A 57,671-nucleotide genomic window follows, 5' to 3' on the forward strand; every position below is an offset into this window, starting at 1 on the left:
GACTAATGACTAATGACTAATGACTAATGACTAATGACTAATGACTAATGACTAATGACTAATGACTAATGACTAATAACCAATGACTAATAACCAATGACTAATAACCAATGACTAATGACTAATGACTAATGACTAATGACTAATGTTAACTGTTAACTGTCAACTGTCAACTGACTAATTTGTTCGATCGGCATTTCCATGATAAATTCGGCTCCGTGGCCCGGTGCAGAGACGCAACTCAGCATTCCGCCGTGCTCTTGGAGCACTTTGTAGGAAATTGACAGGCCTAAACCAGTACCTTTGTCGGCGGGTTTGGTGGTGAAAAAAGCCTCGAATAACTGCTGGCAAACTTCTTCTGGCATACCGGGGCCGTTATCAGAAATCCGAATGATAGCCTTGGAGTTTTGGTATTCTGTCCTAATTTTAATTTTGCTGCGGTTAGCTTTGGCTTCGGCAATGGATCGTCGTGCGTTGTATTCCTCGATCGCATCGATCGCATTTCCGATCAAATTCATAAACACCTGATTGATTTTACCCGAATAGCATTCAACCAAAGGCAAATTTCCATAGTCCTTAATCACCGCAATTTCGGGATAGTTGCCGTGCGCCCTCAACCGGCTTTGCAGGATTAGTAGCGTCCCTTCAATGCCTTCGTGTAGATTAACCTTGCTCATTTGAGAATCGTCTTTGCGAGAGAAATTTCTGAGTGAGCGCACAATTTCCCGAATGCGATCGGCTCCAATCTGCATCGAAGACATCGCTTTCGGCAAATCTTCTAACAGAAACTCTAGCTCGATATCCTCAATTTTATCTTGAATTGATACTGGTGGCTGCGGGCAGTATTGCTGGTACATATCGAGTAAATTCAGCAAATCTTCCGTATAGTGGCCGACGTGGACGAGATTGCCACAGACGCTGCTAACGGGATTGTTAATTTCGTGAGCAACACCGGCTACCATTTGACCGAGGGTAGACATTTTTTCAGTGTGAATTAATACTGCTTGAGTTTGTTGCAATTCGTGCAAAGTATGTTCAAGCTGAAGTTTTTGTTGGGTTAACTCTGTTTGCGATCGCAGCAAAGCTTCTTCGCTGCGTTTTTGGTCGGAAATATCAGTAATTAACCCTTCCAAAGCGATCAATTGTCCTGAGTCGGAAAACACTCCCAAACCTTGCTCCCAAACCCATTTTAATTCGCCGTTTTTAGCAGTAATTCGGTAATTTAACTGATAGGGTCGATTTTCTTTCAGGGCAACTTCCACGGCATTACAGAAGATTTCGCGATCGTCTGGGTGTGTCAATTCCGAGAGAGAAACTTGCCTGGTACCGATAAATTCTTCGGGAGAATAGCCGGATATTTGATAGCAACCTTCGCTGACAAACTCCATACTGCGATCGGCATCATTGCGAAAACGATAGGCCATCCCCGGCAAATTGCTCATCAGCGTGGATAAGGCCCGCTGGCTTTCCCGTAGGGCTTCTTCTGCGTGTTTGCGATCGGTAATATCCGTCATCACCACCAGCACACAGAGTTCCCCCTCCAAATTAATCAATTCGGCTGACACCAAACACACCACCACCGATCCCGACTTCACCCGAAATTCGCATTCCTGGTTGCGAACAACACCCTGTGCTTCTAGCAATTGCCTAAAATCAAGTCGATCTTGAGACCTTACCCAAATATTTAATCCCGGTACTGTATCGCCGGTAATTTCTTCTAAACTGTAACCAGTTATCGACAAAAAGCTATCATTAGCTTCAATAAAACGACCCTCAGCAAAAGTAGTAATAGTCATCGGATCGGGACTCGATCGAAAAGCCTTAGAAAACTTTTCCTCCGACAAACGCAACTTTTTAATAGCTGCTTCCAACTGACTTGTCCGCTCTTTAACCCGGTATTCCAACACCTCGTTAGCCTGCTTCAAAGTCTCCTGGGCCTGCACCCGATAAGTGATATCGCGCACCACAGCTTGCAGGCCCATTTTGCCGCCGATATCCATAGAAGTTAGCAGCACTTCCGCCGGAAACTGGGAACCGTCCAAACGGCGGTGCAGCCAATCAAAACGGCAATTTCCTGTTGCCATAGCCGTATTAATTCGCTCTTGAGACAGACTCGTAGAGTCTTGTCCCTCCGGTTGCAACAGCGGGCTAAATTCCGAAGGATGCTTACCGCAAAACTCCGCTTCATTGCTGCATCCAAATAACTCTAAAGTTGCCGGATTGCAATCCAAAAAACCCTGTTCATCGAGCAGCATTACCGCATCTGTAGTCGATTCGTACAGAGTGCGAAACTTTCTTTCTGATGCTTGCAAAGAAGCAATCAACTGCATTTTTTCTTCTCCAGCCCGCTTTTGCTGAGTAATGTCCTGCATTACTTGAGAAAAGCCCTGCAACTCTCCGCTTTCATTGCGCAAAGGAGTAACAATAATCTTCGCCCAAAATCGGGAGCCGTCTTGGCCCAAGCGCCACCCTTCACTTTGATATCTACCTGTTTCCCTAGCTGTGATTAATTTTTCTTGGGGTTGGCCAATTGCAATATCTTCAGGCGTATAAAAGCACTCAGATTTTTTGCCGACTATTGCGCTGGCTTCATACCCCAAAATTCTTTTGGCTCCAGAATTCCAGCTCGCTACATATCCCTTAGTATCTAACATGAATATAGCATAATCTTTAACACCTTCAATTACCATGCGCAGGCGTTCTTCACTTGAGCGCAGTCCAGCTTCTGCGTTCTTGCGCTGGGTGATATCTTCCACAAAGCCTTCATAGTAGAGCAATTTCCCCCCTGCATCGCAGACAGCCCGCGCATTTTCAGCGATCCAAATTATTGTGCCGTCTCGGCGATAAATCTGCGACTCAAAATCTGATACGATGCCTTGTGATTGCAAAGCAGAAATAAACTGATCGCGCCGATCGGGATTGACGTAAAGCTGATCGCTGATATCAGTCAGACTGCCCATCAATTCTGCGGCGGAATTATATCCGTAGATGCGAGCCAAAGCTGGGTTAGCGCTGATGTAGCGACCCTCTTGGGTTGTTTGGAAAATGCCTGATACAGCATTTTCAAACATACTGTAATATTTTGCTTCCATTTGGTGTAGTGCCTCCGCGACATTCAGGCATTCTATCGCTTTATTTTCTAATTTTTGATTTCCCACGTTTCAATACCCTGGTCTTGTGTTTGAGTTTAATATTTTTGGTCTACCACCTGTCAAATTTGAGCCGTTAATTAAGCAGAAGGATGCTGTGAATTACCGGCAAGTCACGCTTTTATCAAAAGCAGTTACTATTAATTATTTTTGCGGACAGATAATACAGCGGACTGCTAGCAGTTGTATCATCTGGGGTTTCTATTTGTAAAGTTGCCACAATAAGAGGGCAATTGTTGTATCAAAAAATTCATATTCGGTAGCTTCGGGCGGAAAATTTCTGTAGCGGTGGTGGCATTTGTGCAGAAATCTGGGTGGGGGGCGTAAAATGTCGCCAGCAACTCTGGTAAAATCCCGATCGATTCTCGGTTTGGCCACCAAGCTCGATCGGGCTAAATTCGACTAAAACTAATAAATGACTTATTCTCCCGTACTTGCACCAGATACATCCGCAGCTTCAACCCTGACAGAGGAGAATCCTCTGTGGCCAGCCCTGCTGCAACAACTATTAGACAGACAATCTCTCTCACGCCCCCAAGCCGCCGACTTAATGCAGGGATGGCTAGCAGAAGCCATACCCCCGGTGCTTTCCGGCGCGATTTTAGCAGGCCTCCAAGCCAAAGGCATCTCTGCCCAAGAATTAGCAGGAATGGCTCAGGTATTGCACTCTCAGTCGCTGACAGGTGAGTCCCAGAGCGTTTTCGATCGCCAATCTCCCATTTCCCATCTCAAATTAATTGATACTTGTGGCACCGGCGGCGATGGTGCGTCCACGTTTAACATTTCCACCGCTGTAGCTTTTGTTGCCGCGGCAGGCAAAGTTAGAGTCGGAAAACACGGAAATCGATCGGCATCCAGCAAAGTCGGTTCTGCTGACGTGCTCGAAGCACTCGGAGTCAACCTCAACGCCGATCCTGCGAAGGTAAAAGCCGCTGTAGACGAAGTAGGCATCACCTTTTTATTTGCTCCCGGTTGGCATCCCGCACTTAAGGCTGTAGCGTCGCTCCGGCGCACTTTGAAGGTACGGACTGTTTTTAACCTTTTAGGGCCGCTCGTCAATCCTCTGCGCCCTACAGGGCAGATAATCGGAGTGTTCGATCCTAGTCTGGTATCAACTATTGCCCAAGCTTTGGGCGAGTTGGGGACTGACTTGGCGATAGTCGTTCACGGCCGAGAAAAGTTGGATGAGGCGGGTTTGGGTGATGTGACTGATTTGGCGGTTTTGTCAGGCGGCGAAGTTGAACTGACTACTTTGCACCCGGAACAGGTAGGATTGACGCCAAGTGCGATCGGCTCATTGAAAGGTGGAAATGTTGAGGAAAACGCCGAGATTTTGCGGAATGTTTTGCAAGGCAAAGGTACAGCAGCACAAATGGATGTTGTAGCTTTGAATGCGTCTTTGGCTTTTCAAGTGGGAGGTGCAATTCCTATTGGTTCCCACGCGGCAGGAGTTTCTCTCGCTAAGGACATTTTATCGAGTGGCGAATCTTGGTTGAAATTGCAGCAGTTGGTTGAGTTTTTGCGGTGAGTAAAAAGGTTCGTTCATTCAGTTGACAGTTGACTGTCAACTGTCAACTGTCAACTGTCAACTGAATTGCATCCGCTGCCGAACTTCTCTTTATGATCGCGATCGAAATTCAATGACATCTTGCTTAATAGTCACATCTTTATTGCCAAAAAAGTCGTGACCCAAAAGTCCGATATCTAGGGCTGGCGAGATAGCAACAACTACATTTTTAATTGCCAGACCTCCAGCTTCAACAGAAGTCAGGCGACCGAGGGGAAAAGTAGCCTCTCCGTTAGGAGTTTTTGCTTGCACTGATCCCTGGGGAACAACGCCCAAGGCTTTAGCCATTGCTGGTGTAATTACTGTACCGCTGGCTCCAGAATCTACCATCATATCGAACTTTTGTTTGCCGTTAAACGTGACTTCTATGACTGGGATATTAGCTTCTCGGCGTTTAATTTTGACCAGAAACACTCCCGACTTGGCATCAGGCGAAGCAGCGGGAGTTAATTCTTGAGGGAGAAAACCGCAGACTGATCTGCTCAAGCTGACAGTTTGGCCGCTGGAGTTCCGCATGAAGCATCCCTCACTTTCTTGAGCTGCCGCTCGCGACGAGTTGACTGCGGTGTAAACTAAAATTGAACTGCTCAGAGAAATAACCGCGGTTAAAGCCAGTATAGGTTTCCGCAGGTTTTGAGCGTTCAGCAGAGGCTTGATTGAGTTGGAGGGTAAAGGTAAGGGAGATTTGCAGGCCATAATTTGATAAAAGGGTTTAGGTCGATCGTAACAACGACAACTGCCTTTTGGTATAGATAGTCCAGAAATCCGTCACCAGCACTTTTTACCCTCGGCTGGCACAAATCAAAATAATATCTGTATATTACCGGCTAGCATCAAATCCCAGGCAGTGGTAAGAATTAAACCAAACGACTGTAATTAAGGATGCCATGTCACTTTCAACTGCACAACCCGCTCTCCTAGTCCTGGCTGACGGTACTGCTTACCGCGGCTGGTCTTTTGGCGCTGACGCCACCGTCGTCGGCGAGGTCGTATTCAACACCGGAATGACGGGCTACCAAGAAGTTTTGACCGATCCGAGCTATTGCGGTCAAATTGTTACTTTTACTTATCCAGAATTGGGTAATACCGGGGTAAATCTTGAAGATGAAGAATCTTCGCGGCCGCAAATTCGAGGTGCGATCGCCCGTAACGTCTGTAGTCGCCCCAGTAACTGGCGCTGTTCACAATCCCTGCAAGACTACCTAAAACAGTACGACATCCCCGGCATTTACGGCATCGACACCCGCGCCCTGACGCGCAAAATTCGCACCGTGGGAGCGATTAACGGCGGCATTTCGACCGTAATTCTCGACCAGGCGGAGCTTTTGGAGCAAGTGCAAAATGCCCCCAACATGGACGGGCTGAATCTGGTGCGAGAAGTGACCACCCGCGAGGTTTACGAGTGGTCGGAAGCCACAGATGCGGTGTGGGAGTTCAGTCCGACAGTCAAGCCTGCTAACGGCGAAATGTGGACGGTGGTAGCGCTAGATTTTGGGATTAAGCGCAATATTCTGCGGCGTTTGGCCAGTTACGGCTGTCGGGTAATTGTTGTACCCGCCGACACGTCAGCCGAGGCAATTCTCAAATACAACCCGGATGGCATTTTTCTGTCCAACGGGCCTGGAGATCCTTCGGCGGTAACGGAAGGGATCGCGACTGCAAAAGCTTTGTTGAAGTCTGACAAGCCTGTGTTCGGTATCTGTATGGGACACCAGATTCTGGGCCTTTCCTTGGGTGCGGAAACTTTTAAACTGAAGTTCGGTCACCGGGGATTGAATCATCCGGCGGGTTTGACTGAGCAAATAGAAATTACTAGCCAAAATCACGGTTTTGCGATCGACCCAGATTCCCTAGTCCCGGAAGTAGAAATTACTCACCTCAATTTGAACGATCGCACCGTAGCCGGATTAAAGCACAAAACCCTGCCCATGTTCTCAGTCCAGTACCACCCGGAAGCCAGTCCCGGCCCCCACGACGCTGACTATTTGTTCGATCGATTCGTCCAGTCAATGCGAGAAAATCAGAAAGTACCAGCTTAGCCAGTGGGCAGTGGGCAGTTGGTAGTTGGTAGTTGGTAGTTGGCCCGCTTGCCGAAGTGTCGAAAATTTAGCCGTAGTTAACAGAGGATATTGGTGCAGATGGCTACCGACAACTGGCTACCGACAACTGGCTACCGACAACTGGCTACCGACAACTGACAACTGACAACTGACTGCTGACCAAAAAACAGTAGACAAAAAACCAAAAAACTCCTATAATGAAGCCTCGACTTTAAGCCATATCTAGCTAGGAGGGTGTCATTTCTGAGTCATTGACCCTGACCGTTAGCCTCAGAGGCACTCGCGAAGTCAGGAATAACTATCAGTTATTTCGCCTGACTGGCCTGCTGGACGCTTTTTCTGAGGCCACTTTTCGGAAGGTACTAAGTAAATGTATTGACGAGGGCCCAAAACACATAATTTTGGACTTGTCTAAGATAGACTTTGTGGATAGTTCCGGTTTGGGCGCACTTGTGCAACTTGTCAAGAAAGCCCAAACCTTGGAAGGGACATTGCAAATTGTCTCAAATGCCCGCGTAACTCAGACTGTTAAACTGGTTCGCTTAGAGAAATTTTTGTCTTTGCAGCCTTCGGTTGATGAGGCGGTAATCAACGTCAAGGATGCTTGAGTAGCAAAGTGGATTTAATTCGCTATCCGGTTATCAACGCTGGATAGCAAATTTTTGTTTTGCCGCTAAAAAAATAACCATTTTCCCAGAATCTGCGACAGGTTTTGCTGCGATTTCCCCCGATACTTTAAGGGATGTGGAGTGGTCGTAAAATATATGTTGTAAACACACGGAAAAATGCTATAAGAAGGTCAGCATCCAGATGAGTGTAAAAAGCGTTTTTTAGGAGTGCGAGTGTCCCGCTCGCTTGTGGATAGATCCCGCTTCGAGCTCTCACAGCGAACACTCGTGTGAAAGCTATAATTTATGAAGTGGCAGAAGACGAAATAAGTAAGTCTAGAAAAGCCAAGCTGTGCCGAAGTTTTATTTAAAAAAGTATGTTGCCGATCGCAGATGACGAACCAAAACTGAGTCTAAGTGATATCAGTTTAAATCGAGTGCATCCTGCGAGGGTTACACCAGCAGAAATAGAAAGGATTTCGCCCGCAGCCTGGGCATATTTGGGGGATGCAGTTTACGAACTCTACATTCGGAGTTCGTATTTAATGCCACCCAGAAGATTGCAAGCTTATCACGAATTGGTGGTGGGGCAAGTACGAGCCGAAACTCAAGCGCGTCACTTGCGATCGATCTCTCCTTACTTGAACAGTACAGAATTAGCAATTGTCAAGCGCGGCCGCAATGCCGTATCGGGTCGTTCTAAGCGAGCAGATCCAGATATCTACCAACAAGCCAGCAGCTTAGAAACTTTGATCGGATATTTGTACCTCACCGATCCCGAAAGATTAACCGAAGTTCTGGCGCTTTTACAACTTGAGACTGAAAGTATTTAGTAGTTAAGAGTTGGGAAAACCCACGGATTAATCAATAATTATTGCACGGTGGCTAACCTAAAACAGCAAAAAGATAGCGAAGGAAAACAGGATTTATCAGTCAATCATTAGCAAGTTTAGCACAGCAAAATCCTTGCTCCCTCAATCGAAAAGCTCAATTTTCTAAGCCCCAAGATTGCTCCCTCAACCAAGAATCAAGAATCAAGAATCGATTAGCTTTCAGCCAAAACGTTTTGACGAAAAGAAACCAATGAGAAAATTTACCAAACCCAACTCCTCGCGATCGAATTCCGACAGCAAACCATTCCGCAGCGAAGGCCGCCGTCAGGACTCAAAACCGTCCTTTCCCCGCTTTGAACGCAAGCCCCGTCCCGACACTCGCGAAGTAGACGCGCCTCAAAAGCGATCGAGCTTTTCCCCCCAATCCCGAGAAATGCCCGTGCGAGCAATTTTCAAACGGAGAGTCGATTCCGACAGCCAACCGTCCATCCGCAGAAATAACTTCAAAGACAGAGACGGAGACGGATACAGCAGCCCACAGCCAGCCCGCAACAATTTCCGAGACAGAGACAGAGACGGCAGCCCACAGCCAGCCCGCAACAATTTCCGAGACAGAGACGGCAGCCCACAGCCAGCCCGCAACAATTTCCGAGACAGAAACAGAGACAGCAGCCCGCAGGAATCCCGGGGCAATTTTTACAAAGACAGAGACAAAAACAGAGACAGTAGCCCGCCAGAATTCCGGGGCAATCATTTCCGAGACAGAGACAAAGACAGAGACACTCGCCCGGTTGACACTGCCTCAAATACCGTCGTGCAACCAGACGCAGACACAGACGACATGATTTATGGCCGCCATGCGGTGCAAGCAGCTTTAGAAAGCGACCAAGTGCTGAACCGAATTTGGGTTGTCCCCCACCTTCGCTACGATCCCCGCTTTCACAGCTTACTCACCGAAGCCAAAGCCAACGGCAGCATCATCGATGAAGTTGACGATTTGCGCCTCGACTACATCACGCGCAAGGCAAACCACCAAGGCGTAGCCGCCCAAGTATCAGCTTACGAATACCTGGATTTGAGCGAACTGATCGCACAGGCTAAGGCTGCTTGCGCAGATCCCGTAATTGTGGTAGCAGAAGGACTCAACGACCCCCACAATCTAGGGGCGATTGTTCGCACCGCAGAAGCATTGGGAGCTCAGGGCATGGTGATTCCGCAGCGGCGGGCCGTTGGGATTACCTCGGCAGTCAGAAAAGTGGCAGCCGGCGCGTTGGAAAACCTCCCAGTAGCAAGAGTTGTCAATCTTAACCGGGCACTGGAAGAATTGAAAGAGGCTGGATTCTGGATTTATGGCACTGCCGCAGGCGTAGGTGATTCAGTAGAGACAATCAACTTCTCCGGGCCCACTGTTTTAGTTGTGGGCGGTGAAGCTGACGGTTTGAGCCTTTTGATACAGCGCGGATGTGATGGATTAGTTTCAATTCCTTTAAGGGGAAAGACTCCTAGCCTGAATGTCTCGGTAGCAACGGGAATGGCTTTATACGAAATTTACCGCCAGCGCGGGCCCAAAAAGTTTCACGTCCACGGATCGTAACGGTGATTAGCCCCACATCCTAAAGCCGGGGGCTTCTGGCCCCCAAACTTGCATCTTTGGTGATTGAAAAAAAGAATGCAACACAGTATAACAAAGTGTAAATAACGAAGGCCTAGGCCTTGCCCGCAGCACTCTGGAAAAAACCGTAAAATACATTGCAAAATCACATGAAAGAACTTTTGATTAGCTTACTCAACTTTTTCGGATTGGCTTGGTGGGTTGAAGTTAAAACTTCAGCGCCGCAGTGTATTTACTATTTTGGCCCCTTCTTGACTGCTCAAGAGGCGGAAGGTGAAAAAGCAGGATATGTAGAAGACATAGAAAATGAAGGTGCAGAAGGTATTAGTGTTTCGCTTCATCGCTGCAAACCTATTAGTTTGACTGTTGCAGATGATTTGGGAAAGTTTGGTGAGGGAGGGCTTTTGCTTGTTTAGAGCGGATAGTGGATTTTAGATTTTAGATTTTAGATTTACTTGACAGATCGTAAATCTGGAGATTGAACTTGGATCTAAAATGTTTGGTTCCTCACAATGTGGCTCTCTCAATTGCTAGCGGCTTGAGGGAAATTCTCAATCCAACGATCGATATCTGCGATTACCCGATCGGGAATTTCCCAAGGAAACAAGTGGGCTGTATTTGGATAGCACTGCCATTGACTGTTTTTAAGGTGGCGGGCTGTCTCTAAACTGGATGCTGAGGTGATATGTCGATCGCCCTCTCCGGCCAGCACCAAGCACGGACATTGAATATCGCCGAGGTGCAGCAACCGATCGTATCCGGCCCTGAGAGCGGTATTTAACGCCTTTGTAGCGGCGCTGGAAGTCTGGAGGTAGGCGGGAGTAGCTGCCCGTGCTAAGTAGCGGTAAGGGGTCGCTGTATGCTGCTGTATCAAGTAGCGAAAGAGCGATCGCCTGCCAAAAGTATCAATATTCCACTGCCAACCGGGTATCGCCCAGTTGATAATTCCGGCTAAACCGGTGTAAAGATTATCTTGCCAAGAGATGGGCGGGTGACTTCCGCGCGGTTTGGCGGCGGATGCCAAGATAATCAAACCGGTGACTCGCTGGGGATATTTCATGGCTAATTCCAGGGCTAAAATCCCTCCCAAAGACCAGCCGATGACTAAAGTGCGATCGACTCCCAATCGGTCTAAAAGTGCTTCTAAATCAAGCAAGTGGTCGGTCATTTCAAAGGGATTTGAGGTGCGGCTGTTGCCATAGCCACGCAAGTCTGGGGCGATCGTCCGAAACCGTTGTGATAAGTGTTCTGTAAAGACAGACATACAATCGCCGGAACCGGGATGGCCATGCAAGCAGAGAATCGGAAATCCTTCGCCTTTGACGGAAACGCTAAGTTTTTGATGCGGCATTGTTTAAGAGAAGGAAGAAGGAAGAAGGAAGAAGGAAGAAGCAAGAGGGAAGAAGCAAGAGGGAAGAGGGAAGAGGGAAGAAGGAACTTCTCGATCGGCTGTTGCTCTTTTAAATTGCCGATTCGGAACGCGGCTCGAAGCCCATTCCACAATACTTTGATTGTTTTTTGAGATATAACAATTAAAATGTAGAACTTCGTGACATACTCCTACGCCAACTGAGTACAGTATGGCGTAGGCTTCTCAGTGACTCCAGCTATTGCTTCGGACATTGACTGAGCGTTAAAGACGGGATGACCCACCGCCCTATTTTTTATATTTATCGCAGCATTATGATCGCGGTCAAGACTACATCTACAATGTGGGCAGTCGTGCCATCTTTCATGCAGCTTTTTTTGTACTTTTTCGCCACAACCAGAACAATCTTGTGAAGTATTATAGGCACTTACTGGGATTACCAACAGACCAGCATTTACGGCTTTGTTTGTTAGAATCGACAGAAAGCTTGACCACCCAGCGTCCAACACAGATTTAGCTAGTTTTGTACGAGCGAGTCCTTTAACATTCAAATCTTCAACTGCAACAACGTCATATTTTTTCAATAAATTATTGGCAGTTTTAAAATGAAAATCTTTGCGTTTGTCTGCTACTTTTTTGTGACATTTCCCCAGTTGTTTGACTGCTTTTTGCCTGCGGTTACTGCCTTTTTTACGACGCGAGACTCGCTTCTGAATAGTTCGCAGGCGCTTTTGAGCTTTGCGGTAATGTTGAGGAATTGCCACAGTCTCGTTTTCTGATGTTGTCAAGAAATCCTTCAGCCCAACATCAATTCCAACAATCTTTTGAGGATTAAAATCTGGTTTAATTTCAGGGACTGTAGAATCTTCTAAACTGAGAGTGACATAGTACCCGTCAGCTTTCTTGGTAATAGAGACGGTTTTGATTTTGAATCCATCAGGTATCGAACGGTGCAAAACAACTTTAACTTTTCCGAACATGGGCAAGTTAATTAAGTTGTTTTGCAAGCAGCCGTCTTTAATTTGAGGATAGGTGAACGTGCGGTAACGACTGCGTTGTTTAAATCTTGGTCTACCGCTGCGTTTTCCGTTACCATCACCTTTGAGGAAACGATCAAACGTTACCTTAACTCGTTTAACTGCATCTTGGAGGACTTGAGAGTAAATCTCGGCATACCAAGGATGGGTCTTTTTGAGTTGAGGTAACGTTTTTTTCTGGGTGTAGTAATCGGGATTGTCCCGCAGTTCAGGTAAGTAGCAAACTAGGGGACACGCATTAATGGATGAACGATTTTGCTCGTACCAGTTGAATCGATCTGCCAACAAATAGTTGTACTGTGCACATAACATTGACAGCCATCTGTCAATCTCAATGGCTTGTAATTTTGTTGGACGTAATCGATACTGGTAAGAAGTTCTCATTTAAGCGGTGAATGTGTAATTTTAATCGCGATTTATCAATTACTGTTAATATACTTGAATGCGTTACTTTATGTCAAGTAAGCGAATAAATATTTTATTTATACATTCAAAGAAACTTCTATTATTAAGTATTAACTTTTATTGCCCAATCTCAACTGGCTACAGAAATGGTTAAAAAGGTGTATTGAAAAAAGTCGAATAAAATAATTTGTTCGCCTCGTCATCCACCCGTCATCGGTCAAAACATAGTTTTGAATTGGTTGACAGGTGGAATCAGGAGTCTCACCGCGTCTTTCATCCCACACTAATCGAAGCGATATAATGTGGGGATTCCCGTCTGTTTAGCTAATCATCTTGGCGGTTGCTATAGCAATCAAAAGCAGGATTTGTGGGATGGGCTTCTAACCTGTCCAGGATTGATGCTTAAACCAGATTCGTATTTTGGTGAACCTAGCCCCGGAGTTCTTAAAAGCTGGGATTCTTACTGATATAATCGGCAATTTTAGCAATAGACTGGCGGATTTGTAGATCGCCACTTGTGCGGCTGTCTATCACAGTCATCACGTAGGATTCGCCGTCAATGTTCATTGCTAATGTTGTGCCGAGCACCAGGGAATTTTCGCCAGTTTTTTCGCCCAACCACTGAGCCCTAGTTCCTTTCAAGGCGGCAAATCCCAGAGCGCGATCGTACTGCTGGTTGAGAGTTTCTACTAACAGTTTAGCACCCGGTGTTTCGCCGTTGTAAATTTGCACCATCATTTCGGTGAGTTCGTTAGCAGTCAAGCGGTTGGGCCCGGAACCGGGGTTGGAGGGCATAGTTTTTTCCCCCATCAATTTGAAGTTGACGCGGGTGACTTGATAGCCGCGATTTTCTAAGAATTGATTGATGTAATCGGAACCTAAATAATCGATCAGTTGATTGGTGGCGATGTTGCTGCTGCGATCGATCATTTCTTCTAACAGTAGCTGTACCGGGTAATTGCGATTGGACACAATCTTTGTCGATGAGTCTTCGGTGAAATTGCCTCGCTCGACGAATACTTCATGGTTCAGACTAATTTTTTCTTGTTCGAGTTTTTGCATCAGGGCGACAGCAATCGGCACTTTTATTAAGCTGGCCGGGCTGGCAGGTGGCACATCGCCCCGCAGGTTGACGCATTCTCTAGAAAGGTGGCAAATGCCGATCGACGCTTGCCTAGATAAACCGCTTTCGCGAGCCAACTCGGCCAAAAAATCTGATTTTGCTTGCTGCACTTGAGAGGTGGCTGCGGTGAAATTTTCCCGGTATTCTTGAGTTTTTGAGGCTGTGAGGGGAGCTAAAAATGAATTTTGCGGAACTTCGTGTAAGTTGTTGAGGGCCTGGTACCACAAAAATTGAGTTTGTTGCGAAGATGCGATCGACTGATTTTCCTTTCGTCCCGTTTCTACGGCTTGGTTGGCTAAACGGACTGCTTGCTGTAAGTTGTCGTTAGCTCTCTGTTCTACTAATATTTGGACTTCCACCGCTTGCAACTGCTGTATCAGTTGTGCTTGAGGATTGGCGGTGATGGGAACTAGCCGGGAGAGAAGCGTTGGTTCTGGGGAGGGTGAGGCGGGTTGTTCTAATTGGGTGACAAGTCGATCGCGAGTTTTGTAGAGTTCGTCTAGGGAACGCGGGTTAGATTGGGAGAATGAACTGGCGATGGTTAACACTTGAACCAGTCCGATGCTGGCTGCTACTGCCGCCATCTTGTTTGCGATCGACAAAAAACGCCCGATTCCTCGCATATATTCGACATCCTCAACACAACCAAATTCAATCTAAGCAGCTATTGTTACAAGAGTCAAACCATTTAAGATTTGAGATTCTCGATTTAAGATTTGGGATTTGGGATTTGGGATTTGGGATTTGAGCCGTAGGGTGCGGATACATCGAAAATTCTCAACAAAGAGCGACAATCGATCGAGTGACGCACCTGTTATTTTGACGAATGCCCAATGCCCTGTTTGGCCAATGCCCTGTTTGGCCAATCCCTCCGCTTCGCTTCGCCCAATGCCCTGTTTGGCCAATGCCCAATGACTAATGCCCAATGACTTCTGCCAAAATAAAGGGGGTCGATCGCGAGGAGTGCGATCGACTCCCTCTAAAATATTGCGAACTATCTACTTTCTGCGTCGCCGCCGCCAGTCAACACCCAACCGCTTGAGGTAATCCCAGCCACGTTGGGGCCAGACATGAGCGCTACCAGTCTTTTCGGCAATCCAGAGAGCTACTTTGGGGCCTGTCCAGTCTCCGCCATCGGGGGCAGAGCCTTGCAGCGCTTGTCGCAGTTCTTCTTGCTGTTCTGGACTCAGCAAGGATTTTGCAGGAGGGGGCTGGCGGTCTCCGCTGCGGTTTCTCACAGAGTTAGGCCCTTCTCGGTTGTAGCGCTGGACAATTTCTTTGGCGTAGTCGTAGTTGATACCTACGACTTGGGCTGATTGTTTGATAGTCCAATTTCGAGAAACTAAGAGTAGCAAGTGCCAGCGGCGCGACTCTGTGGTGTTTTGTGCCTGCCGGTAGCGAAGTTTGAGTTCCTCTGCCGTCAGGTGAGATTCTAGGTGAGCTTTAGGTGGCATTCTTCCAACGGGGCATCGGGAACTTCTTACCATATATCTTTGGTTTTGGGGATAATTCCGGATGAAATTGTGTTCTTGGGGATCGTTGGGGCAAATACTTAGCTTTTTTTTACCGCAGATGCACGCAGATAGACGCAGATCAAGAAGGGCTGTAAGTGGGAGCAATTGCCAGCTATATTGGCTAAGTGGCTGAAAGTAGAATTGATAAAGGTACGAGCATGGCATCCATCCGCGAGTTGCACCGACAACTGGTCAATAAAGAACGCTCTGCTGTGGAAATTACTCAAGAAAGATTAGACCGAATTACCCAGCTAGAGCCGAAATTGAAAAGCTTTCTGTGCGTGACAGCAGATAGCGCATTGGCGCAGGCCCACAAAGTGGATGCCCAAATTGCAGCAGGCGAGGAAATTGGGCTGTTGGCCGGTATCCCGATCGCCGTTAAGGACAATATGTGCACCGAGGGCATTCCCACAACCTGTGGATCTCGGATTTTGGAAAATTTTGTGCCTCCCTACGATGCAACTGTTGTCTCCAAACTCCACGCAGCCGGTGCTGTGATTGTGGGTAAGGCGAATATGGACGAGTTTGCAATGGGGAGCTCGACGGAAACTTCTGCGTACCAAGTTACCGCCAATCCTTGGGACTTGGAGCGCGTGCCCGGAGGATCTTCTGGCGGTTCTGCCGCGGCGGTAGCTGGCGGAGAATGCGTCGTGAGCTTGGGTTCGGATACTGGGGGTTCGATCCGCCAACCTGCTGCTTTTTGTGGCTTGGTGGGGATGAAACCGACCTATGGGTTGGTTTCTCGCTACGGTCTGGTGGCCTATGCTTCTTCTCTCGATCAAATCGGGCCCTTTGGCCGGACTGTTGAGGATGCGGCGATTTTGTTGGGGGCCGTCGCGGGTTATGATCCGAGAGATTCCACGAGTCTGAATGTCCCAATTCCTGACTACGCTCAAGCTTTGAGACCCAGTTTGCGACCGAAGGGTCAGATTAGAATTGGTGTAATTAAAGAAACTTTTGGCGTCGGGTTGGACTCTGGTGTTAAAGATGCTGTGACTAAGGCGATCGAACAATTTCAACAATTGGGAGCAGAAATTCAAGTCATTTCTTGTCCCCGGTTCCGCTACGGTTTGCCCACTTACTACATTATTGCTCCCTCGGAAGCTTCGGCGAATTTGGCGAGATATGATGGAGTCAAGTATGGTTTCCGATCGCCCGATCCCGATAATCTGTTGGATATGTATGCCAAAACTCGCTCTCAAGGGTTCGGTGCGGAAGTTAAACGCCGGATTGCGATCGGCACTTATGTGTTGTCGGCTGGATATTACGACGCCTATTATCTCAAAGCTCAAAAAGTTCGGACTTTGATTAAAGAAGACTTTGAAAAGGCTTTTTCTCAAGTTGATGTTTTGGTCTGTCCCACTGCTCCGACTACGGCTTTTAAGGCAGGCGAAAAATTTAACGACCCCCTGAGTATGTATTTGTCAGATTTGATGACTATTCCGGTGAATCTTGCTGGTTTGCCAGCTTTGAGTTTGCCCTGCGGATTTGATGATCAAGGACTGCCAGTGGGCATACAACTGATTGGTAATGTTTTGCAAGAATCTCGGTTGTTTCAAGTGGCTCATGCTTACGAACAGTCTACCAATTGGCACTTGCATCGCCCGAAATTGGATTAATTTTTGAAAGTCGGCGGAACGGGGCGACGGAAGTTAGTAATAGATCTTGGCTAATGGTCTAAATTAATCATTTACGACCGTTAGCTTTTAAGCGATATCTAATTTCCCCCCGTGCCTATTTTCTATGAACAAGTTTTTGGTATTTCTTTTGTCTAAACCGCTAATAACTTTTGGGATGGTTTTGGCGATCGCTTATTCTGGTGCTTGTATATTTCTATTAGCAGCGCAAGGTAAGTTTATCTTTTTTCCGGCGCGGGCGATCGCAACTACGCCAGATGATTTTCAGTTGAAATATCAAGATGTTTGGCTGCCAATTCCAGCTAAAACAGGGGCGGTGGAAAGTGTGCACGGGTGGTGGATTCCTGCCTCGGAAAAACCCGGCAAATTTCGGGGCGAAGTCAGAGAAGCAGTTTCGGTTCCTTTGAGTTTGGGAGAATCAAAAGAGGCAATTCCGGTTTCTCCACTTAACAAGGAGAAGTTAGGGCGGGTAGTTTTGTACCTGCACGGTAATGGTTCAAATGTGGGAGCAAATGTCGAACACGCTAATAGATTTCATCGCTTAGGTTTGTCGGTGTTTCTGATCGATTATCGCGGTTACGGAAAAAGCCAGGGCGATTTTCCCAGTGAATCTAGGGTTTATGAGGATGTTGAACAGGCTTGGGATTATTTGGTGAAACAGCGCGGGATTCACCCAAATCAAATTTATATCTATGGTCATTCTTTGGGAGGGGCAATTGCGATCGATCTGGCAGTGCGCCACCCGGAGGCCGCGGGGTTAATTGTGGAGGGTTCTTTTACTTCGGTACTGGCAATGGTGGATTTCCAAAAACCGCTATTTAGGGTGTTTCCGATAAATTATTTGCTGACGCAGCGGTTTGATTCTCTATCAAAGGTCGATCGGCTACAAATGCCCGTGCTATTTATTCACGGGACTGCTGACAGTGTAGTTCCAGCCCAAATGAGCAAAAAACTGTTTGATGCAGCACCAGAGCCCAAACAGCTTTACATGGTTCCTGATGGAGGACACAATAATTCGGCACAAATCGGCGGTGTAGAATATCTGCGGGTAGTGAGCAAATTTCTAGGTACTTCCAAGTAGAGAAAAGCAGTTGTATAGCAAGAAACCGGGCTTCTGAGTTGAGTTTGTAGTAGTTAATGACGCATGGGGGCGAGAAACCGGGTTTCCACGAGTTTTGGTTTGGGTAACGAGAAATCTGCGAAGAAACCCGGTTTCTGGGTTCGCTAGTGATCGCCCAGAAGCAAAAAGGAAGTTATCGCGATCGTACCGCTTAATTGAACCTTAAAACATTCAGCCACCAGTCCTTGATGGGACGGCAATAATTGCAGTAATTGTTCGAGCTAATCGGTTGTTGTTTGTTAACTTCACAACCTCGCCGAGATATTTTGCGGTTCGGCATCCGGGCGCCGCATAAATTAGCATCTGTAAGATTAGCTTTGTTCAATCTCGCATCGCTCAAATCTGCCCCTCTGAGGTCTGCACCGCTGAAATTTGCACCGCTTAAATCAGCTTCTTTGATATCTGCACCGATGAGATTTGCACCAGTAAAATCGGCATTTCTCAGGTCTGTTCGACTTAGTTTCGCTGCTCTCAAATTACTACATTTTAAGTTAGCCAACTGAAGGGATGCGTCGATCAGAGAACTCTCGCTGAGGTTGGCATTTTCTAAGTTGGCTCCCCTGATGTCGGCCCTGCTCATGTCGGCTTTGCTGAGGTCGGCGTAGGCCAAAAAGGCATTTTTCATGTTGGCGTTGTTTAAATTAGCTTCCATTAAATCCGCCGCCGTCAAGTCGGCATCAACTAAGTCGGCCCTGCTGAGAGTGGCGCGGCTCAACGAAGCCCCAAACAAATCTGCACCGCTCAAGGAAGCCCCAAATAAGTCGCATCCGGGACATTCTCTTGTTGCTATCAGCCGCCTGAGTAGAGACATATTTTGGGCTGGTAAGGGAACTGCTGCGCAAAATGGGAGTAGCAGTATCGCTGCGGCCAGAATTGTCAGTTTAATTTTGGTCATAAGGTGTTGCGCATTTAAATTGTATATTTCAATTACTTATTCCGTACTTTTGACATCCTCCCCCTCTCTCCTTCTCCCCTTCTCCCCTTCTCTCCCTCGAACATAACAGACTGGACTTACGCAGGGGCTAAAAACCTTGTTTTCTTGTTAATTCTTCGCTGTCAAACCCAATATTTTTAGCAGAAACCGGGTTGTTGGCGCAAGTCCTAGTCTAGTGCATTGATACGCCTCGACGGTGTAAGATTTGTCGGCGATCGCATTTGCGGATATTACTTACACCTTTAGGATGAGAGCAAACACCTCAAAGCAGTTTTGCAGGCGATGGGCGAGTCGCCGTTTGCAGGCGCTGAATGCCTTGTATTTTCGAGCTTTTGACTGCTGGGGTAAATGGCTGGCTCCGGCAGTGGCTCGGTAATTTGTACCCGATGTAGTTGGATTTTGCTGCGGAGGGCGATCGTTCTCCGTACAGGCGATCGATAAATAAGCCAATTGGCTTAGACTCTTAAGACATATTGCTGATGCGATGCCTTCTATAAAAAAGATAAGATTGTGGTGCGATCGCCAAAATAATACTGAGTAAGCACGTATAAAAGACTACAGCTTTGCTCGGCGGGTGTTAAATGTGGTAACAACTAATACTTTTAGACAGGGAAAACAAATGTTGAACAGCATAGACGAACTAGCAGAAGGCGGCAGAGGGATCAAACTCATGTGGCAGATTGCAGACGCGCTGAGTTACACCCGGACTCCCGATGGTCGAAATTGTTTGTCTGTGAGCAAAATTTACAAAGTAGAAGGTCGCAATTGCTCCAAACAAACAAAAAAGGCTACCCCTTTAGATGGGTTAATGAATTTGTTAAAAAATAAGTGGGATTGGCAAGATGACATTGAGCAGGAAGAAGAACTGAATGAAAGTTCTGTTAAACAGATCAGCTTGCAAGTTAACACGGATATGAATTCTTTAACTAAAGTTTTGGACTGGTTTGAGCAGTTGCAAGATTTATCGATTTCCAATGAGGTTTGGTTCCAGTTTCAGTTAGCTTTAGCGGAAGGTTTCACTAATGCTGTTCGCCACGCTCACACAAATCTGCCAGTAGAAACTCCTATTCAACTGAAAATTACGGTATTGAACGGACGCTTGGAACTCAAAGTTTGGGATTGTGGCCCGCGTTTTGATTTTGATGCTAAGCTCAAGGAAATTATCGCAGCAGATAGAAAACCCGGCTTAGATTTAGAGGTTTTGAGCGAGCCTTGCTTGATGCCTCCCAGCAGACAGATAACTTTGGAAATGTCTCAGTTTCTGATAGCTGGGTAGAGGAATAATTGACAGACTGGAGCAGTTGAAAATGTGTTATGCTAACAACGGTGTTAGAGGAAAAGTTACGGGTTGTGTCTCCGCGTGGGTTAGGTTTTTTTAAGACTAGCGACCTGCTGCGGAGGAAGTTAAAAGCTATGGACTTGGGTGAGTCTCTAGCGGTTCGATAAAAATGGGTTAATTTGTCAAATTAGACATAAAAAATTCAAAGTAAAAGCTTAAAAATTATTCACATTAATTTTTGTTTTTTTAATTTATCATGATATCTGGTCGCTCACCAATTACTAATGATTTCCAAAGAAAGTTTATTTGTGCTATCCCTATTTCCCTACTTGGGATTTCTCTGGTTTTTGACTAAATCTGGAAAAACACCCCGTTTAGCTCTGATGGGATTTTACGGCACTTTGGTTTTTGTGGCTGTGACTATTCCTGCCGCAATTTACGCAAAAGTTGTCTACAATGAGTCTCTAGCAAATGTCGATTGGCTGCACGGTTCTGCGGAACTATTTTTGACACTTGCCAATATTTTAGTAGTTTTAGGTTTTCGGGAAGCGGTGATTAAGGCTAAAGAATCTTCACAAAATAGTGGTGAGGATCAAGATTGTGTTGTAGACGCGGGAGAATAGCGGTAGTTAAGCTGTTGTGGTATTGGAATTTAATTTTTGGGGCGGCGTCGAAGCCCACCCCACAAGAGATTAAAAGAAAGATGATTTTGAAAATTAGATGCACGTCGGCTTAGTTTGGCGGGCGTTTGTTTAGTTGGGCGAGATAGTTGAGATACTGGGAAATGCGATCGACATCCGCGTCAAGTAAACGACTGGCCCAAGAATGTATGTTAAGTTGCGATCGCACTTCTCGAAACACCGCAGCATCCCCGCGATTGTCGAGAGGAAAAACCCAAGCATCAAATCCCGCCGACTTGAGACGGCTAACAGCGCCCTCGCCATCTTGTACCCACAATTGACGGTTGATGCGAAGCGGTTGACAGGAATATTCACCGACAACGATTCCCCCGACAGAAACGCTAGCATCCTCTCCACGATTGGAAAGTTCTTGCAAAAGAGATTTGAGAGCATAGAGTTTTTCTGCATCTTGTACTTGCTGCGGTGTAAACTTGACAATCAGCATTTCTATAACTTCCACAGGTTTTGTCGATCGGGCAAAGTTGACCGGTTCCGCCGCCAAATAATTTTGTCTTTCCGGTTGCGCCGCCCAAGAATTTTGTGTTTGGGATGGCGCCGCCCAAGAATTTTGTATTTCTGGTTGGGCTACCTCAATTTCCTCTGGAACCTGTGCTGTTTCCACAGGCTTAGCAGTATCTACAATTATTTGAATTTCCTCGCCATCTTTCTCAATTTTTCCACTAATCAGTAAAACAGCATTGTCTATAATATATGGTTTCAGTTGTTCATAAGCCTTGGGAAACACAACAGCTTTGATTTGATGTGTCAAATCTTCTAATTGCAAAATTGCCATCGCGTCGCCTTTTTTCGTCACTACCATTTTGATAGCATTGAGCATGACAATAACCGAAACTTTCCCTTTTTTATCGGCTAACTGTGCCAGAGTCACAACATCTGGATCTTGATTAGATTGCAGCAGAAACTTCAGGGGATGTTCTGATACATAAAAACCCAGTAATTCTTTTTCTAAACGCAATTTTTCCTGTGTATCAAAATTTTTGACAGTCTTTGATTTTGGTGCAGACTCAAATTTATTGACCGACTTATCAAAGCTATTTCCACCTAACAAGTCAAACAGATTACCTTGACCACTTTCTCGATCTTTCTTGCGGTCTTGGGCCCATTTCATCACCCCTTCGAGGTCGTTTACCAATTGCTGGCGGTTGGGATCGATTTTGTCAAAAGCACCACACTGAATCAAGGCTTCTAGGGCGCGGCGGTTGACAGAATGTAGATTTACGCGATCGCACAAATCCGGCAGCGACTTAAAATTACCCCCTTCCTTGCGTGCCTCCAAAATATTTTCAATAGCCCCCTCACCCACATTTTTAACCGCCGAAATTCCAAACAAAATTTTATGTTTTTCAGCCTTTGTCATCTCTATAGGAAGCGGCGTAAAAGTAAGTTCAGAGCCATTAATATCAGGTGGCTCAACGTCAATTTTCAGCTTGAGACAATTAGCAATATATCTCTGTACCTTCTCCTGGTCGCCTCTGTTAGCAGTCAGCAGTGCAGCCATGTATTCTACAGGAAAATTTGCCTTTAAATAAGCAGTTTGATAAGTGATATAGGCATAGGCCATTGAATGGGATTTATTAAAACAATATTCTGCGAATTGTAGCATTTGCCCGAACAACTCTTCGGCAATTCTTTGAGTGACACCATTCTTAGTTGCCCCATCAATAAATGTTTCCTTTTGCTTCTGCATTTCATCAGCCTTCTTCTTGCCCATTGCACGACGCAGCAAGTCAGCTTGACCTAAAGAATAGCCCGCCAAATCTTGAGCCATCCGCATAATTTGCTCTTGGAAACAAAGCGTTCCATAGGTCTCTTTTAAAATTGGTTCTAACAGCGGATGGTCATATTTAACCACTTCTCTACCGTGTTTGCGATCGATGAATTGTGGAATCAAACCAGCATCCAGCGGGCCGGGACGATAAAGCGCCAGAATAGAAGAAATATCATCCAGACAGGAAGGTTTAATTTTTTTTACTACATCCAGCATCCCAGAAGATTCTAGCTGAAAAATACCTTCTAAATCTCCTTTTTCTAATAGTTGATAAGTCTTTTCTACATCTTCAGGCAACTTTTTGATTCGAGTAAATGTCTCTTGAGCTCTGCGTTCTATGTCAGAAGGTAAAGCTTCGGCATCGATAGTTTTATTTTGCGTGTGCTTAACATACTCGACTGTTTTTTGGAGAGTTGTTAAATTTTTAAGTCCCAGAAAATCCATCTTCAGCAACCCCAAAAATTCCAAATCTTCCATGAAATATTGGGTAATCACTGCACCATTGTCATTCTTTTGTAATGGTACAATTTCATCAAGGGGTTGGGAAGAAATCACCACACCGGCGGCATGAACGCCATAGGTTTTGTTAGTTCCTTCAATGCGAATTGCCATGTCAATCCACTGACGCACTGGAACTTCGGTGCCAGTTTCTGCATTGATACAAATTGTATTTTCGTAGTTATCTTTAAATTCCTGTGCCGGTGTTCCATTGGAAATCATCACTTTGAGTTTTTCCGGTTTCCCCCGCGACACGGGAATCATTTTTGCCATTTCGTCGGCTTTTTTGTAGGGAATACCTAAAACTCTGGCAACATCTTTCAAGACAGCTTTTGATGTCATTCTGTTGAAAGTAATAATTTGTGCTACGCGGTCTGTACCATATTTTTCCGTAACATATTTAATCATATCGTCGCGTCTTTCTATGCAAAAATCACTATCGATATCTGGCATAGATTTACGTTCGGGATTTAGAAATCTCTCGAATAGCAATCCGTGGTGTACGGGGTCTATGTTGGTAATGTTGAGGACGTAAGCAACTAAAGAACCTGCCGCAGAACCACGTCCTGGCCCGACAGGAATATTGTTGTCTCTAGCATATTTCATGTAGTCCCAAACCACTAAAAAATATTCAGAGAAACCCATCTGCTGAATCATTTTTAGCTCATATTCTAGTCTTTGTTTGTAGACTGGGGGGATTTCGTTTCTGGTACGGCTTTTTAGGCGTTCTAATAGTCCTAACCAAGATATTTCTTCTACATAGGTATCGGCGGTATGTTCTGGGGGAATTGGAATTGTGGGAATCCGAGCTTCACCTGTTAGCTCGTATCTTGATACTTTGTTTGCTACTTCTAGGGTAGTTTCGATCGCCTCTTTGATGGTTTCGTCGTCCAAATGGTCTCGAAACAGTTGCGCCATCTCGTCAGCGGACTTAAGATATTCAGTACCGCTGTAGCGCATCCGCTTATCTTCTTCAATCAGTTTGTTGGTGTTGATACAAAGCAAAGCATCGTGGGCTTCTACGTCGTTGCAAGAAATATAGTGAGAATCGTTAGTGGCGATTATTTTTATATTGAATTCGCGGGCAATTTTGACTATTTCCACATTCACCATCCGGTCTTCTTGGGAACCGTGGTCTTGAATTTCTATATAGTAGTCATCCCCAAATACTTCTTTATACCATTTGGCAACTTCGCGGGCTTCATCTAGCTTGTTTTGCAGAATCATTTGGGGAACTTCGCCACCCAAACAAGCGCTGGTGACAATTAAACCTTCGGAGTATTGTTTTAGTAGGTCTTTGTTGATACAGGGGCGGGCAAAAATACCTCGTTCTGGCATTCCCTTTAAGTGGGAAATTGTGGTGAGTTTGACGAGGTTTTTATAGCCTTGGGTATTTTTTGCTAAGACAACTTGATGGTATTTTCTTCTACCTCGAACTTTGACTTCGATGTCGCCGTTGACGACATACATTTCATTGCCAATTATGGGCTTGATATTTTTATTTCGGCAAACTTTGATGAGTTCGATCGCACCATACATCACTCCGTGGTCTGTAAGGGCGATCGCGGGCATCCCCAATTCCACCGCCCGATCGGCGAGCGGCTGTAGCTGAGAAGCGCCATCTAGGAGGCTGTAATCGCTGTGAATGTGCAAACCAACGAAGGACATGGCGATTTGAGATTTTAGCTTTTAGTTTTTAGACTTTAGATTGTACACGATTGCCGTTGAAAAAGATAAATTGATTTTTTATTTTACAGCACCCTCAACGTACAAAAAAAGGTTTTTTGAACGAGAAATATAGGTTTTGATGCTATATTTTAGATCAAAAACCAGAGTTTTACCGCAGGTACAACATCTCACAGAAGAAGTCGGTAATCTAATAGCTAATTCGGTTAATTTGCTTACAAATTTGCTTGCTCCAAATAACCTTCCAAATCTTTAACGCGCTGTTGTGTCACTTTTGCTTTGCAAGAAATGTAGACAGAAGGAGCTAAAGTACCGCCTTCAAAGTGTCCTGCTGAATAATTACAAGTTTCATCTCTAAATTTTACCCAAGTACGCTGTGCCGTAGTCAATCTCTGCTTTTGTTTGCTGTTGATTATTGGCAGAATTTGCTGATATAATTGATTGAGTTTGGTGTCTGCTGCTTTAAACTCCTGAGTCGAACATAAAGTCATATCAACCGTGGTTTGAGGGCTTTTACAGTTTGGCTGTTGGGCGATTTGCAGTCGGTTGTTGCTGGCTTGGCTGGGAAGCAAAAATCCGGCTGCTAGCAAAAGTGAACTTGTTGTAAATGTTGCCCAAAAAGTGCTATTTTTCATTGATTTGACACCTCTTTTAATCTTGAATTTTTTCTGGTGGTTGAGCCGATCGCCAAATCAACCAAGCCGCCGCCCACAGAGTAAAATTGCCGATGAGAGTCATCGCCGCTTGCAGGGTAACGATCCATTCAAGGGCTGGGGAGTTGTCAAAATAGTGCCAAGTACAAGCACACATGGCGCTGACTAGGGCGGGCAGCATTCCGGCGGAAAGGGCCCACCAAGCTCGGTTTTGAGTGACTTCGCCGTAAGTCCAAATCAACCAGATGGCGGCAATCCACTCGACGACGCTAGAGATGTGAATAATCCAGGTGGGAATTGACAAAGCGTGCATTTTTTGTATTCTAAAATAACAGAGAACGGGGAAGATAAAATATGTATTTATTTGTTTAAGGCTGTTGACTGTTAACTGTTGACTGTTAACTGTTAAAATATTTTACGAATCGACCGCAACAATTAGATATTGTAATACTTAGATTCCCCATTATAAACCAAGAGTAGAAATGCGAGCAATTTTGTGCGGCTATTACGGTAAAGGCAACGGTGGCGACGAGGCGCTGTTGGCATCGCTACTGCAAATGTTACCAGATGGGGTGACGCCGATCGTCCTTTCTGGCAATCCTGTCGAGACAAATCAGCGGTACGGGGTAGCTGCGCGCGATCGTATGAATGCGTTTCAAGTCCTCGAAGCACTCCGCAGCGCCGACGCCCTAATCTGGGGAGGCGGCAGTTTAATCCAAGACGCTACCAGCATGATCAGCCCTTTCTATTATGGCGGTTTAATGGGACTAGCGCAACAAATGGGCTTAAAAACAGTTGCTTGGGCCCAGGGAATTGGGCCTTTAAATCGAGAGATAACCCGCAAATTATCTCAGCGGTGTTTTGCTGGATGCACCGCCGTCAGCGTGCGGGATAAAGGCTCAGCTACCTTACTTGCAGATTGGCAAATTCCGTTCACTTTAGCACCAGATCCCGTGTGGGCTTTAGAGAATTCCCCCGTATCCGGTTTATGGAATTTACCAGCGCCCAGAGTTGCAGTTTGTTTGCGATCGCATTCTACACTAACTCCCGCCCGTTTGTCAATCTTAACTCAAGCTTTAGTTGACTTTCAAAAAGCAACCAGAACCTTAATTTTACTGCTACCTTTTCAAGCATCTCGCGACTTAGAACTTGCCAAGCATTTGCACGAAGCCCTGCCGAAACGAAGTGAGATACTTAGTTTAGACGATCCGAGAAAATTGAAAGGACTATTCCGGGGAGTCGAAATGGCGATCGGGATGCGCTACCATAGTTTAATTATGGCAGCTTCGGAAGAATGCCGCTGCTTTGCTCTCAGCTACGATCCCAAAGTTAGTCAATTGATGGACGAGTTAGAAATGCCGGGGTACTTATTATCAGAATTGCCCGAAGATCCTTATTTAATCAGCAAAACCTGGATCGAACACTACGCCAACGGCGACGCATTATCGCAGGAAAGGATAAAATTTATAGTAGGGCGATCGCTCTTCCATCGGGAAGTATTGCGAACAGCGCTCCAGCAGTCTTAGTAATAGCAGTCTCAATAAAAGGTAAAATACCGTGACAGCCACTACAGCCGACTTAAAGATTACCTGGGAAAAATTGCCAGACGATTTCATTTTAGACGAGGAACCTGTGGAAAATATCGACCAACCCTTGCTAGCCGCCGCCTTGCGCGAAATCCTAGAAATCGCAGGGCTAATTTTAACAGGAATATTAGTTGCCCCAAACATGGGAATTTGCGCTACATTAAACGACAAGCTAGTTATCAAAGCTCCAGATTGGTTTTATGCCCGCAACGTCCAGCCGCTTTCTAGTCAAGAAATTCGCCGCAGTTACACTCCCAATTTAGAAGGAGATATTCCGGCGATCGTCATGGAATTTTTATCAGCTAGTCCCAACGATGAATATTCTAGCAAAAAAACTTATCCCCCCGGAAAATGGTATTTTTACGAGCAAATATTGCGAGTTCCAATCTATGCACTTTTTGAGCCAGCCGCCGGAGTGTTAGAAGTCTACTACTTGGATTCATCTGGAAAGTATGAAGTACAACCACCCGACGCTTTCGGCCGTTATTGGATTCCTGGAGTTGGGTTATTTCTGGGTGTTTGGCAGGGAACAAAAGCCGAAAGAACGGGATATTGGCTGCGGTGGTGGGATGAAAGCGGAGAGATGTTATTGTGGGGTGCAGAAATGGTAGAAAGAGAAAGGCAGCAAAGGGCGATCGCCCAACAGCAAGCCCAACAAGAACGAGAACGATCGCAAAGATTAGCCGCACAATTAAGAGCAGCAGGGATTGAACCAGAAGCTTGATACAATAATTAGAAATAAAAAATCGCAGTGTTATGATTTTTTATTTCTAAATTCATCTGCGTGAATCCGCGTTAATCTGCCCACATCAGCGGTTAAAAATTACATTCAGGAGACATCAAAATTGGGAAGAGTTAGAGTTCGGGAACACGTCAATCCCCTATCAATTAGATATCAAGCATCCGCAAGTCCCCCAGATTGGACTAAAATCTATGCCGACTTAAATTTGCCGCTGCATTTAGATATCGGCTGTGGCAGAGGAAGGTTTTTGTGGCATATGGCGCAAATTCAAACAGATTGGAATTTTCTCGGATTAGAAATTCGGGAACCTCTGGTAGAAGAGGCGAATCTGTGGCGCGATGAAAAAGGTTTGACAAATTTACACTATTTGTTTTGCAATGCGAATAGTTCCCTGAAGCCAATTTTAGAAACTTTGCCCGCTGGTATTTTGCAGCGAGTCAGCATTCAATTTCCAGATCCGTGGTTCAAGAAAAAGCACCACAAACGGCGGGTAGTACAGCAGGAATTAGTCAGCGAGTTGGCTACTTATCTGGCTGTTGGCGGTGAAGTGTTTATTCAATCGGATATTGAGGAAGTAGAAGTCGAAATGTGCGATCGCTTTTCATCTCATCCCAGTTTTCAGCGTCAAAATGGCGGGGAATGGCTAGCAGAAAATCCCATGCCAGTTGCTACGGAAAGAGAAATTGCTACTCAAAAACGCGGGGAACCAGTTTATCGCGCATTATATCATAAACCAGGGTTTTAATGTCATAAACATGGATAGAAAAGACAGTAAGCGAGCAGGATCTATGCCCGTCTACAAGAATTATTAGAAATGTCTAATATAAAACAATACGGTTCACTTAAGACTCCTTCAGCTTAGAAAATTCCTAAATTTCCCTTAAAAAGGGAGACTTTAAAAGCTTTATTGTTCCACCCTTTTTAAGGGAAGGGCATCTCGGTTTTAAGTGAACCTTATTGTAATATAAAAGCTTTTTCGGCTGAATCTTTAGGCAGTATTTCCCACATAATTTATCGCTAATATTTTCACCTAAACCCAAGAAGGCAGCCACATTCTAATTTTCCATTCCATTTGCGACAAAGGCAGTCCCAAATAGATAGGCATCCAGAAAATAAAAGCACCCACAATCAAAAAACTAATTGTTACACCCATCCCTCGGAGTCGAGTTTGAGGGCTGTGCAGCCACCTGTCAACCCACCAAGCAAGTGCTAAGGCTCCAAACACAGAACAGCCCATATAATGATACAAAAATACGCAGCGAGTCACCTTCATCCAAGGCAGCAAATTAGCAGCCCAATTAACTATCAAATATAACACCATCCACATTTGGGCCGTCGGCGGAAACAAAATCGGCTGCTGCTGTTCTATGCTTTCAACAGAAGCCACTTGGCGCGTTTGGAACCACACCACAATCCGGTGAATTAAAACTCCTGCTACTAATATTAAAGCTAAAGTGGAAAACCACCAAAGGAAAGGATTTCCCATCGCGTGAACGTCAAAAATTGTCTCAGTTGCACCGCTGGGTAAAGGTGGCAAAACCGGATCTGGTTGTGCATTGTTGCTAGCAGTTTTGTAGAAGTAAACTATGGGGCGGAGCATCAAAGGCCAACTGTACCATGTGGAACAGTAAGGATGCACGCTAGGGCCACTTTTAATGCGTTCGTGATAAGTCAAAATTTCCGTTTGCATCTGCCAGAAATTGGGAGTTGGATTGAGATGCAGGTGAGGAATCCAGCAGATGCTGTAAACTAAAAGAGGAATTACAGCTAGACTCCAGCATACTTCAACAAAAGTTAGCTCAGTCAATTTTTGTACTGGACTTTCGGGCGGAAGGAGAGCAGAATTCACCTCGCGGATTGGTTCTTCATTTCCTCTCTTTGCCTGAATTAAACGCACGGCCCAAGCGCAGATTAAAATGAGATAAGCCCCCAACAAAAACCACAATCCGTTCCATTTGATAGCAGCAGATGCACCGAATCCTATCCCAGCTAATACTAGCCAAAGCAAGCGCTTTTTGCCTTCAGCTTCTACGGTTTTAAGAATAAATAATTGACCAAGTATTCCGAATAAAACTAGATAAATGTTATTGAGTGCGTAGCGAGATTCAACTAAAAATAAACCGTCGCAGGCGATAAATAAAGCAGCAAGAAAAGCAAAGGTGCGGCGGCGAAGGAGCTGATAGGCGAAGGCTCCGACAACTAGCGGGATAAAGGAACCTGTGAGAGCATTAATCCAGCGGTAGTCCCAAGGTGAAAGAATTGAGCCTGCTAGGCTGTTGACGGCGGTTTTCCCGAAAGGCAGATGAGTGCCGATCGCAATCCCGATCGCAATTATGTATTGACTAAGCGGCGGGTGAGCGTTGAAAAAAGGAGTTCTGGTGAGATAATCGTTGGCAAATTTGGCGTAATAAACCTCGTCAAATACGAAAGTGTTAAATCGCTCCAGTTCCCAAAAGCGCAGAGTTAAGGACACAAGGAAAATGCCGAGCATTCCTAGATAAAAAATCACAATTGATTTGTGGGATTGTTTTTTGTTCGCTTGCATAAAGTGCACCGGAATATCGTAGATTTGAGAGCCTGAATTTTAAAATACTGAGTTGAGAATAGCGTAAAAATTACCAACTTGCTAAAAATATTTTTTTACTTTTCTACTGCCATTCTCTCCATTGCCTTTGAATATCTTCTAGTTCAAAAGAGTTGCGTCTTCCGGTACTCGTATTACTCACTTTTCATCTCACAGTTAACTTCTTCATAAAGTTCCTCAATTGAATTTGAAACCCGATCGCCCTTTCACGAAAACCAACCTAACATCATACCAAAAAAAAGCGGCTCTACTTCCGCAGAACCGCCGTAACAGAGGATGAAAAATCAAAACTTAACGGACTGCACCTTCAACAGAAGGCGATTCGATCGTCTTCATGAAGTACAGTTTCACCAACTGCCAGCCGTTGGACAAATACAGAGGCAATTTTTGGAACAATTGCAAGAATTTCGGAGTTTCAGAAGCGACAATTGCGGTCAATTGCTGATTGTTTTTGAGGCAAATATCCAGCCGTTCATAAAATTCTGGATTGTTCACGTCTAGCATCACGGGGAAGACGCGACCTGCGGTTTCGTTGGTTTTTTTGATCACTTCAATGTCGTATTCGCGAGCATCGAGTCCGAGCGATCGATAAAAACCACCGCGCTGGATATCATTGAGATACATTGTCGCGAATACCGACAGCAAGAAGAAACGGCACCAAAGCTTAGCGCGCCAATCGTTCAGCATTTGAGGCTGAGCTCTCATCACCGCATCAAAGAAATCTCCGTGGCGGTTTTCATCCTGGCACCAATTTTCAAAGAATCGGAAAATTGGATAAATCTGATCTTCAGGATGCGCTTTCAAGTGCTGATAAATCGTGATGTAGCGCCAATAACCGATTTTTTCGGATAAGTAAGTGGCGTAGAAAATAAACTTCGGCTTAAAGAATGTGTAACTGCGGCTCTTTGTCAAGAAACCCAAATCCAGGGACAAACCAAAGTCCGACAGCGCTTTGTTGAGGAATCCGGCGTGTCGCGCTTCATCGCGGGACATCAGCAAGAAACCTTCGGCGAGTACCGGATTTTTGTCTTTGAGCTTGCGTGCTAATTCTTTGTAGAGCAAGAAGCCAGAAAACTCAGCGGTGCAAGAGCGTTCGAGGAATTCAATGAATAACTTGCGCTTTTCGCCGTCGATGTGTTCCCAAGATTGATCGAACTCGGCATCCCGCACGAAGTGGGTTTTGTTGTAGTCAACGCGGAACTCTTTGATAATTGCTTCGAGTTCGGCTTCGTTGATGGAGATGTCCATTTTGGCCATCTCGTCAAAGTCTGTTGTGTAAAATCTCGGCGTGAGAATAGTTTCTTTGGCTGGGGTTTTCGCTTCTTGCTGTTCTGCAAAAGCTGGTTTTTTGAGGGAATCTACCATATTTTTATTGGATTTTTTGCTTATAATTGCTCGCTCGTTTGAGGTATCGGAAGGGGCGATCGCCCTTTTATCTCCTACCAGCGCTGTGCGGCGCACTTTTGCGCTTTGTGTGGCATTCAGGTAAAAGCTGCTGAAATATTCCACGCCCTCCAGTGTACCAAGTTTTCGACCCTGAAAATATTTTGCTGGCGTTAAGAATTGCTACGCACAATTACTTACGGGCATGGGGCATGGGGCATGGGGCATGGGGCATTGGTAGTAAGCTGTTTTGCATCCCAATTGTGTATGGTGATTGAGGGGGAGAGAGGGAGAGGGGGAGAGGGGAGAAGATTTTTGATCGATCGTCGAAATATACAATTTAAATGCACAACAGCTTAAATAACCAATAACTTCGGACAATGCACAAAGATCTGCTGGTGTCAAACTGTTCAAACACCAGATAGAAAGTACAAAATGTATAAAGGGACTCCAATTCTTAGAATAACCAGACAGGACGGTCATAAAATGAGCAATTTAGGTGTTAGTTACCTGTTATGGGCTGCTTGTTTTTTCGGCCCCTTCGGACTCCACCGTCTCTACAACGGCAAGATTGGCACGGGTTTGCTGTGGCTGTGTACCTTTGGCTTGTTTGGGTTCGGGCAATTGTTTGACTTGCTGCTGCTACCGAACATGGTGGACGAACACAATGCTAGTCTCAGGGGCAAACTCGGCGTATCTCCCCAAGGTATACCGCTATCTCCGATCGGCGGGGCGATCGCCTCGACATACCCCAAGCAAACCCCCGAACAGTTAGGGATTAAACTCCTGAAGGCAGCTTATACCAAGAATGGCAGATTATCTGTAACCCAAGGGGTGATGGCAACGGGCGCTACTTTTGCCGAAGTGGAAGAGGCTTTCACAGCAATGCTCAAAACGGGTTATCTCAGTATCGAGAACGATCCAGTAACTGGCGTTGTGATGTATTACTTTCACGAACTTTAACCAGTAGAGATCTACGGTGTACACACAAGTCCTAAAAACTTGGCTCTGTCTGACACAATCCTGAGTAGGCAAAGTTTTTAGACGATCGATTTATTTATCAATAGTTTTACCTTATTGATAATAATTAACGGAAAATCAAGGATTAAAAAAATAAACTTCCGTTTTTTTCCGTCATTTGATTTCCAACTAGACTTGTGTGCACACCGTAGCTCTTGCTTGCGGATGCTGAATATTGAGCCGACATCGAGATTGATGTCAAGATTGGAAGAACCATCTATGGGGTCGTAGAGCAGACTGTAGCGTCCGATCGGACAATTTTCGGGAATGTAGTAGGGTTTTTCCATTTCCTCGGAAGCCAAGCGGCAGACAAGTCCGCTTTGCTGGAATACCGAGATAAACACTTCATTAGCATAGATATCAATCTTTTTGACGGATTCTCCCTGCACGTTCACAGCCCCTGTAAACCCTAAAGCATCTGCCATTAACCCGGCTCTAAGTCGGCGCGCGATCAGCTTAGCAGCCAACCCGATGCGATTCATCAGAGTGCTGAGATCCTGAGCATCTGCTGAAAAGCTGTGGAGTTGCTGGAGTACGTGACGGGATAGGGTTGTGCAATCGCGGTCTAAGGCTTGCACCTGCTCGGTCGGGCCCAGACGGGTTTCCCCTGTTGGCGCGTTTACCATGATTTTGATGTTCTCCCTGTCTTGCGGCTCGCTAGTTGGGGATTTTCAGGTGCTTGGCGTTTGCCCCTCGATCGGCTTTTAGGTCGATCGTCCCTATCTTCTATTTTAGGAAGGGTTTTGCGATCGGGGATGGAACTTTATGTGAATTTTAGATCCCATCGAAAATTGAGGAGTGCGATCGATTGTTTGGTCTGCTGCGTGTATTCCCGATGCCTAATTTTTTATTTAACGCAGAGGGCGCAGAGGGCCGAGAGGGCGCTTGCACAAAAGCGATCGTCCTGTTTGCGATTCGAGATAGTCAAATAAGATTAATAATTGACAACTCAAAGCCTGAAATTACGATCTAACCCGCTCTGTTACAAGTGCTTATTGGAATTGACTACGGCAAAATCTGTCAACCGCAAATTTTTGCTAAAGGTGATATGACACTCTAAAATTCTGGGTAAGCTATCCGTAGGAATACGGTCATTGAAATTTAAGCACATATACATAGTCATTCATTGACTTTTCTATTGAATTGTTTGAATTTTACTCAAACGCTCAATTTTTATTGAATATTTTCTCAAAACTTGGGTTGTAAAAACCCAAATAAAAAATGTTTGTTGGTACTCATCAACTCAGGATAATGCTATGGATATTGTTCAACAAATTCCCCATAACTTAGTCAAACACTATCAGATTAAAAATCTCCTCGGAGAAGGCGGTAGTAGCACAACTTATGAAGCCATTGACCTCAAAACAAACCAGCGAGTCGCACTCAAAGCTTTGTCTTTACAAAAGATGAATGACTGGAAAGTCCTGGAACTATTTGAACGAGAAGCCAATGTTTTATCAAAATTGAATCATCCGGGAATTCCGCGTTATTTGGATTATTTTTATGTCGATACTCCCGATAACCGTTGTTTTTATATAGTACAAGAACTGGCACAAGGGCAATCTATAGCAAGTTTAGTCGAAAATGGCTGGCACGCTCGTGAAGCGGAAATTCGACGCATTGCAACACAAATTTTGGAGATTTTAGTTTATCTCCATTCACAGACACCACCTGTGATCCACCGGGATATTAAACCAGCAAATATTGTTTTAAAATCGCCCATTAATTCCCAGAAACAAAAACATTTGACAGTCTGTTTAGTAGATTTTGGAGCAGTGCAAAACACTTATTACAATACTTTAATGCGAGGAAGTACCGTAGTTGGAACCTATGGTTATATGGCTCCAGAACAATTTCTCGGACAAGCCGTACCTGCAACAGATTTATATGGTTTAGGAGCGACGTTGTTGTATTTACTAACCCACCGTTCCCCCACCGAATTACCAACAAATATACTAGAGATAGATGTTTGCTCTCAAATTAATATTTCTTCAGCATTTGCCGATTGGTTAAAAAAAATGATAGCGCCAGATTTAGAAAACCGCTTTGAATCGGCAAAAAAAGCGCTTGAATTGCTTCGCAATCCTCGAATAGTTAGCGTTAAGTCTAATCGATCGACGCAATGGAAAAAACGCCTCACAATAGGAATTGCTGCTGTTGTTACTGTTGCTGTTTTCAATCACTTTAAATATCCCATCCTCAGCCGGATTGGATTTACCCCCGATGCAGTTTTCCAGGCTGTTAAACAGGGAGATACTAAAACTGTTAGGCATTATCTTGATCTTGGTATTAGTGCCAATACCAGGATAGAAAATCTTAATTTACTACACTTTGCTGGCTCAAAAGAGGTGGCAGAATTGTTAATTGCCCAGGGTGCAGATGTCAAAGCTCAGGATACATTTGGCTTTACCCCGTTACACTTTGCTGCTGGATACGATCGCATAGAAGTGGCACAGACGCTAATTGCTAAAGGTGCAGATATTAACGCCCAGAGTGAACCTCATGTTGATTGGGATATATCGAAGTCTATATGGACTTATAGATTGCGAGGGTCTTTACCTGGCAATAGTATGGGTACAACTCCTCTGTTCTTTGCCCGATCGACTAAAATGGCAAAGTTGCTGATTGCTAAAGGCGCAAACGTTAATGTCAAAAACAAAAGTGGCATGACTCCTCTACATACGGCGCGATCGAAGGCGATCGCACAAATACTACTCGCTGCAGGCGCAAAAATTAACATTAAAGAAGAAAATGCCCGAAATGGCAAGGGTACAACTTTATTACATAACGCAGCAAAAATAGGCTTTAAGGAGTTGGTACAACAGCTAATTAACAACGGCATGAATATTGTTATCAGGGATAGTAAAAAAAGAACTCCACTGCACTATGCAGCCACCAAAGAAGTTGCTGCATGGCTCATGCTGGATATCAACGCTAGGGACGAATTTGACAATACTCCATTACACCGAGCTGTTCAAGATAAACGCCCAGAAATCGCCTCTTTTTTGATTGCTAATGGCGCAAAAATTAATGTTAAAAATAATGGAAATACTCCGTCATACGAAACTCACAGAAAAACTCACAGAAAAACTCCACTGGACATCGCCGTAGACCTGAAACTTCAGGATACAGTAGCACTGCTGATTAGTAAACACCCAGATGTTAATAGTGAAGATGACGATGGCCGAACTTTACTGCATATCGCTGTCAGTTTCAAACTTAAGGATGTAGCAAAACAACTCATTGCCAAAGGTGCATTCGTTAATGCCAAAAATAACTTGGGTCAAACTCCCCTGCATCTTGCTGTTGCTCAAGGATCTCAAGATATCACTGAACTGCTAGTTGCTAATGGTGCAAGGGTTAACACTAGAAATGCGAACGGTCAAACTCCGTTGTATCAAGCGATATCGATCGGACACAATGATATTGCTGCACTACTAATTAAAAACGGCACAGATGTTAATAACAGAGATAGATATGACACAACTCCACTGCACCAAGCCGCACATTATGGGAATTTAGAAATTTTACTATTGCTGATTGTTAAAGGTGCCACAATTGACGCTAGAAACTTCTCAGGCTACACGCCGCTAAATGTAGCAGAAACCAACTCGACTCCCCACCGACAAGCAGCAGCAGAAATACTTAGAGATTGGGGTGCAACCTACTAATTATCCAAAATTAACCTGCTCACAAAAATATGGAAACACTACAAAAATCGGAAAAAATCATTGCTGAAAGATATCGCATTCTCGGCAAATTAGGACAGGGTGGAGTTGGAATCACCTATGCTGCTGTAGATTTAAAAAGCAATCAAAAAGTTGCACTCAAAGCTTTGTCCCTGCGTCTGACAACTGAATGGAAGAAAGTCGAGTTATTTGAACGAGAAGCAAAAACTTTATCGGGATTGAATCATCCGGGAATTCCTCGCTACATTGACTACTTTCAAGTTGATACTTCCCAAGATCGTTGTTTTTATATCGCCCAACAACTCGCACCGGGAAAATCTCTCGCACAGTTGATAGAAAATGGCTGGAAACCAAATGAAGCGCAAGTTCGTCATATCGCCTATCAATTGCTAGCAATTCTAGCTTATCTGCAATCGATGTTACCTGCTACTATCCACCGAGATATTAAACCTCAAAATATTATTATCCAAAAAAATGGGCGAGTCTTCCTAGTGGATTTTGGCGCAGTTCAAAATACTTACCATCATACTGTTACTGGAGGCAGTACCGTTGTCGGAACCTACGGTTACATGGCACCAGAACAATTCCGAGGAAAAGCTGTATTATCAACAGATTTGTATGGATTAGGCACAACACTACTTTTCCTGTTAACCCAGAAATTTCCATCGGATTTACCCAGACACAAGCTGAAGGTAAAATTCCGACATCTGGTCTCTATTTCGACAGAGTTTGCCGACTGGTTAGAGAAGATAGTTGAACCCGCAGTTGAAGATAGGTTTCACTCAGCAAAAGATGCTTTATTAGCATTTCGAGGGAAACAGCCAAGCGGGATTAATCCCGACAAAATGTTTAAGCGATCGCCCAAATCTCGAATTACTTTAATTGACGCTAAACAATGGTTATTCATCAAGATACACCCCAATCGTTTACCTAGCAAAATCAAATGGTTTTTCCAGTTCATTCATCTGAGTTATAAAGTTTTACTTCCCATCTCTTTGATTCTGGGATTTTTTATAGGCCTACAGAACATAGGCTATCCCTTGTTTAAATACGCTGTAGCCGACTGGGTAAATAAATTATTTCAGCAATTTTTTATTATATCAATCCAATCTATAACAACATTTACCATATTTTATGCTTTGATGTGGTTATGTAGGTGCTTGTGTAGGATTGCTTATCGTCTATTCACTAGACCAATTCAAATCAGTCCTCAAGATATCCAGCGGGTAAAGTTGAGTGGAATTCATCTGCCATTGCTCAAAAAATCGATTAGTTTTTGCCGGATTCGCACCAAGTCGCGTAACTATTGTTTTGGCTTATTTTTGCCACAAGCTGAGAAAGAATGGTTGGTAGGGGAATTGAACGATGTTTTAAGTAAACTCAAGTAAATCATTCGATAGTGAAGGTGGTTCGATCGCATTCGGTGTGATAGCGATCTCGTGGCGCAACCCACTAATCATCCAAAATCAACCTGCTCACAAAAATATGGAAACACTAGAACAATCGGAAAAAATCATTGCTGAAAGATATCGCATTCTCGGCAAATTAGGACAGGGTGGAGTTGGAATCACCTATGCTGCTGTAGATTTAAAAAGCAATCAAAAAGTTGCACTCAAAGCTTTATCCCTGCGTCTGACAAATGAATGGAAGAAAATCGAGTTATTTGAACGAGAAGCAAAAACTTTATCGGGATTGAATCATCCGGGAATTCCTCGCTACCTTGACTACTTTCAAGTTGATACTTCCCAAGATCGTTGTTTTTATATCGCCCAACAACTCGCACCGGGAAAATCTCTGGCACAGTTGATAGAAAATGGCTGGAAACCAAAGGAAGCGCAAGTTCGTCATATCGCCTATCAATTGCTAGAAATTCTAGCTTATCTGCAATCGATGTTACCTGCTACTATCCACCGAGATATTAAACCTCAAAATATTATTATCCAAAAAAATGGGCGAGTCTTCTTAGTTGATTTTGGCGCAGTTCAAAATACTTACCATCATACTGTTACTGGAGGCAGTACCGTTGTCGGAACCTACGGTTACATGGCACCAGAACAATTCCGAGGAAAAGCTGTATTATCAACAGATTTGTATGGATTAGGCACAACACTACTTTTCCTGTTAACCCAGAAATTTCCATCGGATTTACCCAGACACAAGCTGAAGGTAAAATTCCGACATCTGGTCTCTATTTCGACAGAGTTTGCCGACTGGTTAGAGAAGATAGTTGAACCCGCAGTTGAAGATAGGTTTCACTCAGCAAAAGATGCTTTATCAGCACTGCGAGAGAACAAGCCAAGCGGGATTAATCCAGACAAAATGTTTAAGCGATCGCCCCAATCCCGAATTACTTTAATTGATGCTAAACGGCGGTTGTTCATTCATATACACCCCACTCATTTACCTAGCAAACTCAAAGGGTTTTTGCACTTTATCGATCGGATTTGTAAAGTTTTACTTCCCAGCTTTTTGATCCTTCAACCTTTCCACGCCATAAAAAATGCCATAGCCTTACCGGTGGGCGCGACAGTTAGCTTTTTTAAATACACTTTAGCCTACTGGGTATCTAACTTATTTGATCTATTTGTATTTAGCTCTGTCCAAGCTCTAATAATATTAATCGTATTTTATGGTTTGATGTGTTTGTGTTTGATTTATTGTTATTTGTTGAGCAGACAAATTGAAATTATCCCTCAAGATATCCAGGGGGTAAAGTTGAGCAAAATTCATCTGCCATTGGTCAAAAAATCGATGACTTTTTGCTGGATTCGCGCCAAGTCGCGTCACTATTTTTTTGGCTTATTTTTGCCGCAAGCTGAGAAAAAATGGTTGGTAGGGGAGTTGAACGATCTTTTAAGTGAACTCAAGTAAATTATTCGATACTGAAGGTGGTTCGATCGCATTCGGTGTGGTAGCTATCTGCTATTGTCGCTACAATCGAGTGGGTTCAGAAACCGGGTTTTTTCCGAGATACTTCGTTGTTACCCGCAGACTTGGTAAAAAACCCGGTTTCTTTGTCGGGGTGCGTGGGGCCGAGAAACCGGGTTTTTGATGACTGAAAGATTACACAATTACCCTCTTGGCTACCCACCTTACCAATAATTAACCCGAGACTTGTGATCCTCGGGTATCGGGGGAAATAGTCCGCACATCAGCCTTCACCCCAAATTCCATCCAAGCAGCCGCCATTGCTTGCTCAACAGCCCGCGCAGATGCTGAATTTGTCAAAGCCAAAATCGTCGGCCCGGCACCGCTAATTACCGTACCGCAAGCGCCAGCAGCGACAGCAGCTTGTTGCACCGCTTCATATCCCTGAATCAGAGATTGCCGGTAAGGTTGGTGAATTTTATCTTGCAGGGCGCAGCGCAGCCAGTTTTCATTACCAGTTTCCAAAGCCCGCACCAACAAACCGAGGTGTGCTGCATTGAAAATCGCATCAGCCCTGCTGTAATCTGCGGGCAAAACTTTGCGCGCCTCCGCTGTAGAAAGTTCAAAATCGGGAATGGCCACCACGGGCACAATATCGGGATGCCAGGGAATATCGCAAATCTCCCAAGAACCCCCCCCCTGCCCCCCCTTGCTAAGGGGGGGTGTAAGAGGGGATTCTTCTCTTAGCCCCCCCTTGCTAAGGGGGGGGGTAAGAGGGGATTCTTCTCTTAGCCCCCCCTTACCAAGGGGGGGTGTAAGAGGGGATTCTTCTCTTAGCCCCCCCTTACCAAGGGGGGGTTGGGGGGGTAATTCTTGTGCCACTTCGCTAACAGAAAGTTCTTCTCTTAGCCCCCCCTTACCAAGGGGGGGTTGGGGGGGTGCATTGCTAGCTGCGAGGCGACAACCTCCCAATAAAGCGGGGACAACGTTGTCGGGATGTCCTTCAAGTTCGATCGCCAACTGCATCACTTCCACCTGACTCAAAGGCTTACCGGCTAAACAATTCGCCGCGACTAACCCGCCGACAATAGCGGTAGCGGAACTTCCTAAACCCCTAGCCAATGGCACTTGCATATCTATATGGATTGTGACTGGCGGTGGCGATTGTTGGAGGTGTTGGTATAACTTGACAAAGGCTTGGTAAGCGAGATTGCTGTCGTCTGTCTTGACTTTGGCTGCTTCTGTACCTGTAACGGTAATTTTTAGTTTCTCTGTTGTGGAGGGTTCTAGTAGGGAGAATTGGAAGTGGTTGTAGAGGCTTAAGGCTGCGCCGATGCAGTCGAATCCGGGGCCGAGGTTGGCGGTGGTGGCGGGTACAGTGACGGTGACGGTGGAGATTACGGACATTTTTTGAATAGTTAATTTGGAGTGTTCAACCGCAGATGAACGCAGATGAACGCAGATGATTTTTTGGGTATTTATTTTATACCATGTTTTCACAAAGCTATTTATTGCCCCAGGCTTTGCAGGTGTTTCATGGCATCTTGATAATCTTCTGTCTTGCCGTCTTTTTGATAAATTTCGGCGGCTTTTTGATAGTCGGCAATTGCGCCCGGTTTATCTTTTAAGAAATAGCGGACTTTGGCGCGGTTGTAGTAAGCGTCGCCGTAGTTGGAGTTAATTTCAATGGCGCGATCGAAGTCGGCTTTGGCTGCTGGATAGTCTTTGAGGTTGCGGCCGTGAATGATGCCGCGTTTGTTGTAGGCTTGGGCGTAGTTGGGATTGAGGCGAATCGCTTCTGTGTAATCGGCGATCGCCCCTGGGATGTCTCCAGCCTCTGATTTGGCTAAACCGCTGTTAAATAAGTCTTCAGCCGAATTTTGAACGATTAGTATTGGTGAGGGTTTTGTAGAAATGGCAGGGGATATGCCGCCCAAAATTGTCACAAATCCCCAAAGGGCGATCGCCCTGTAAAAGAGTTTCATAAATAATCTAAGCAAAAATCTGAGCGACAGAGCAACTAAAACCAGGTAACAAAGGCGAAGTAAGTTGATCGTTTCTCAACAGTGTAGCAACTAGCCTTAAACTTGCTTGTTCCCTGCGATAAACCTCAATTTGCTGCAACCGCCAATTCACGATCCAGTATTCCTGTACTCCCCGCACTGAATAGAGTCTGAGTTTCAAATCTCTATCCCGTCTTTCATTGTCTGTACCAGCAGATAATACTTCAACAACTAACTCAGGGGCGGCGGTTAAATGGCCGGCTTCGTCTAGCAAGAGGGCCAAGCGTTCATTGCTGGCCCAAACTACATCAGGAATGACGTTATCGGCATCTGTGAAAATCAGCCCTGGATTGATTGCAGCTCGTCCTAAACCAGAAGACATCGACCAAGTATCAAGCACAGAGAAAAATCTGCCACAAGTCTGTTGATGACCCCAATGCGGTGCTCTAGTCACAAATAACTCTCCATCAATAAGTTCATAACGATCGCCGTTATCGGGCAATAGTTCCAAATCGGCGGTAGTCCAGCGTACTTTATCAGATATTGTCTGGCTCATACAAGGGCTCTTGATAGGTGATACACACATTATAAACCGGTTCGTAGTAAGGACTTCAGTCCTCTCTGTGACTTTTAGTCAATTAGGATTAAAGTCTTTACTACGAACAATGCTGCCGATCGCAATTAACCGCACATTACACTACTTAAGAATAGTTTTAGAAGCAATCCGAGTTTTCTTGCGATCGGCCTCACTCAATTCTTCACCAGACTGCAAACGAGTAGCAGAGGTTTGTAGCACAGTTGCGGCACTTTTATCACCCATTTGCAGAGCAGTTTTAGCGGCCGTTTGCAGCATCGTGGCCGCACCCGCGCGATCGCCCTGTTGTAACCTAGTTTCTGCGAGTTGAGTTTGACGGTACTTAGCCAAAGCTAAAATGTGCTGCTGCACCATCGGGTTAAGTGCCGGCTGATAAACTTTCAGGACATTAGCAGAAAGTGCCACAGGATCGGAAAGCAAACCTTCACCGACACTCGGATCGTCATAGCGAATTTGCAATTGCCCGATCGCCTGCGTACCTTCCGGTAACTGTCCAATATAAATATTAGCCAAAACTACTCGCTCTACATCCTTCATTAAATCTCCCAGGCGCACCATAAAACGATCGCCCTCTTGCTGTACCGGTAATTCGATCGTATCTGGGGCAACTTGCGCGATCGGTTTAAGTTCGGCTAACCGCACTTTTGGCATTAGCGAAAATAGCAAATAAGCATTAGTCAAACCTACACCTTGGATGCGAGTAAACAGCTTGCCAAACTCATCAACCGCATCTTCGGGACGCTGAATGTGAGCCAGAGCACCGCCGCCAGCATCAGCAATCTTTTCCAAAATATCCTGGTTCCAGTTATCGCCAAATCCCAGAGAATTCAAAGTCATGTTATACTCGGCGGCTAGTTTCGCCAACTTCAAACAGCGGCTGTCGTCGCCGTGTTCGTTTTCGCCGTCAGTCAGCAGAAACGCCTGAGATATAGCTTCTTTTTTGCCTTTCCCCAACTCTTCAATACCTAACTTAATGCCCTCATCAATTGCTGTACCGCCGGCGGGGCGCAATTGCTCAATTTGGCGTTTAATGCTGGCGGGATCTCCCACAACTTGATTGGGGACGAGGACTTTGGCTTTGTGATCGAAAGCCACCGCGCAAAAGCGATCCCCAGGCTTCAACCTGTCCAGCAACCGTCCGGCGGCTTGTTTGACAGTTTCCAAGGGCCGTCCGCCCATCGAGCCGCTGTGGTCGAGAATCAGGCACAGGTTTAAGGGTACGCTGGAGTCGATCGCGCTTGCCGTCGCAGACACCGAAATGGCTAGCTGGCGCTGGGTTGAGGGCGCAGTAGCATCAAGGTTGGGGTCGTTTAACACCGGGAGCAAACTAACTTTCATGCGGGATACCTAAAGATTGCGTTACTATTTCTTATAAGAATAGCTCCATCAGTTCAGGCAACATTTCGGTTTATGAACACACCAATAAAAGCTGTGCAATCGCAATACTACGGGGAAGGCAACTCTCGGACGCCGCCTCCCGATTTGCCATCCCTGTTGCTGAAGGAGCGGATCGTTTATCTGGGTATGCCTCTGGTACCTGCGGTAACAGAACTGATTATCGCTGAACTGTTGTTCTTGCAGTACGAAGACCCGGATAAGCCCATCAAAATCTATATCAACTCGACAGGCACTTCTGGTTATAGTGGCGAACCCGTTGGCTTTGAAACGGAAGCCTTCGCTATTTGCGACACGATTCGGTACATTAAGCCGCCCGTGCACACTATTTGCCTCGGTTCGGCAATGGGCATGGCTGCGATGCTGTTAGCGGCTGGTACAAAGGGCTTTCGGGCGAGTTTACCCCACGCTTCGATCGTGTTGCACCAACCCAAGGCTTACACGCGGGGTCAAGCCAGCGACATTCAAATTCGGGCGAAGGAAGTGCTGGCAAATAAGGCGACGATGCTTGAGATTTTTGCAAGTTGTACTGGCCAACCGATCGAAAAAATTACTAAAGATATGGATCGGTTGCTGTACATGACACCCCAGGAAGCTAAAGAATACGGTTTGATCGATCGCGTTCTTGAAAGTTCGGAAGAATTGGCGAAACCGCTGGCTGCTGGAGTCATCTAACTGGGAATAGGGCATGGGGAATGGGGAATGGGGCATCGGGCATCGGGCATCGGGCATGAGTAATAATTAAGGGTTAATGGCTAGTAGTTTCTACCCTGATTAGTTATTCAATAGTCTTTTTATGACTAACAATTCCCAATTACCGATTCCTAACAATTACCGATTCCCAATTACCAATGCCCAATGCCCAATTACCAATTACCAATTACCAATTACCAACTAAAAGGAGTTCCGAATTATGCCTATAGGTGTGCCAAAAGTTCCCTACAAAATGCCGGGGGGTTATGATACTCAGTGGATTAATATCTACGATCGCCTTTACCGGGAACGGATTATTTTCTTGGGTAAGGACATTGACGATGAAATTGCCAATCAAATCATCGCCGTGATGCTGTATCTGGATTCGGAAGATTCGGGTAAGGATATCATTTTGTACATCAATTCCCCAGGTGGGATGGTGTCGGCAGGCATGGCTATTTTTGATACCATGCAGCACATTAAATCGGACGTGGTGACGATTTGTGTGGGCTTGGCTGCTTCGATGGGTTCTTTCCTGCTGGCTGCCGGTACGAAGGGGAAACGGTTGGCTTTGCCTCACTCGCGGATTATGATTCACCAACCTTCTGGGGGTACGCGGGGACAAGCAACGGATATTCAGATTGAGGCGAAGGAGATTCTGCGGTTGCGCCACCAACTCAACGGTATCTATGCTAAAAATACCGGACAGCCGATCGAGAAAATCGAGAAAGACATGGATCGCGACTATTTCATGTCCGCCGAGGAAGCCAAAGAATACGGCTTGATCGACAAAGTAGTCGAAGATCGTCCTTAACAGTTGACAGTTGACAGTTGACAGTTGACAGTGAAGTTTTTAGGCAGGGGATTTAAGCCCCAGCCTAAAAACAATCCACCTACAACGTGGGGGCTTAAATCCCCTGTGATGCAGGTAAGTGATTTTTATAGGGAAGTAGTGCGGGGAAACCTCGCACTACGACCTAGTTCACAGTAAATTTTGGCAGAATCTTTACATTTAAGGATTCTGCCATATTTAATGGTATTATCCACGCTCATTCATGCTAAATGGATATTGCAGATTATTACCGACAGTTAGGACTCAGGTCTGGTGCGAGTTTATCGCAAGTTAAGGCTTCTTATCGAAAGTTAGCCAGACAGTATCACCCCGATGTGAATCCGGGAAACGAACAGGCTAAGAATAAGTTTATTGCTATTACTGAGGCTTATAAGTTCCTGGTGAATATTGCGCCCGCCGATGTTGCGGAGTCGAAAGTTGCCAATTCAACTGTGCCACCGACTGCGACAGCACCAGCGGAGGCGGTGAAAGCTCAACCGCAGGCTGTTAAGGTGACTCGGAAACAGCAACCGAATCCAGATAGCCAGGATCTGTCGGGGGCGGAAAAAAAGTTAAAGCAAGATGCTTATTTTGAACTGCAACAGTTGTTGAAATATCAAAGGTTTCCACGGGCGATCGCTCTAATTGAGGGTTTGGCCCAGCGGGTGCCCGAAGATTTGGAGGTGCGTCAGTGGCAGGCGATCGCCTATCAGCGCTGGGGACGGCATTTAATTAGCGAAAAGCAGGTTGATAAGGCGAGAATTTATTTGAAAAAAGCTGTAAAAACTGACCCTCACAATCGGGCTTTGTGGGCGGAAGTTGAGCGGGATTTTCGCAGGTTGGAAGAGATTTATTGATTGGGCATTGGGCATTGGGCATTGGGCATAGAGGATTGGAAATTATTAGTTCGATTCTGTGGAGGTAATCAAAAGGTCTATATTTTTGAGTTTTTCTAAAATGACTTGGGTGTTTTTCGGTCGGTTTTCGGGTAGGGGTTCCATCAATTCGTCGATCGACTCTACCAATGACTGGTCAACATCTAAAGCCTGGTTCCTCCAGTTAATCTTACCAGTTGTGAGATTTACAGGAAAGTCGATCGGCGATATGCCTGTCAATAAATGTACAAAAGTACGCCCCAGGGCAAAAAAGTCCGATCGCACTTCTGGTTTTCCTACAATTTGTTCCGGCGCGGAGTATCCAGCAGAACCTATCGGTGTGGTATCCGTGTCTGCTTCTACGGCGCAGCCGAAGTCAATTAATCGCAATGTTCCATCGGCTGCAAGCATCAGGTTGGATGGCTTAATATCCCGATGTACTAAATGATATTTGTGAATTGCCGGCAAAATATTGAGCATTTGTTGCAGCCAATCAACAGCTAGTGTTTGACAAACGTACTGGTTTTTCGTTAAGAATTCTGCCAAGTTTTCGCCGCTAATTTTTTCCATCACCAAACAAGACAATTTCTGGGAGTTATGGGGGAGTTTAATTGAGAAATAACCATCTGGTTCGACTTGGGGAACTTTCGCCTTTCCCGCTAGCCAAATTAACACTCGCGCTTCTTGCTTGAACAAACGAAGTAAATCGGGATTGTGGCTGTGTTTCAAGAGTTTTAAAACTTTGACAGTTCCCCATTCGTTGTCCCCTGTTCCGAAATCTTCGACTTCAAAGATGTCTGTGGGGTGTGCGGGGTTGGGCGATCGCACTGGTTTAAGGATACGATAGCGATCGGCAATTAACAAAGCCGTGCCGCAAGCCTGACAATTTTGAGCAGCAGCAAGGTTTTCGCGTTGTTCGCATTGAGGATTTATGCAGTAACTCATCTGTCTTGATGCGTCCTGGACTGACGAATTTAACGGATTGATTCAATTATTAAAGCAGATTACGGGTTGATCCAGTACATCTCAGAAACCCGAAATCTGGGCCGCCACTCTTGACACCACCCCTACTAGCCCAGCAATTTATCCCTCAAAAACTCGGCAAAATCTCTAGCATCGCTGCGGATCAAGTGGATGCCGTCATTGGTACGCCATTCTCGCGGGGGCGGGGGTGGTAGCCACTCAAAGCGATCGGGCGGAAACAGCTTTTTCGCCAATTCTCGGACTTGTTTTATTCTGAGTGTAGCATTAACTCGCGACTCAAGCGGTATGTCAAATAAAACTACTTTTGCCCCGCTATCCTTTGTGATTTCAGCGATTTGATTTTTCATCAAATCAGCTTCTTGTTTCATATTTTTTGCATCTTGGTTTGACAAAGGTTTGCTTTGAATATCAACAGTCGTTTGGATAGCTTTTTGCGATAATTCGGGAGTAAGATTGCGACCTTCTAAGCTATCTAGTGCTTCTCGCTTCATCAGTTTTAGATTCTGCTTCGAGCGACTTTTAAAAGAATCAACAAAAACGCTAATCGGACGGTATTCCTCTCTCATCATCGGCAGATACTGGCGCAGCCAATAAAAAATAGGGTGATACAAAGAATCAACTAAGTCGGCATCTATTTTGCGGATAATAGTATCGTTAATTTCTACCAAAACTATCGGAGGCTTACTTTTACTTCTTTTAACTATTTCTAAACCTGTTTGGCTGGCTCCTCCCCCCAAAGCTATGCTCTTTACACCCTCTCCAATGTCTTTAACATTAAGGTTGGCAGCTAAGGAACTACCCACTATTACCATTTTTAGATCCGAATCATCCTGATATACATACCTTTGAGCTTTGACAATATTATTTTGAATCAGGCTAACTCCCTCAGAAGCTGGCACAACTCCGCCGCTGACAAGCACTTGATAAAAACTCATTAGAAACAGAAAAATTAGTACCGGGCGCAAAATAGAACGCAACTGGGGTTTGACAAACATAGAACACCTTCTAGAATTGGAAATAAATAAATTGTTTCGAGCTGCCGCTGTTGAGGAAGATCATTGCTAGCATAATTCCTAAAGCTAAATCTTGATAAAGACTCCAGACTTTTTGACCTTTTTTCATTGAATCTTGTTTCATCAGATTTTGCCAAGTGGGAAAATGAGGAATATGATAAATTACTACGGGTATGGAAAAAATTAGCGTCGGAATAATGTGAGTCCAACCGGGTTTAACTTTATAGTTGCGAAATAAAGTAACTGCGAAGTCAACCGCTTCTTCAAATCGCGGCAGTTTGAAAAGCAGCCATCCGAAGGAAACAAAAGAGAAAATTCCTATAACGCTAAGGCTGTCAAATAATAATTGCTGCCAGATTGGTTTGGTTTCTGTTTGATTTATTTCTGGCGATTGGTTTTTGGATTTATCGAACCCAAAAAAGCGTTCGACGGCTAAACCAAATCCGTGATAAATTCCCCAAACTGCATAACTCCAAGCAGCCCCATGCCATAATCCTCCTAAAGTCATTACTGTCATTAAGTTAACATAAGTTCGGATTTTTCCTTTGCGGTTTCCGCCGAGGGGAAAGTATAGATAATCTCTCAGCCAAGTTGATAGGGAAATGTGCCACCTTCTCCAGAATTCGGAGAGGGAACGGGAGATGTAGGGAAAGTCGAAGTTGTCGGGAATTTTGTAACCCAAAGCAGCAGCAAAACCGATCGCAATTAAGGAGTAACCGGCAAAATCGGCAAAGATTTGGATTGAGTAGCCGAACAGCAGGGTTAGGTTGGTAATAGTTCCAAACCCTTGGTAGTAGGGAAAGCTGATCCAGAAGGTGTAGTCTTTTAGGTTGTCGGCGATGACCATTTTTAGGAAGTAGCCGACAACGAGCGAGCGAAAAATGAAATTTGCAGGAATGTCTTTGAAATATTTAACGCCAAGTTGGGGATAAAATGTCTTGGATTTTAAAATTGGGCCTGACAGTAAATTCGGGAAAAAGCTAATGAAAAATGAAGTGTTGAGCAGGTGTTGGCTGAAGTTGGGAGAGACATAAGCGTGTGATTCGGTTTCGTTTTTGTCTTTTTGAGTCAGTACGTCAACTATTAAACTAATGCCTTCAAATGTGTAGAAAGAAATGCCGATCGGCAGAGGCAATTTTAAAAATAAATAAGCAATACTGCCTTCGGTTCTGGCAATATTAAAAACATCCGCCACAAAGGTGGTCAGCAAACCAGCGTATTTAAACAAACTCAAAATTAATACATTGAGAAATACTCCCGATAAAGCCCAAATAAATCGCTGTTTCTTGTCGGGAATTCTGGCAACTTGAAAGCTGACAGTAGCGTTGATAATAATTGATAGCAGCAGGATTAGTAGCAGTGCGGGCGCGCTCCAACTGTAAAATATAAAGCTGGCAATTATGAGGATGGGAACTTGCAGTTTTTGCAAGGGAGGGAAATAATATATGGCGAAAACAATCGCAAAAAATACTAAAAATTCAATACTGTTAAATAACATATAGCCTTTCTTGTTTAGGTGAGGTATGTCCGGTAATGGGTAATAGGTAATAGGTACTTGCTAATTTGCCCTTGCTCACGCACGGGGGCAAACTCACTTGAGAAGCGCTATAGTTTTTGATTTCGCTTTTTTACCAGAAAGAATTGGTTTAAAGCCTCTCCCTTTGAGGGAGAAATTAAAATCCGACTATTCATTGCTTCAATCCTCTTCCTGCCAGGTAGAGGTAGCTGTCAACTGTCAACTGTCAACTGTCAACTGAATGAACCAGCCTGTGACTAACTATACCAAGCGCCTGCGACTAATGGCAAGAGCGGACTCATGGTGGGAGATCGATCGCCCTTCCTGACAAAGTGTAGCAAAGTTTACTGATTTTTGACGTTGTGACTACCTCTTGAGATAGATGCGCAAATACCTCCAGGGCAAGTTGCAATATTGGGAAACATTTCTTAACATATAGAGAACAAAGGGAATCCGAGGAGACACCAAAAATCCTTAAGCCCTTGGGGTGCGCGGTTAATCAGATTCTTCGCAAACAAGGGCTAAATCAATGAATAATCAGCAAAACTCCGAAGTTTCAGCATTTTTGTCAATGCTCCAAAAAGGCATTTGGCTGTTTGGGATTCTCTCTTGGATATTCGGGCTGACAGATAGAAGCATTGCACTATTGTCTGACGGATATTTGTCGGCGATCGATATTGTCCAGCTATTTACAGCTTCATTCTTTTTCGTTAGTTGGTTGTTTTTAAGCCCGTTTCTGAGTTTTAAGTCCCAGAGTTAGCCGAAGGGAGAAAGCATTCGGCGGAAACTAGAAGCATCTCCCTAGTTTTTAAGTTGTAATGTTAGTTTCTGGGGCGCGGTTGGTTTCTTCTGGGGCAAAATGGGCGGGCCAAATGCGATCGCAAAAAAACAAAGTCCCCGCCGTCACGCACAGCGGAATCGCCAACAGATTCAACAGCGGAATACTCACCAAACCCAAACAAACTAAGCCAAAACTCCCGCTGGCCGGCAAACTCGCCCGAATTAGCTCAAACTTCTCCTGAAAAGGCAGCTTCCGCCGCTCCAAAGGTGCATTTAAAAAGTCCAAACCGACAATAATCGCGCCTAAAGCAACGCCGCCCAAAGTGCTAAGAATAGAGCCGAAGCCAGGGATAAAATTCAGCAGCAGCAGGGGTATGCCGATGCTCAACAAAATTTGTAGTTTTCGCAGTTCAAAGCCGATCGCCAATTGAATATCCCGAAAAATATTCGCCAAATTCATCGGTGCTTCTGCGGGCAATTGACCGTTCCGCAGCAGTTCCAATTGTTCGGAAAGTTGGCCATACCAGGGCGAACCTAAAATCACGCCGAACTGTACTAACAAAAACCCGATTATTACCAAAAGTCCTGACACTAGGAGTACGCGCAGCAGCCAGCCGAAAGCAACTGTTAACACGCCGAGAAAGCTCAGCCAAGCTGGCAAACTCGCAATTAAAGTATTAAATTGGACAGATAAATCGGCAACTAAAACGTCTATGCCTGCCAAACTGGGAAATAGCAAGCTTAAATAAAGACCGATACCAATTAGAAAATTTAGCACGACGGGAACTAATACATAAGTCCACAGCTTGGGAGTTTGCCAAATCAGCGTGAAAGCTCGCAAAGGATAGGTGAAACCTGCGAGGAATCCAATTGGTGTGCTAATGGCTGCGGGGGCGGGATTTGAATTGAGCTGTTTTGACATATGCAGAAGGAAGAAGGAAGAAGGAAGAAGTCAGTAGTCATTAGTCAGTAGTCAGTAGTCAGTAGTCAGTAGTCATCAGGAAGAAGGAAGAAGGAAGAAGGAAGAAGGAAGAAGGAAGAAGGAAGAAGGAAGAGGGAAGAAGGAAGAGGGATTTAGTTGTCTGACGCGATCGAATTCAGAAGCAATAAAATCAAGGATTTCAGGAATCAAGAACATCCTTACCGTCTTGGTGGTTGAGAGATTAGGCGTGAGAGTGTCATTTTCTATTATTATTGCGTATGAGGATTTATTGCAGGTAGCCCCAAAAGTGAAGCTTTTTATTTACCATACCCCGGAACTTACGCCAGCGGACAAAATGCCGGCTTGCGCGATCGCAGTTGATGTACTGCGGGCGACTACGACAATGGCAACGGCCCTGAATAATGGGGCGGAAGCTGTCCAAGTTTTCAGCGACTTAGATAAGCTGATGGCAGAGAGTGAAAAATGGCCTGCAGACAAGCGGATTCGGGCGGGAGAGCGCGGCGGAGGAACAGTTGACGGTTTTGACATGGGGAATTCTCCGCTGGACTGCCCGCGAGAAAAGGTGAGTGGGAAGCGAATTTTTATCAGCACAACTAACGGTACTCGGGCTTTGCAACGAGTGCAAGCTGCTGCAACTGTGTTGACGGCGGCTTTGATTAACCGCAAATCTGTGGTGCAGTTTCTGTTAAGTAAAAAGCCGGAAAGTATTTGGATTGTGGGTTCTGGTTGGGAAGGGAGTTATTCGTTGGAGGATACGGTGTGTGCTGGTGCGATCGCCCAAAGTCTCTTGGCAGAAAGTGGTATTCCGGCGATCGATTTTGCTGGTAACGATGAAGTATTTGGGGCGATCGCTCTTTATCTGCATTGGCAAGATCGGCTGCATGAATTGTTGGAAAAAGCCAGTCACGGCCAGCGCCTCCTCGGTTTGGGTGTGATTGAAGATTTAAAATATTGCGCGCAATTGGATACTTTAGATGTGCTCCCTATGCAGCGAGAACCGGGTGTTTTGGTGAAGTCGGATTTTAAAATTTCTTAGGCTGATTTCTGGGTTCCATATTCGGAAAAAACGGCGAATTAATTTTTTTGGCGAGTTTGTAGCAATGCGTACCGATTGAGTTTGTATGGTGCGCATTGCGCACCGGTTCATTACGAGAATTAGGAATGTGCGCATTGCGCACCCTACGAGAATTAGGAATGTGCGCATTGCGCACCCTACGAGAGTTAGTAGTTAGCGAGCAATATTTTTTTTAAAGAAAGTAGAATTAAAGATATTCGGTAGGGACACAACATTGTTGTGTCCTTAATGTATTTTAGGCCATTGAGAATTGTTGGATTCACCACCGAACCGTTGAATTAAACACTCGGCAATTCGGGCTGATGCGCCGCTTTCTCCCATGCGGCGCCAGCCATTTTCAGCGATTAGCTGCAACCTGTCGGGATCGCGGAATAAAGACTGCACTGCGCCGGCAACTTCGACGGGATGTTTGACTAAAATTAATGATGGGCCTAAGAGGCGACTTTGAGCTTCTGCAAAAGCGGAAGTAAATTGCGGGCCGTTTCCGGGAATGGCGATCGCAGGTTTTCCTAAACCTACAAATTGTTCTGTAGCGGTTCCGGCCATTGCGATTGCTAAATCGGCTTCGGACAAACAATCGTTAAAACTTTGCTGAGTTAAAATCATCGTGGCATTTCTCTGCACAAAAGTCAAGGGCAAGAGCAAATTAGGAGATTCTTGATGAATTTCTTGAGCGCTAGAAACAGGAGGTCGCAAAATACTTCCTTCTCGCCGCTGCGTTCTAGTTTCGCCCTCTTGGCGCCAGCCGAAAAATTCTAAACTAGGTCGCAAAGCTTCTAAGTTTAATTCTGGAGAAATGGCTCCGAAAAATAACAATTTGCGATCGGCAAACAGCGATAAAATTCCGGCTACAGCCTCTACTATTAGCAGCCAATTCGCATAGGCTTCCGGCGCTCTAGAACCGGGCAGTAAGGTGATGACGAGCGATCGCGACCTTTCCCGAAACTCTGCATCAGGGCCGTAAAAACTGGCAGGGTTTTCCGGTTCGAGTCCGTCCATCATCGGATTTCCGAGATTGTAGACGGGAATTCCCAGCTTTTCTAAAGTCTCGGCGGTGAGGGCGTCCCTGACAAAAACGGCTCTACAGAGCTTTCTCGTCATCAACCAGCGCTCCCAAGAGAAATAAACCGATCGCGGCGACGAAATCCAAGCAAAAAAACGGGATTTGCGAGCCAGAGGCCCGTTCTCGTCCCGCAAATAATAGTCGGACTTGGCTGTGCCGACAAAGGCATAGGGCGCGCCGCTGAGCCAAGCAAACAGCAGTGGTACAATATCCCCGCAGGCTAAGATAACGGCGTCTTGATTCCCAGACTGTGTTTGCGATCGCACCCAAGCCCGGATCGCTTTAAACTGAGCTAGGGTCAACTGAAGTAGGCCGCCTTTGACATCGCGCAAAAATTCCCTTCCGTCCATGTAAATAAAGCCACCCGAAGGCATCCGCTGCACCGGGCCGATGATGCGGGCGTTTTCTAGTTGAGCGAAAGCTTGCCCTTCGCCCACTAGCGGAAACACGGCTAATTCTGGCGGGTGCGGGTGCTGTTGCAGTTCCCGCAAGATGCGAAGGGCGATCGCATCTTCTCCGTGGCCGTTACTGAGGCAAAGTAATTTCAATCCCAACTCTCTCAAAAACTCTATTGTCAAAAAATAGCCTGAAAACCCTTTGACTTCAGTCTAGCATGAAAGGCAACTTTACAGTTTAGTTTACCAGAAATTTCAAGTTTGAAATAGTACAAAACACCTTCATTCAATTGACAGTTGACAGTTGACAGTTAACATCTACCTCTACCTGGAAGGAAAAAGATTGGAGTAATGAATCGTCGAATTTTAATTTCTCCCGATCAGAGTTCCGGCTTTAAACCAATTCTTTATGGTAACATCGAGCCACATCCGGCGCCGCTCAAAATCTCTGCTGTCGCCAAAGATATCTGGCATTTTACAACCGTTGCATTGTGGCTGACAGTTGGAGATTTATTTGGTTTTTAGATACAATTAACATTGTATAAGTCGGATTTAAACCGCCCGCTCTGCTCCCGGATCAATTCCCAATTCCCAATTCCCAATTCCCAATTCCCAATTCCCAATTCCCAATTCCCAATTCCCAATTCCCAATTACTTCCCCTCAATATACTGCTGTAAAATCTGCCGAATTTGTTTAAGCTGAAATCCCTTAGCAAGTTGGCGCAGCTTCGTGGCAAACGGCACTAATTTTTGCTCCAAACTTTCCAGCTTAGCGCTCTCCTCAAAAATTTCTTCAATGTCGCCCATAGCTGCGAGTTTCAAAAGTTTTGCTACCGACTCAGAAGCAGCAGGTAACAGAGAAGCATAAGCAGGAAAATTAGATACTGGTGGCAAACTGGGAGTTGTCCGCTTTTTGCTTGCCGAAGATTCCTCGTAAATCCATTCTAGTTTCAAATGCACTCGCAACTGTTCCAAAAACTGATTGACTTCGATCGGCTTCGGAAGAAAATCATCGCACCCTGCAAGGATGCTCTCTTGTTGCGTAGCCTCGAAAACGCTAGCTGACAGAGCGATTAACACCACATTTTTAAATTCCGGCAACTTCCGCAGTCTCCTGGCAGTTTCTAAGCCATCCATTACAGGCATCCGCAAGTCCATTAAAATCACATCTGGTTGAAACATAACTGCTTTCCAGAGGCATTCTTCACCATTTTTAGCCTCGGCAATTTCAAATCCCAAACGTTGTAGCATCCTGCATAACAAATCACGATTTAGTTGATCGTCCTCCACGATTAGCACTTTCCGCTTTTTGCCAACAAAACCGATAAGCCAGCGTTTTCTCCGCAAAGGAGAAACTTTTAAGTCCAGTTTGGCTGCGGGCAATTCTAAATCAAGCCAGAAAGTGCTGCCTTTGCCAAAAGTGCTATTGACGCAAATTTGGCTGCCCATTAGTTTCGCTAATTTCTGGCTAATCGAGAGTCCGAGACCCGTACCTTCAATAAATGTATTGCCTGCTGCTTGGTGGAAAGGCAAAAATATTTCTTCTAACTTATTTTCATCTATTCCCGTCCCAGTATCCTCGACTTGAAAACGGATTTTTAAAGCGTGTTTCGCTGCGTTCGCATTGTGAAAGAATCGCAGATAGTTTTCTTTCAGTTCCGAACTCAAAAGCGACAATTGATATTTTTCTCCTTGGCTTAGACTCCAGGCCTCTGTGCCGACATACCCGACTTTGAAAGTTACTCCGCCGCTGTTAGTAAATTTAACAGCATTACTGAGTAAATTTATCAGAACTTGGCGCAATCTTTTTGGATCGACATGGACGCAGCTAGGCAAGGGAGATACTTGTTCGTAATTGAAACGAATTCCTTTTTGAGCAGCCCGCATCTGAAACAGATCGGCAATATTTTTTGTGAAATTTAGAAAATTTAACTCTTCTGGGTAGAGTTCCATTTTTCTAGCTTCGATTTTGGAAAGGTCTAAAATATCGTCGATTAACATCAGCAAGTGTTCGCCGCACTGTTGAATGTTGGTGAGACTTTCTTGCTGATCTGAGCTTAAGTCTTTGTCGGTTTTGAGGATTTGAGCGTAGCCTAAAACGCCGTTTAAAGGCGTGCGCAGTTCGTGGCTCATGTTGGCGAGAAATTCACTTTTGGCACGGTTGGCGGTTTCTGCTGCTAATACGGCTTGTTGGAGGGCGGATTCTGCTTGTTTGCGATCGGCAATTTCGGTTTGTGCTTGTTCAAATAGCGTCGATTGCTGGATCGCGATCGCCAATTGCACGCACAATTGCCGGAGGGATTCTATTTCTGAGGAATCCCAGGGACGGGGGCCTCTGCAATCCTGGGCGATCAGCAGTCCCCAGAGCTGATTTTCTGCGGTCGGTTGGGTCTGGGAAATAGTTTCTCGTGCTTTTAAAATCGGCACTATTAAGTTAGCTTTTACTTCAAATCCTTCCAGCATTTTAATGTGGCATTCAGTCAAATTTTCCAGATAAATATCTTCCATAGCTCGAATATAGCCTTGCTGGTAAATCTCAACAAATCTCTCTTTAAAACAGTAGTCAAGATTGTCAAAGTCTCGCAGCGAAATTCTATTTTGTGCTACGGATTCCACAACTACAATGCCGCTCCAGTCGGGATTGAAGCGGTAAATGACTGTGCGGTCTGTTTGCAAAAATTGCCGCACTTGTTCGACAGCAGCGGTGAGGACTTCTTCTAAATTGAGGGAGGAGCGAATGCGATCGAGCATGGCAACTACCAGCCGTTCTCGCCTTAGTTGGTGTAGCAGCGCCATCTCGGCTTGTTTGCGATCGGTGATGTCGGTAATTACTCCCACTAACCCGATTAAATTGCCAGTTTCATCTTTAATACAGTCGGCGCGAAATAAAGTTGTTACCAGTTCGTTGCTTTTAGTTTGGATTTTGAGTTCGCCTTGCCAAGATTTGCCTTTACGGATCGTTTTAAACATTTCTACCAGCACTGGAGTTTGGGGGTAAATTGCCGTTGCTCCGCCTGCTGTGTTTAGTTCTTCTGCTGTGTAGCCGTACCGCTGAATAAACGCCTGATTGTGGTAGATCGATCGCCCTGTCAAGTCAGCAATGCCGATCGCATCACTCGTACTTTCCACCGCTTGAGTCACCCGCAGTAGGTCTAATTCGGCTTTTTTGCGATCGCTAATATCAGTAATACTGCCAATATAGCCTTTAACTTCCTGCTGGTCTCCGATTTCGGCGATCGCCTGACCGATCGCCCAAATTACACGACCATCTGGACGCTGAAAGCGGTATTCTGATTTAAAAGGAATTTTTTCAATAATTGCCCGATACCATTCATGTTTTACCCGCTCCGCATCATCGGGATGAATGCCATACATCCAGCCAGTTTCTGCTGCTAATTCTGCATTTAATCCCGTGATTTCGCTCCACCGCTGATTCACATAAAAGCAATTGCCAAACGCATCGCTGTGAAATATACAAACTGGCGATACTTCTGCCAAAGTTTGATAGCGGCGCTGACTCAATTGCAGTGCTGATTCTGCTTGTTTTCTTTGAGTGATATCGCGAACGATCGAAATCATCTCGCCGCCTGCAAGCATAGTTAGCGATAATTCTTGAGGGAACTGACTACCGTCGCGGCGCTGGCCAGTTCCTTCTATACTGCAATAACCTTTTTCCTGGACAAGTGGCATTACTTCTCGTTCAAGATATTGAATTTCTGCGGGGCTATAGAGCATTTGCCATTTTTTTCCTTGCAGTTCGCTATGGTCAGCCCAGCCGTACATTCTGAGATAAGCATCATTTGAATAAATACATTCTTTACGCTCGTTAAAAATGGCGATTCCGTCATGGGCAGAGGCCATTGCTACTGCTTGCCGCTGAAGTTTCGACTCAGCTTGTTTGCGAGAAGTAATATCGCGGCCAACCGCATAAATTAAACCTTCTTCGCTAAAGGGCGAGGCCGTCCACAGCAACCATTTGTAAGAACCATTTTTGCAGAGACAGCGGTTTTCAAAGTAAATACTGGGCGCACCAGTTATTAGTTTTTCCGCTTCGACTAGAGTGGCTTCTCGATCATCTGGATGA

General features: G+C 45.2%; 47 protein-coding genes and 1 pseudogene (1 of these 48 running past the window's edge). 24 read left to right on the forward strand and 24 right to left on the reverse strand.

Annotated features, from left to right (window positions below; translation table 11 throughout):
• Positions 1-155 precede the first annotated feature (155 nt).
• Complete coding sequence (locus QUB66_RS18150; protein ID WP_332969024.1) at positions 156-3,092, reverse strand: PAS domain-containing sensor histidine kinase; 2,937 nt, start codon at positions 3,090-3,092, stop codon at positions 156-158.
• A 472-nt stretch (positions 3,093-3,564) separates the two neighbouring features.
• On the opposite strand from QUB66_RS18150, the gene trpD reads away from it, so the two are divergent.
• Positions 3,565-4,677, forward strand: coding sequence for an anthranilate phosphoribosyltransferase (gene trpD / locus QUB66_RS18155; protein ID WP_265239636.1), 1,113 nt, complete (start codon positions 3,565-3,567; stop codon positions 4,675-4,677).
• Positions 4,678-4,767: 90 nt separating this feature from the next.
• On the opposite strand, the gene QUB66_RS18160 is transcribed toward trpD, so the two are convergent.
• Positions 4,768-5,412, reverse strand: coding sequence for a retropepsin-like aspartic protease family protein (locus QUB66_RS18160; RefSeq protein WP_265239635.1), 645 nt, complete (start codon positions 5,410-5,412; stop codon positions 4,768-4,770).
• A 191-nt stretch (positions 5,413-5,603) separates the two neighbouring features.
• On the opposite strand from QUB66_RS18160, the gene carA reads away from it, so the two are divergent.
• The 5 genes from carA to QUB66_RS18185 all read left to right on the forward strand — a co-directional run bounded on the left by carA (position 5,604) and on the right by QUB66_RS18185 (position 10,245).
• The gene (carA, locus tag QUB66_RS18165) at positions 5,604-6,755 is read left to right on the forward strand and encodes a glutamine-hydrolyzing carbamoyl-phosphate synthase small subunit (RefSeq protein ID WP_265239634.1); all 1,152 of its coding nucleotides are present in this window, start codon (positions 5,604-5,606) and stop codon (positions 6,753-6,755) included.
• Between the two features lie 272 nt (positions 6,756-7,027).
• A complete protein-coding gene (locus QUB66_RS18170; protein ID WP_265239633.1) occupies positions 7,028-7,384 on the forward strand; it encodes an STAS domain-containing protein in 357 nt (118 codons plus the stop codon).
• Between the two features lie 377 nt (positions 7,385-7,761).
• Complete coding sequence (locus tag QUB66_RS18175) at positions 7,762-8,217, forward strand: Mini-ribonuclease 3 (protein WP_265239632.1); 456 nt, start codon at positions 7,762-7,764, stop codon at positions 8,215-8,217.
• 250 nt (positions 8,218-8,467) lie between these two features.
• Entirely contained in the window at positions 8,468-9,811 is a 1,344-nt protein-coding gene (rlmB, locus tag QUB66_RS18180; protein ID WP_332969025.1) for a 23S rRNA (guanosine(2251)-2'-O)-methyltransferase RlmB, read from the forward strand.
• A gap of 167 nt (positions 9,812-9,978) precedes the next feature.
• Positions 9,979-10,245, forward strand: coding sequence for a DUF1816 domain-containing protein (locus QUB66_RS18185; RefSeq protein WP_265239630.1), 267 nt, complete (start codon positions 9,979-9,981; stop codon positions 10,243-10,245).
• A 107-nt stretch (positions 10,246-10,352) separates the two neighbouring features.
• On the opposite strand, the gene QUB66_RS18190 is transcribed toward QUB66_RS18185, so the two are convergent.
• Positions 10,353-11,180 (reverse strand): alpha/beta fold hydrolase, encoded by an 828-nt coding sequence (locus QUB66_RS18190; RefSeq protein WP_332969026.1) that lies wholly within the window; start codon positions 11,178-11,180, stop codon positions 10,353-10,355.
• On the opposite strand from QUB66_RS18190, the gene QUB66_RS18195 reads away from it, so the two are divergent.
• Positions 11,118-11,351, forward strand: coding sequence for a hypothetical protein (locus tag QUB66_RS18195; RefSeq protein WP_265239671.1), 234 nt, complete (start codon positions 11,118-11,120; stop codon positions 11,349-11,351). The two genes, QUB66_RS18190 and QUB66_RS18195, sit on opposite strands and share 63 nt — an antisense overlap.
• 38 nt (positions 11,352-11,389) lie before the next feature.
• Here QUB66_RS18195 and QUB66_RS18200 read toward each other — a convergent pair whose 3' ends face one another.
• The 3 genes from QUB66_RS18200 to QUB66_RS18210 all read right to left on the reverse strand — a co-directional run bounded on the left by QUB66_RS18200 (position 11,390) and on the right by QUB66_RS18210 (position 15,217).
• Complete coding sequence (locus QUB66_RS18200) at positions 11,390-12,619, reverse strand: RNA-guided endonuclease InsQ/TnpB family protein (RefSeq protein ID WP_332969027.1); 1,230 nt, start codon at positions 12,617-12,619, stop codon at positions 11,390-11,392.
• A 465-nt stretch (positions 12,620-13,084) separates the two neighbouring features.
• On the reverse strand, positions 13,085-14,386 hold the full coding sequence (locus tag QUB66_RS18205; RefSeq protein ID WP_332969028.1) for a serine hydrolase: 1,302 nt from the start codon (positions 14,384-14,386) through the stop codon (positions 13,085-13,087).
• A 375-nt stretch (positions 14,387-14,761) separates the two neighbouring features.
• Entirely contained in the window at positions 14,762-15,217 is a 456-nt protein-coding gene (locus QUB66_RS18210; protein ID WP_332969029.1) for a helix-turn-helix domain-containing protein, read from the reverse strand.
• A 218-nt stretch (positions 15,218-15,435) separates the two neighbouring features.
• Here QUB66_RS18210 and gatA point away from each other — a divergent pair, with 218 nt between their 5' ends.
• Positions 15,436-16,896: an Asp-tRNA(Asn)/Glu-tRNA(Gln) amidotransferase subunit GatA gene (gene gatA, locus QUB66_RS18215; protein ID WP_332969064.1), complete on the forward strand. Its 1,461-nt coding sequence runs from the start codon at positions 15,436-15,438 to the stop codon at positions 16,894-16,896.
• Between the two features lie 124 nt (positions 16,897-17,020).
• Entirely contained in the window at positions 17,021-17,995 is a 975-nt protein-coding gene (locus QUB66_RS18220) for an alpha/beta hydrolase (protein ID WP_332969030.1), read from the forward strand.
• Between the two features lie 190 nt (positions 17,996-18,185).
• Here the strand turns inward: QUB66_RS18220 and QUB66_RS18225 are convergent, their stop codons facing one another.
• Positions 18,186-18,929, reverse strand: coding sequence for a pentapeptide repeat-containing protein (locus QUB66_RS18225; protein WP_265239624.1), 744 nt, complete (start codon positions 18,927-18,929; stop codon positions 18,186-18,188).
• Between the two features lie 273 nt (positions 18,930-19,202).
• On the reverse strand, positions 19,203-19,418 hold the full coding sequence (locus QUB66_RS18230) for a hypothetical protein (protein ID WP_332969031.1): 216 nt from the start codon (positions 19,416-19,418) through the stop codon (positions 19,203-19,205).
• 169 nt (positions 19,419-19,587) lie between these two features.
• Between QUB66_RS18230 and QUB66_RS18235 the strand changes: the two genes are divergently transcribed.
• Positions 19,588-20,244, forward strand: a complete 657-nt coding sequence (locus tag QUB66_RS18235) for an ATP-binding protein (protein ID WP_265239622.1) — start codon at positions 19,588-19,590, stop codon at positions 20,242-20,244.
• A 287-nt stretch (positions 20,245-20,531) separates the two neighbouring features.
• The gene (locus QUB66_RS18240; protein ID WP_265239621.1) at positions 20,532-20,870 is read left to right on the forward strand and encodes a DUF3593 domain-containing protein; all 339 of its coding nucleotides are present in this window, start codon (positions 20,532-20,534) and stop codon (positions 20,868-20,870) included.
• Positions 20,871-20,979: 109 nt separating this feature from the next.
• Here QUB66_RS18240 and QUB66_RS18245 read toward each other — a convergent pair whose 3' ends face one another.
• The 3 genes from QUB66_RS18245 to QUB66_RS18255 all read right to left on the reverse strand — a co-directional run bounded on the left by QUB66_RS18245 (position 20,980) and on the right by QUB66_RS18255 (position 25,866).
• Positions 20,980-24,882: a DNA polymerase III subunit alpha gene (locus QUB66_RS18245; protein WP_332969032.1), complete on the reverse strand. Its 3,903-nt coding sequence runs from the start codon at positions 24,880-24,882 to the stop codon at positions 20,980-20,982.
• Between the two features lie 233 nt (positions 24,883-25,115).
• A complete protein-coding gene (locus tag QUB66_RS18250) occupies positions 25,116-25,535 on the reverse strand; it encodes a lysozyme inhibitor LprI family protein (protein ID WP_332969033.1) in 420 nt (139 codons plus the stop codon).
• Between the two features lie 16 nt (positions 25,536-25,551).
• A complete protein-coding gene (locus QUB66_RS18255) occupies positions 25,552-25,866 on the reverse strand; it encodes a DUF2499 domain-containing protein (protein WP_265239616.1) in 315 nt (104 codons plus the stop codon).
• A 169-nt stretch (positions 25,867-26,035) separates the two neighbouring features.
• On the opposite strand from QUB66_RS18255, the gene csaB reads away from it, so the two are divergent.
• The 3 genes from csaB (at position 26,036) to trmB (ending at position 28,626) form a co-directional block, all read left to right on the forward strand.
• A complete protein-coding gene (gene csaB, locus QUB66_RS18260) occupies positions 26,036-27,079 on the forward strand; it encodes a polysaccharide pyruvyl transferase CsaB (protein ID WP_332969034.1) in 1,044 nt (347 codons plus the stop codon).
• Between the two features lie 31 nt (positions 27,080-27,110).
• Positions 27,111-27,863, forward strand: a complete 753-nt coding sequence (locus QUB66_RS18265) for a Uma2 family endonuclease (RefSeq protein ID WP_332969035.1) — start codon at positions 27,111-27,113, stop codon at positions 27,861-27,863.
• Positions 27,864-27,984: 121 nt separating this feature from the next.
• Positions 27,985-28,626 (forward strand): tRNA (guanosine(46)-N7)-methyltransferase TrmB, encoded by a 642-nt coding sequence (gene trmB / locus QUB66_RS18270; RefSeq protein WP_332969036.1) that lies wholly within the window; start codon positions 27,985-27,987, stop codon positions 28,624-28,626.
• A gap of 285 nt (positions 28,627-28,911) precedes the next feature.
• On the opposite strand, the gene QUB66_RS18275 is transcribed toward trmB, so the two are convergent.
• Both QUB66_RS18275 and acsF read right to left on the reverse strand, forming a co-directional pair.
• On the reverse strand, positions 28,912-30,426 hold the full coding sequence (locus tag QUB66_RS18275; RefSeq protein WP_332969037.1) for a dolichyl-phosphate-mannose--protein mannosyltransferase: 1,515 nt from the start codon (positions 30,424-30,426) through the stop codon (positions 28,912-28,914).
• A 330-nt stretch (positions 30,427-30,756) separates the two neighbouring features.
• Entirely contained in the window at positions 30,757-31,830 is a 1,074-nt protein-coding gene (acsF, locus tag QUB66_RS18280) for a magnesium-protoporphyrin IX monomethyl ester (oxidative) cyclase (protein ID WP_265239667.1), read from the reverse strand.
• 504 nt (positions 31,831-32,334) lie between these two features.
• Here acsF and QUB66_RS18285 point away from each other — a divergent pair.
• Positions 32,335-32,811, forward strand: coding sequence for a TM2 domain-containing protein (locus tag QUB66_RS18285; RefSeq protein ID WP_332969039.1), 477 nt, complete (start codon positions 32,335-32,337; stop codon positions 32,809-32,811).
• A 209-nt stretch (positions 32,812-33,020) separates the two neighbouring features.
• Here the strand turns inward: QUB66_RS18285 and QUB66_RS18290 are convergent.
• Positions 33,021-33,494, reverse strand: a pseudogene (locus QUB66_RS18290) (class 1 fructose-bisphosphatase); the annotation flags it as partial.
• A gap of 630 nt (positions 33,495-34,124) precedes the next feature.
• On the opposite strand from QUB66_RS18290, the gene QUB66_RS18295 reads away from it, so the two are divergent.
• The 3 genes from QUB66_RS18295 (at position 34,125) to QUB66_RS18305 (ending at position 39,428) form a co-directional block, all read left to right on the forward strand.
• Positions 34,125-36,539, forward strand: a complete 2,415-nt coding sequence (locus QUB66_RS18295) for an ankyrin repeat domain-containing protein (protein ID WP_332969040.1) — start codon at positions 34,125-34,127, stop codon at positions 36,537-36,539.
• A 29-nt stretch (positions 36,540-36,568) separates the two neighbouring features.
• Entirely contained in the window at positions 36,569-37,945 is a 1,377-nt protein-coding gene (locus QUB66_RS18300) for a serine/threonine protein kinase (RefSeq protein ID WP_332969041.1), read from the forward strand.
• Between the two features lie 97 nt (positions 37,946-38,042).
• On the forward strand, positions 38,043-39,428 hold the full coding sequence (locus QUB66_RS18305; protein WP_332969042.1) for a serine/threonine protein kinase: 1,386 nt from the start codon (positions 38,043-38,045) through the stop codon (positions 39,426-39,428).
• A 231-nt stretch (positions 39,429-39,659) separates the two neighbouring features.
• Here the strand turns inward: QUB66_RS18305 and thrB are convergent, their stop codons facing one another.
• From thrB to QUB66_RS18325, 4 genes are all read right to left on the reverse strand, one after another.
• On the reverse strand, positions 39,660-40,832 hold the full coding sequence (gene thrB / locus QUB66_RS18310; RefSeq protein WP_332969043.1) for a homoserine kinase: 1,173 nt from the start codon (positions 40,830-40,832) through the stop codon (positions 39,660-39,662).
• A 101-nt stretch (positions 40,833-40,933) separates the two neighbouring features.
• Positions 40,934-41,410 carry a tetratricopeptide repeat protein gene (locus QUB66_RS18315; protein WP_265238309.1) on the reverse strand — a complete coding sequence of 159 codons (477 nt, stop codon included), beginning with the start codon at positions 41,408-41,410 and terminating at the stop codon, positions 40,934-40,936.
• Between the two features lie 7 nt (positions 41,411-41,417).
• Entirely contained in the window at positions 41,418-41,984 is a 567-nt protein-coding gene (locus QUB66_RS18320) for a Uma2 family endonuclease (RefSeq protein ID WP_332969044.1), read from the reverse strand.
• A gap of 141 nt (positions 41,985-42,125) precedes the next feature.
• Positions 42,126-43,361, reverse strand: coding sequence for a vWA domain-containing protein (locus QUB66_RS18325; protein WP_332969046.1), 1,236 nt, complete (start codon positions 43,359-43,361; stop codon positions 42,126-42,128).
• 72 nt (positions 43,362-43,433) lie between these two features.
• Between QUB66_RS18325 and QUB66_RS18330 the strand changes: the two genes are divergently transcribed.
• The 3 genes from QUB66_RS18330 (at position 43,434) to QUB66_RS18340 (ending at position 45,800) form a co-directional block, all read left to right on the forward strand.
• Positions 43,434-44,093: an ATP-dependent Clp protease proteolytic subunit gene (locus tag QUB66_RS18330; protein ID WP_265238303.1), complete on the forward strand. Its 660-nt coding sequence runs from the start codon at positions 43,434-43,436 to the stop codon at positions 44,091-44,093.
• 238 nt (positions 44,094-44,331) lie between these two features.
• The gene (locus tag QUB66_RS18335) at positions 44,332-44,925 is read left to right on the forward strand and encodes an ATP-dependent Clp protease proteolytic subunit (RefSeq protein ID WP_194065252.1); all 594 of its coding nucleotides are present in this window, start codon (positions 44,332-44,334) and stop codon (positions 44,923-44,925) included.
• 248 nt (positions 44,926-45,173) lie between these two features.
• Positions 45,174-45,800, forward strand: coding sequence for a J domain-containing protein (locus QUB66_RS18340; RefSeq protein ID WP_265238302.1), 627 nt, complete (start codon positions 45,174-45,176; stop codon positions 45,798-45,800).
• Positions 45,801-45,845: 45 nt separating this feature from the next.
• Here QUB66_RS18340 and QUB66_RS18345 read toward each other — a convergent pair whose 3' ends face one another.
• The 3 genes from QUB66_RS18345 to QUB66_RS18355 all read right to left on the reverse strand — a co-directional run bounded on the left by QUB66_RS18345 (position 45,846) and on the right by QUB66_RS18355 (position 49,313).
• Positions 45,846-46,763: a serine/threonine protein kinase gene (locus tag QUB66_RS18345; protein WP_332969047.1), complete on the reverse strand. Its 918-nt coding sequence runs from the start codon at positions 46,761-46,763 to the stop codon at positions 45,846-45,848.
• A gap of 125 nt (positions 46,764-46,888) precedes the next feature.
• Positions 46,889-47,797, reverse strand: a complete 909-nt coding sequence (locus tag QUB66_RS18350; RefSeq protein ID WP_265238298.1) for a hypothetical protein — start codon at positions 47,795-47,797, stop codon at positions 46,889-46,891.
• Between the two features lie 10 nt (positions 47,798-47,807).
• Positions 47,808-49,313, reverse strand: coding sequence for an MBOAT family O-acyltransferase (locus tag QUB66_RS18355; protein ID WP_332969049.1), 1,506 nt, complete (start codon positions 49,311-49,313; stop codon positions 47,808-47,810).
• A gap of 547 nt (positions 49,314-49,860) precedes the next feature.
• Here QUB66_RS18355 and QUB66_RS18360 point away from each other — a divergent pair.
• On the forward strand, positions 49,861-50,091 hold the full coding sequence (locus QUB66_RS18360; RefSeq protein ID WP_265238294.1) for a hypothetical protein: 231 nt from the start codon (positions 49,861-49,863) through the stop codon (positions 50,089-50,091).
• 48 nt (positions 50,092-50,139) lie between these two features.
• On the opposite strand, the gene QUB66_RS18365 is transcribed toward QUB66_RS18360, so the two are convergent.
• The gene (locus QUB66_RS18365) at positions 50,140-51,033 is read right to left on the reverse strand and encodes an EI24 domain-containing protein (RefSeq protein ID WP_265238292.1); all 894 of its coding nucleotides are present in this window, start codon (positions 51,031-51,033) and stop codon (positions 50,140-50,142) included.
• 307 nt (positions 51,034-51,340) lie between these two features.
• Between QUB66_RS18365 and QUB66_RS18370 the strand changes: the two genes are divergently transcribed.
• Positions 51,341-52,090, forward strand: a complete 750-nt coding sequence (locus tag QUB66_RS18370) for a 2-phosphosulfolactate phosphatase family protein (RefSeq protein ID WP_332969065.1) — start codon at positions 51,341-51,343, stop codon at positions 52,088-52,090.
• A 264-nt stretch (positions 52,091-52,354) separates the two neighbouring features.
• Here QUB66_RS18370 and QUB66_RS18375 read toward each other — a convergent pair whose 3' ends face one another.
• On the reverse strand, positions 52,355-53,770 hold the full coding sequence (locus QUB66_RS18375) for a lipid-A-disaccharide synthase-related protein (RefSeq protein WP_332969050.1): 1,416 nt from the start codon (positions 53,768-53,770) through the stop codon (positions 52,355-52,357).
• Positions 53,771-53,938: 168 nt separating this feature from the next.
• On the opposite strand from QUB66_RS18375, the gene QUB66_RS18380 reads away from it, so the two are divergent.
• Positions 53,939-54,112 carry a hypothetical protein gene (locus tag QUB66_RS18380; RefSeq protein WP_332969051.1) on the forward strand — a complete coding sequence of 58 codons (174 nt, stop codon included), beginning with the start codon at positions 53,939-53,941 and terminating at the stop codon, positions 54,110-54,112.
• Positions 54,113-54,238: 126 nt separating this feature from the next.
• Here QUB66_RS18380 and QUB66_RS18385 read toward each other — a convergent pair whose 3' ends face one another.
• On the reverse strand, positions 54,239-57,671 hold the 3' portion of the coding sequence (locus tag QUB66_RS18385; protein WP_332969052.1) for a PAS domain S-box protein. 1,763 nt of this gene lie beyond the right edge of the window; the window shows 3,433 of its 5,196 coding nt (coding positions 1,764-5,196); its start codon lies off the right edge, out of view; it ends in the stop codon at positions 54,239-54,241.

Source organism: Microcoleus sp. A2-C3, from assembly GCF_036706065.1.
Lineage (GTDB): Bacteria > Cyanobacteriota > Cyanobacteriia > Cyanobacteriales > Microcoleaceae > Microcoleus.

Coding starts and splice junctions, on each gene's coding strand:
- QUB66_RS18150 (WP_332969024.1), bottom strand. CDS start 3,092: ATGGAAGCAAAATATTACAGTATGTTTGAAAATGCTGTATCAGGCATT.
- trpD (WP_265239636.1), top strand. CDS start 3,565: ATGACTTATTCTCCCGTACTTGCACCAGATACATCCGCAGCTTCAACC.
- QUB66_RS18160 (WP_265239635.1), bottom strand. CDS start 5,412: ATGGCCTGCAAATCTCCCTTACCTTTACCCTCCAACTCAATCAAGCCT.
- carA (WP_265239634.1), top strand. CDS start 5,604: ATGTCACTTTCAACTGCACAACCCGCTCTCCTAGTCCTGGCTGACGGT.
- QUB66_RS18175 (WP_265239632.1), top strand. CDS start 7,762: ATGTTGCCGATCGCAGATGACGAACCAAAACTGAGTCTAAGTGATATC.
- rlmB (WP_332969025.1), top strand. CDS start 8,468: ATGAGAAAATTTACCAAACCCAACTCCTCGCGATCGAATTCCGACAGC.
- QUB66_RS18185 (WP_265239630.1), top strand. CDS start 9,979: ATGAAAGAACTTTTGATTAGCTTACTCAACTTTTTCGGATTGGCTTGG.
- QUB66_RS18195 (WP_265239671.1), top strand. CDS start 11,118: ATGCAAGCAGAGAATCGGAAATCCTTCGCCTTTGACGGAAACGCTAAG.
- QUB66_RS18190 (WP_332969026.1), bottom strand. CDS start 11,180: ATGCCGCATCAAAAACTTAGCGTTTCCGTCAAAGGCGAAGGATTTCCG.
- QUB66_RS18200 (WP_332969027.1), bottom strand. CDS start 12,619: ATGAGAACTTCTTACCAGTATCGATTACGTCCAACAAAATTACAAGCC.
- QUB66_RS18205 (WP_332969028.1), bottom strand. CDS start 14,386: ATGCGAGGAATCGGGCGTTTTTTGTCGATCGCAAACAAGATGGCGGCA.
- QUB66_RS18210 (WP_332969029.1), bottom strand. CDS start 15,217: ATGCCACCTAAAGCTCACCTAGAATCTCACCTGACGGCAGAGGAACTC.
- gatA (WP_332969064.1), top strand. CDS start 15,436: ATGGCATCCATCCGCGAGTTGCACCGACAACTGGTCAATAAAGAACGC.
- QUB66_RS18220 (WP_332969030.1), top strand. CDS start 17,021: ATGAACAAGTTTTTGGTATTTCTTTTGTCTAAACCGCTAATAACTTTT.
- QUB66_RS18225 (WP_265239624.1), bottom strand. CDS start 18,929: ATGACCAAAATTAAACTGACAATTCTGGCCGCAGCGATACTGCTACTC.
- QUB66_RS18235 (WP_265239622.1), top strand. CDS start 19,588: ATGTTGAACAGCATAGACGAACTAGCAGAAGGCGGCAGAGGGATCAAA.
- QUB66_RS18240 (WP_265239621.1), top strand. CDS start 20,532: ATGATTTCCAAAGAAAGTTTATTTGTGCTATCCCTATTTCCCTACTTG.
- QUB66_RS18245 (WP_332969032.1), bottom strand. CDS start 24,882: ATGTCCTTCGTTGGTTTGCACATTCACAGCGATTACAGCCTCCTAGAT.
- QUB66_RS18250 (WP_332969033.1), bottom strand. CDS start 25,535: ATGAAAAATAGCACTTTTTGGGCAACATTTACAACAAGTTCACTTTTG.
- QUB66_RS18255 (WP_265239616.1), bottom strand. CDS start 25,866: ATGCACGCTTTGTCAATTCCCACCTGGATTATTCACATCTCTAGCGTC.
- csaB (WP_332969034.1), top strand. CDS start 26,036: ATGCGAGCAATTTTGTGCGGCTATTACGGTAAAGGCAACGGTGGCGAC.
- QUB66_RS18275 (WP_332969037.1), bottom strand. CDS start 30,426: ATGCAAGCGAACAAAAAACAATCCCACAAATCAATTGTGATTTTTTAT.
- acsF (WP_265239667.1), bottom strand. CDS start 31,830: ATGGTAGATTCCCTCAAAAAACCAGCTTTTGCAGAACAGCAAGAAGCG.
- QUB66_RS18285 (WP_332969039.1), top strand. CDS start 32,335: ATGAGCAATTTAGGTGTTAGTTACCTGTTATGGGCTGCTTGTTTTTTC.
- QUB66_RS18295 (WP_332969040.1), top strand. CDS start 34,125: ATGGATATTGTTCAACAAATTCCCCATAACTTAGTCAAACACTATCAG.
- QUB66_RS18300 (WP_332969041.1), top strand. CDS start 36,569: ATGGAAACACTACAAAAATCGGAAAAAATCATTGCTGAAAGATATCGC.
- QUB66_RS18305 (WP_332969042.1), top strand. CDS start 38,043: ATGGAAACACTAGAACAATCGGAAAAAATCATTGCTGAAAGATATCGC.
- thrB (WP_332969043.1), bottom strand. CDS start 40,832: ATGTCCGTAATCTCCACCGTCACCGTCACTGTACCCGCCACCACCGCC.
- QUB66_RS18315 (WP_265238309.1), bottom strand. CDS start 41,410: ATGAAACTCTTTTACAGGGCGATCGCCCTTTGGGGATTTGTGACAATT.
- QUB66_RS18320 (WP_332969044.1), bottom strand. CDS start 41,984: ATGAGCCAGACAATATCTGATAAAGTACGCTGGACTACCGCCGATTTG.
- QUB66_RS18325 (WP_332969046.1), bottom strand. CDS start 43,361: ATGAAAGTTAGTTTGCTCCCGGTGTTAAACGACCCCAACCTTGATGCT.
- QUB66_RS18330 (WP_265238303.1), top strand. CDS start 43,434: ATGAACACACCAATAAAAGCTGTGCAATCGCAATACTACGGGGAAGGC.
- QUB66_RS18335 (WP_194065252.1), top strand. CDS start 44,332: ATGCCTATAGGTGTGCCAAAAGTTCCCTACAAAATGCCGGGGGGTTAT.
- QUB66_RS18340 (WP_265238302.1), top strand. CDS start 45,174: ATGGATATTGCAGATTATTACCGACAGTTAGGACTCAGGTCTGGTGCG.
- QUB66_RS18345 (WP_332969047.1), bottom strand. CDS start 46,763: ATGAGTTACTGCATAAATCCTCAATGCGAACAACGCGAAAACCTTGCT.
- QUB66_RS18350 (WP_265238298.1), bottom strand. CDS start 47,797: ATGTTTGTCAAACCCCAGTTGCGTTCTATTTTGCGCCCGGTACTAATT.
- QUB66_RS18355 (WP_332969049.1), bottom strand. CDS start 49,313: ATGTTATTTAACAGTATTGAATTTTTAGTATTTTTTGCGATTGTTTTC.
- QUB66_RS18360 (WP_265238294.1), top strand. CDS start 49,861: ATGAATAATCAGCAAAACTCCGAAGTTTCAGCATTTTTGTCAATGCTC.
- QUB66_RS18365 (WP_265238292.1), bottom strand. CDS start 51,033: ATGTCAAAACAGCTCAATTCAAATCCCGCCCCCGCAGCCATTAGCACA.
- QUB66_RS18380 (WP_332969051.1), top strand. CDS start 53,939: ATGAATCGTCGAATTTTAATTTCTCCCGATCAGAGTTCCGGCTTTAAA.